Origin of the sequence: Moorena bouillonii PNG (genome assembly GCF_001942495.1) — a bacterium.
Taxonomy (GTDB): Bacteria; Cyanobacteriota; Cyanobacteriia; order Cyanobacteriales; family Coleofasciculaceae; genus Moorena; species Moorena bouillonii.
Genome location: NZ_MKZS01000001.1, coordinates 8,219,422 through 8,262,658 on the forward strand (window position 1 = coordinate 8,219,422; position 43,237 = coordinate 8,262,658).

Sequence of the window (43,237 nt, forward strand, 5' to 3'; positions counted from 1 at the left end):
CGCCCCCTGACCCCCAATCCTGGGGGAGAAAAGTAAGTTAAAGTCTCCCCCGGTGCGCTTTCCGTAGGCGAATTAAATTCGCCACGGGTCGCACCGCAAAGTTGGGGGACCCACGGGGGCTTTAATAAAACCAGATAATCGCGCATTCATTCCTTAATTCAGCAACGCCTGAACTTGAGCCAAATCAGAAGCGTCATCACTGGTCGCACCTCAAGATTAAACAAAATCAAACAAAATTCAATCAATATAGCTATCACATATAGCTATCACAATTACTATATCTAAAAACTTCAAGGGAGAGATGATGTTAAGTTTACCAAAATCTCAAATTAAAGTTCTAGAAGAACTAGAAGCTGGTGTTAGTACAGTTGTTTATCGCGGCTATCACCAGCAAGAGCAAAAACCAGTTATTATTAAAGTTATTAAATCGGACTATCCCTCCCTTGAAGAGATTAGCAGCTTACGACAAGAATATACAATCTCCCAAGCTATTGATTGTGAAGGCATTGTCAAATGCTACGGTCTGGAAAACTATAATAATGGGTTGGCGTTGATATTAGAAGATTTTGGGGGTCAATCCCTGAAGCAGTTTATCAACTCTCACTCCATTAATCTAAAGGAGTTTCTGCGAATTGCTATTTCTCTAGTAGAAAGCTTGGATGAGCTGCACAAAGTCCCGATTATTCATAAAGATATTAACCCCTCCAATATCATCATCAATCCGGAAACAGGACAAGTTAAAATAACTGACTTGGGCATTGCCTCCCGCTTGTCTCTAGAGAATCCCACCACTAAGAATCATAATTGGCTCCAAGGGACTCTTGCCTATATTTCACCGGAGCAAACTGGGAGGATGAACCGCTCCATTGACTACCGCAGTGACTTCTATTCTTTAGGTGCCACTTTCTACGAAATGCTAACGGATCGGGTACCGTTTATCACCACCGATCCCATGGAATTGATTCACCATCATCTGGCTCAATATCCTGTCCCTCCTGATCAGCTTAATCCAGAAATTAGTGAAGTAGTTTCATTGATTGTGATGAAACTCCTCAGGAAAAATGCTGAAGACCGATACCAAAGTGCTACGGGACTAAAAGTTGACCTAGAAAGCTGTCTATACCAGCTACAAACCACTGGAAAAATTGAAACCTTCACTCCCGGAACCTATGACATCGGGAGCCGACTGCTAATTCCTCAAAAACTCTATGGTCGCGAAGGGGAAGTGGCCACCCTGATGGAGGCCTTTGAACGAGTCAGTGTTGGAGCCACTGAATTGATGTTGGTATCCGGTTACTCAGGGATTGGTAAAACCTCAGTGGTCAATGAAGTTCATAAACCAATTGTCAAAGCCCGAGGGTATTTTATTGGTGGTAAATTTGACCAGTTTAAGCGCAATAGTCCTTACGCTGCTTTGCTGGACGCATTTCGGGGATTAATTCGGCAACTGTTGACAGAACCCGCTCAAACACTAGGGATTTGGAAAGAGAATTTATTACATGCTCTGGGTGCCAATGGCAAGGTGATTATTAATGTCATTCCCGAAGTGGAACTGATTATCGGTCAACAGCCGGAAGTACCCCAACTCGGACCATCGGAATCCCAAAACCGATTTTTACGGGTGTTTCAACAATTCATCGGTGTCTTTGCCCAACCCCAACATCCCCTGGTGCTCTTCCTTGACGATTTACAGTGGGCAGATTTAGCATCATTAAGGTTGCTCCAGACCTTAATGACGAACTGCGATCGCAACTATTTATTAATCATTGGAGCTTATCGAGATAACGAAGTCAGTCCCACCCATCCCTTGATTCAAACCATTGAGAAAATTCAAGAAACTGACTTAGTCATACATCAGATCACCATTGAGCCGTTACAGAAACAATACGTTCAGCAATTAGTAGCCGATACTCTCAATGACACCCAAGGGGAAAACCAGACCAAACCCCTAGCAGAGCTATTATTCCATAAAACCCAAGGTAATCCCTTCTTCTTGACCCAACTGCTCAAAACCCTCTACTCAGAAAATTTGCTGAGTTATGACGTCAGCAGTGGCAGCTGGCAGTGGGATATTGATGAAATTCAAGCTATTGGCATCACTGATTATAATGTGGTGGAACTGATTGCCAGAAGTATTGGCAAGCTACAACAAACGACCCAGCAGGTTTTAAAATTGGCAGCTTGTCTGGGCAATCAGTTTAACTTAGAGATGCTAGCCATTGTCAATGAAGACTCAACCATTATCACGGCTGCTCAGCTCTGGGAAGCACTACAGATCGGTTTGATTCTGCCGTTGAGTGATACTTACAAAATTCCTCTGCTATTTGGACAAGAAGAATCCGCAGATTTTGGCCTCAGTGATGTCAAGGTTAACTACAAATTTTTACATGACCGGGTGCAGCAAGCCGCCTACTCTCTGATTCCCGAATCCGACCAACAAGCAACCCACCTAAAAATTGGCAAATTGTTGCTGAACCATACCACTCCAGAGGCACGGGAACAGAATATCTTTGCCTTGGTTAACCAACTCAATTTTGGCACGGACTTACTCACCGCTCAGTGGGAAAAAGATGAGTTAGCTCAACTCAATCTGACTGCGGGTCAGAAAGCCAAGGCCGCAGCCGCTTATCCCAGCGCTCTCAAGTATCTGAATGTAGGTCTAGGACTCCTAGCAGCGGATACCTGGACTGACAACTATGACTTCACCCTTGCTTTCTATATAGAAGTGGTGGAAGCGGAATACCTCAACAGTAATTTTGAGCAATCAAACCTCTTGGCTGGAGTGGCTCTGGAACAAGCCAAAACCCAATTAGATCAAGTCAAGGTGTATGAACTAAAAATCTACTCTTATATTGCTCAAAACCAAATGCAAGTCGCCTTGGATACGGGGCTAGAGGTTCTGGACATGCTCGGGATTCAACTGGATCAAGACCCCCCCTCTAAAAACCTGATTAGTGAGGATTTGGTTGACCTACCAGAAATGACTGACCTGACTAAACTAGCGGCCATGGGGATCTTAAAGTCTGTAGGAAACGCTGCTTTTATTGCTAATCCGTCATTGTATCCACTGTTTATCTTTACAAGAATCAATCTATGTATCAACCATGGCAATTCAAATCTGTCCACGGACACCTATATTAATTACGCCATGATCCTGTGTGGATTTATGGGAGATATCGATGGTGGCTATAAATTTGGTCAACTGTCTTTGATGCTGTTGGAGCAATTCCATGCTCAGGAGTTCAAATGCATAGTATTAGATGTTTTTAACGGTCATATCAGGCACTGGAAAGAGCATCTCAAGGAAACCATAGACCCCTTACTAGAGGCGTTTAACAGCGGTCTTGAAACCGGAAATATAGAGTATGGCGGTTATGCTGCCATCAACTACTGTGCCAACCTATTTTTTGTGGGATATGATTTGGACTTTGGTGCTCAAAAGTATGGCCAGTATCTGGATTGGCTGCAAAAAAGAAAGCTAGACTATCATGTTACTTATGCTAAAATCGGCAAACAATTAATCTTAAATTTACTCGGCAGATCTGACGATCCCTGTCAGTTAATTGGGGAAGACTTTAATGAATTAGAAATGCTTCCCATTTTAATAGAACAGAATAATGGAACCTCTCTGTTTTATCTATATCTTGCCAAATCCATTCTGTTTTATTGGTTTAAGGAACCCGAAAAAGCTATTGCTCAGGCCAGGTCAGCAGAGCAATACGCACAAGCTGTCCCTGGCATGATTCTTATTGCTGAACACAATTTCTACTATTCTCTAGCGCTTTTGGCTCACTATCCCCATGTAGAGCCACAGCAGCAAGGTGAATACCTCACCCAAGTAGCAGCTAATCAGGAAACTCTGAAAACCTGGGCATACCATGCTCCATCAAACTTCAAGCATAAGTACGAGCTAGTGGAGGCAGAGAAAGCACGAGTTTTAGGGCAACACTGGCAAGCCATGGAAATTTATGACCAAGGAATTGAAGGAGCAGCGGACCAGGACTATATCCAGGAAGAAGCACTGGCCAATGAGCTAGCAGCAGAGTTTTATCTGTCTTGTGGCAAACGAAAGATCGCCGAGGCTTACTTGACTGATGCCTACTATGGATACAGTCGCTGGGGAGCTGTGGCAAAAGTGAGAGACTTAGAATCAAGATACCCCCAACTCCTTAGCAAAATTACTGCCCAACCAACAACGCAAGTTCCAGTAGATTCCATAACCAACTCAACGATAACACTAAGTTTAACCGCACTGGATTTATCTGACGTTATCAAGGCATCTCAAGCCATTTCAGAAGAAATAATTTTCGATAATTTACTGGACAAGTTGATGCATATTCTCCTGACTAATGCTGGGGCTAAAAAGGGGTTTATCATTTTGTCAAAAGAAAATAAACTGATGATAGAGGCAGCCGGTTCAGTGGTTAACAATGGCGTAACAGTAAGGCATTCAATTCCAGTAACCATTACTCAGCAATTGCCCAAATCTGTAATTAATTATGTCGCTATCAGTCAAGAAAATTTGATTTTAAATAATCTGGTTACTAACTCTACTTTTGCTGATGATATATACATCATAAAGCATCAGCCAAAGTCAGCTGTGTGTTTGCCACTTCTGCGTAAAAAAAATATGATTGGTATGGTGTATTTAGAAAATAATATAATTTCTGGAAATTTTACCAATGAACACGTAGAAGTGTTAAGCCTTCTGTGTAATCAAGCGGCAATTTCTTTGGAAAATGCCACGCTTTACCAGACCTTGCATGACGTTCAAGTTAGGGAGAGACTCGAAAAACAGATTCGCAAATCTCTGGAAAGAGAAAAGGAACTCACTGAACTCAAATCTCGATTTATCTCTATGACTTCCCACGAGTTCCGCACCCCCCTAACCAGTATTATGGGAGTTACTGAAATTTTCAAATATTATAGCCAGAATTGGAATGAGGAGAAAAAACAAAACTATCTAGATCGGATTCAAGCTAATGTCAAACATATGCTCCACATGTTGGATGACGTGTTGCTAGTCAATAAAGCCAACGCCGGAAAACTAAAATTCAACCCTGTACCATTGAATTTATTTGACTTCTGCCGTGACTTAGTCGAAGAAATAGAACTAGGTCTTAACACCAAGCAAACCATTGTTTTTGTTATTCAAGGTGAATGCCCAGAGGCTGATTTCGATGAACAAATTATCAGACATATCTTGAGGAATTTGCTATCAAATGCTACTAAATATTCCCCTAATGATAGCACCATAAACTTTGACTTGATTTGTCAGCAAGAAGAGGTTATCTTTAAGATTAAAGACCAGGGTATTGGTATTCCAGAAGAAGACCAAAAGCAACTGTTTGAGTCATTTCATCGATGCAATAATGTAGGCAATATTCCAGGAACTGGACTCGGACTTGCAATTGTCAAACAGTCTGTGGAAGTACACGGTGGTGAAATTACGGTAAATAGCCAGGTCGGTATTGGCACAACGTTTACTGTCACAATTCCACTGTACTCCCCTGCTGCAGCACCAGAGCAAGTACAAAGACCGAGAGCTGTTTGCCAGTTGGCAGTTGGCAGTTGATCCTAATAGGAATTATGATTATGCCTAGAAGAAAGGATTAGTTTGACTTGGTTTTTAAAAGCGTTTCTAAATGTTAAGGTTTGAAGGAGGAACTGATATATGTCGCAGATTTTAGTTATTGAAGATGAGGAAGATATCCGTACCATTGTTGTGGAAATACTTCGGGCTGAAAATTTCGATGTTATTGAAGCAGAAAATGGTGAAATCGGTGTGGAATTGGCAAAAAATGAATGTCCTGATTTGATTATTTGCGATATTAAAATGCCGAAACTGGATGGTTACGGTGTAATGATTCAGTTACAAGAAATTCCATCCACCCAGACAATTCCCTTGATTTTTCTTACGGCTAAATCTACAAAAAGTGATCTGCGGATGGGGATGGAACTGGGCGCAGATGATTATCTGACCAAGCCATTTACTAGAGATGAATTATTAGGAGCAATCACAACCCGCTTAGCCAAGCAGATGGCTGTTGAGCAAGAATCTCAAAAACAGGTCGATGAATTGCGCGATAACATCACTCATGCACTACCTCATGAGTTGCGTACTCCTCTCAATGGCATTTTGAATCTTGCCCAATTCCTGATAGAAGATTATGATACCATAGAGCGGGGTGAAGCTATGGAAATGCTTCAGGAAATCCGTGTATCTGGAGAACGTTTATATCGGCTCACCCATAATTTTTTACTCTATGCAGAACTAGCGCGAATCGAGCAACAACCTAAGCAAGCCAGGAAGCTGCTTGATTATGGAGAGCAAAGTTTTACTAGAACAATTATCCAAGACCTTGCTATCCAAAAATGTCTGAAGGTAAACCGGAAAGACGATTTGCACTTAGAACTGCAAGAAGTAGTTGTCAATATTTACCAATCCAAATTCACTAAAATTGTTGAAGAAATCATTGATAATGCCTTGAAGTTTTCCGAGTTTGGTAAGCCGATTAAGATTCAGAGTTATTTCCAGGATAATAAGTTAAATATTTTGGTGATCGATCAGGGACGAGGCATGACACCAACTCAAATTGCTAAACTCGGAGCCTATATGCAATTTGATCGTAAACTCTACGAGCAACAAGGCTCTGGATTAGGCTTGATCATTGCCAAACTGTTGACTGAATTACATGGTGGAGAATTAAACATAACCAGTTCTCCAGGAATACAAACAATTGTCCATGTTATACTTCCAGGAAAATTATCAATTTAAGGATTAATTGTTGATTGTTGATTACTAAAGTTTACTAATTAAACTTTAATTTTTCAGGGTTCATCTATAATATCAAGTATGCTGTAAGCATACAGCGGTTTGCAATTCAATTAGGTACAAATTTCTGGGTTTTGAGGGAGCAGGGAGCAGGGAGCAGGGAGCAGGTAAGTCGGAAGTGCCAAAACAATCCTGTGTACCTGATAGTTATGCAATCCGCCGTATGGGCGTAGCGCATTAGCTGCATGCTTACGTCTTTGTTTGTTTGCTCAAAAGTCTGTTGTCATTTGTTATTGGTATTAAGAGTCCATAGCCTCAACACCTGCAGAAGACTCTTGTATTATACAATATCAATGCGCTTCGGACTTGATATCATGCAAAACTTTCTTCTGGCCATTGATTTTTCCGAGATCACCCCAGTAGTGATTGCCCAAGCCGAGTCTTGAATCCTTAATCCTTGATCATAAAATTCATGCATCCAGTTGATTACATCATTGTTACTATTTACCTGATTTGCATAGTCGTTTTTGGGGTTATTCTTCAACGGAAAGCATCTGAGGGTATAGAATCCTACTTTTTGGGAAATCGCAATCTGCCCTGGTGGGTTTTGGGGGCTTCTGGAATGGCTTCCAATACTGACCTGGCTGGCACGATGGTGATCAGCGCCTTAATTTATGCTCTGGGAACGAAGGGATTTTTCATCGAGATCCGGGGTGGCGTTGTCTTAATTATGGCTATTTTTATGATATTCATGGGCAAGTGGAACCGACGGGCAAAGGTGATGACTTTGGCGGAATGGATGCACTTGCGCTTCGGCTCAGGAAGGGAAGGCAATACGGCTCGGATCATAAGTGCTGTTGCTAATATTATCTTTGCTATTGGCTCCATGAGTTACTTTTCGGTTGGGGGGGGCAAATTCCTGGGGGAATTTCTGGGTATTGATGACCGCTATGCTTCGATATTTTTGATTTTGCTCGCCCTGGTATATACGGCTGTTAGCGGTTTTTACGGCGTAGTATGGACGGATGTATTTCAAGGTATTTTGATTTTTATTGCGATTATCTATATTTGTGCGATCGCATTCTCTACGGCAACTATTCCGGATACCTTCTCGGTCTCGATTCCTGGGGCTGAGCAATTGCAAACTTGGAATTTCACGGAGTGGAGCAGCATCTCGCCCCCAATCGCAGTTGATCTACCGGGAGACTATGGCATCTTCAATTTGTTCGGTGGGGTGATTTTATTCTATCTGTTCAAAGAAATTATGGTAGGGTTTGGCGGCGGGGGTGGGTATATGATTCAACGCTATTTTGCCGCTAAAAGCGATCGCGAAGCTGGGTTACTGTCCCTATTTTGGATAATCTTGCTTTCTTTTCGTTGGCCCTTGGTTACAGCCTTTGCAGTATTGGGTATCCATTACGGAACCACTAAAGCAGTAATTGCTGACCCTGAACTTATCTTACCAACGGTGATCGCAGAATATGTGCCAGTGGGGATAAAAGGGTTGCTGATCGCTTGTTTTATTGCAGCAGCTATGTCTACCTTTGACTCAATCATCAATGCTAGTGCTGCTTACTGGGTTAAGGATATTTATCAAGCTTATATCAATCCCCAAGCTAATAGCCAACAACTGATTGTTCAAAGCCGCTGGGCATCAATTGTAATTGTAGTGGTGGGATTGCTATTTAGTTTCAATATCACCAATATCAATGACATTTGGGGATGGCTAACCCTGGGACTAGGTGCTGGACTGTCTATTCCTTTGGTGTTGAGATGGTACTGGTGGCGCTTTAATGGCTATGGATTTGCCCTTGGGACAGTGGCGGGGATGGTAGCGGCTATTTTAACCAAGGCAATAGTACTACCCAATTTAAATTACGCTCAATTTCAGGAATATGCGCTGTTTCTCATTCCCAGCGTTTGCTCATTACTAGGATGTATCCTAGGAACATTTTTAACTGAGCCAACTGACCGGGAGGTGATGGATAATTTCTATCGAGTCACTCGACCGTTTGGGTTTTGGGGAGTAATCCGTCAAAACCTCCCAGCTAATAGTCAGGCAAAAATCAGGAACGAGAATCGGCGGGATATTCTATCTACATTGATCGGGATTCCTTGGCAGATAGTGTTGTTTTTAATGGGAATCATGTTGATGATGAAACGTTGGGATAATTTTGGAATCCTGTTGTTTTTATTTATTATCCTATCTATTTGTTTGTACTTTAATTGGTTTAGACACCTGTCAAAAGAGGTGAGACTAGATTAAGTTTGAAACTGTAGCAAAGGGAACAGGGGAATAGGGAATAGGGAATAGGGAACAGGGAACAGGTAAAACTAGGAAAGACCGCGCTGCATCACTACTCCCTACTTCCGGTAGTGCCTCAAGGAAGTGTGGGAGTAGTCACTACTATGGAATGTCCTCTGTGTGGTCATCACAAGACCCATAAACAGGTCAAAACAAGCATTGGACATCAACGGTATTACTGTCGAGTTTGCCGAGAGACTACCTGTACCTTTGATACTCTTTACTATCGCGCCACAGATTGAACCGGAAAAAATCTCCACGCTTCTAAAAGCTCACGCAGCAAGGTTGTAGTTTAAGTAGGGAGGGGGTTTGGGGACTTATCGCTCCCCCAGACCCCCTCGCTAGTTAAGTCAATTTGTTGCAATAAAACTTTACATTACGTTACATTAAGTTACATAACACGTCAAAATAAAAAACAATCCTATGGTCAAAACTACTAACAAACCCTCTTATTCCAATATTTTTGATGTTCCAAGGCGGTGCAAACTATCCAGAGCCTATCCATTGATGACCAACTGGGACTTTTGTGGGTCTTTGACGACAATATGAGAGGTTTAGTGACTTCACTGGCTGTTCAATTAAAAATTGAACGGGGGATTAAAACCCAGATAATTACTACTTAGAAATTAGTTGATCGACAAATAATAGATAAGTGTATTTACCTAGATACATTGTACTCAAATCAGCATAAGTTAGTCAGGAGCCTGGGAGTAGCAAACCCCACGGATAAATCCGGGGGCTTGTGAATCATTACCTGACCAGCCCAAGTCCCGTCAGGGACTACGTTATCACCAAGAGTTGAAGTTCCTACCTTGAAATGCGACGCTAGTTTCAAGCTCTAGAACCGGATTGTTAAACATCTTTATCAGGTTAAGGAAGTGCAATCTGGAAAGTACCGACTGATAACATTGGCGAAGCGAACTTTACCCTAGCAATAGGAGAATACTCACATTATGCGAGTTTTTGTACTTGATAAAAACAAAAAACCTTTAGACCCATGCCAGCCTGCTAGAGCTAGAATCTTGCTCAAACAAGGAAGGGCTAAGGTCTTTAGGAGATACCCGTTCACAATCATTATGCGCGATTTGGAGGAATTGGAATGTGTAACACATAATCATCAGATCAAACTTGACCCTGGTTCTCAAACGACAGGTTTAGCAATTATTCAAGAAAAGGTGGTTGTTTGGGGTGCGGAACTAACCCACAGAGGTCTTCAAATTCGAGATGGTTTAACCTCACGTAGAAAGTTGAGACGTTCTCGTAGAAACCGCAAAACTCGTTATCGACAGCCACGGTTTCTTAACCGTAAACGTCCTGATGGGTGGTTAGCTCCCAGTCTAATGTCGAGAGTCTATAATATTCTCACATGGGTAAAAAAACTTACTCGATTTTGTCCGATAACTGGCATTTCTCAGGAATTAGTTAGGTTCGATACTCAGAAGATGGAAAACCCTGAGATTTCTGGCACAGAGTATCAGCAGGGCACACTCTACGGATATGAAGTTAGAGAATATCTACTTTCCAAATGGAATCGTAAATGTGCTTACTGTGGTGTGACCGATACTCAACTAGAGGTCGAACACATCAAACCTAAATCAAAGGGCGGTTCTGACCGAGTAAGTAACCTAGCAATTGCTTGTAGGAAGTGCAATCAAATCAAAGGTAATCAGGAAATCGAACAGTTTTTATCTGGTAAACCTGATGTTCTAAAGCGTATTCTTTCTCAAGCCAAACGACCTTTAGTCGATGGGGCAGCCGTCAACTCAACTCGATGGAAGTTGTATAACGAATTAAAAGCCTTAGGTTTGCCGATTGAAACAGGGTCAGGTGGATTAACTAAGTACAATCGATGTCGGCAGAACCTTCCAAAAACACACTGGTTAGATGCCGCGAATGTTGGAGAAGTCGATACTTTGTACATCGAAAGTTATCAGCCCTTGTTGATTTCAGCTAAAGGACATGGTACTCGTCAGATGTGCAGAACGAACAAGTTTGGCTTTCCCACTCGTTATGTACCAAGGTTTAAGTTTGTCAAAGGGTTTCAGACTGGAGATATTGCCAAAGCCGTTGTAACCAAAGGCAAGAAAATTGGAACCTACACAGGTAGAATAGCTACTCGAAAAACCGGTTCATTCAATATCTCCACTAAACACGAACTGGTTCAAGGAATTAGTCATAAATATTGCAGCATTGTACACCGGAAAGATGGATACTCTTATAGTTTCTAATTCAAAAGAATCTCTGTCAAGCTGCTGTTTATGTAAGGGGAGCGACTCCTCCCCATGCATGAATGACAGGGGTTTCCGTCGCTCCCCTTACCAACCCCTATTTTTTTGATGAAGATATCCAACTTAGATAACCAAACTATTGATCGCATTGTTGAAATGGCTTGGGAGGATAGAACACCATTTGAGGCAATTGAGGTTCAGTTTGGTCTCCAAGAGAAACACGTAATTCAATTAATGCGACGTTCCATGACTACTTCAAGCTTCAAGATGTGGCGTAAGAGAGTCACTGCACGTAACACCAAGCATCTCCGAAAAAGAGATTTTACCGCAGGTCGATTCAAGTCAAACAACCAAAAGAATTAAGTTAACAACACTATACGGATTTCACTACCTAAATTACCGTGTCAAGTCCTAGCAATTTATATGAAAAACAATTAACATAACTTATAAATGCATAAATATTATACAATAAATAGTAATTCAGCCATGAAATATTCCGAGCAACTATCTCTATAACTGAGATCTTGCACCATTGTCATTAATCGTAGGGTGGGCAGTGCCTACCAACGCGCTTTGCAAGCTTCATTATCTGTCTGATGCACTGCCCACCCTACATGAACCAAGCTTCTTGAGAATGGTGCAAGATGTGAGTATAACAAGAATTCAATGTTAGGGATAATACTTTATCTGTGTTTGGTCTGGGGTGAACTACTGGTCAATGTTTTTGATCAAAGTGGAATCCGCGTTCTGAGTCAAGTATTAGGCTTTTTCATTTTGGCTATTTCCATCCAACTGTTGGCTGATGGTATTTTCGCCTTACTACAAGAATCAGGGTTAATTTGAACAAGGATTAGCAGCTAATCCTCCAGAAGTTCAAAACCAAGTTTACTAATCAATTAATTTAAATTAGTCACATTTTGAGATATTCCCATGGAACTACATCAGATTGAAACTAATCTCAATAGCCCTAATCCTCAAAATCGGATGAAAGCCATTACCGAATTAAGGCACTATGAACCTGGTTTGGTTGTCCCCCTACTCAAGGGAAGGATGTATGACCAAGAATTTCTAATTCGTTCCTTTGTTGCTATGGGTTTGGGGTATAAGCAAACAGAGGAAGCCTTTGGGTTATTACTGGATTTAATCGAACATGATAAAGATTATAATGTCAGAGCTGAAGCAGCTAATTCTTTAGCTAAATATGGTGAGCGGGCAATTCCCCATCTCGTATACCTATTCCAACAAGACTCTAATTGGTTGGTAAGGCAAAGTATTCTTGCTGCAATCGAAGTAACTGAACATCCAGAAATATTTTTAAAGCTCTGTATTTCGGGACTTAAAGGGAACGATATCACAGTTCAGGAATCAGCGATCGCTAATTTAGGGCAATTAGCAAAAACACCTCAAGCATCTTCAGCTTTAGAGGTTCTTCTTGAAGCAGCTAACTCCTCTATAGATGCAATTCGTGCGCAAGTAGCCATAACTTTGAGACATTTTGATGACCCAAGAGCCCAAAATGCTCTGATGAAGCTGCGACAAGATTCTGATTATCGAGTTGTCGGTGCAACATTAGAGGGACTTCTCTAGATTTCTTCACGGGGTAACAAGCCAATTGAAAGTCATACAGGGGTTAGGTTTTAGGGGTTAGGGGTTAGGGAACATTCCCTACACCTTTCACCCCACACCCAGTAAGGCTTTTAAGCTTGTTTGTCACCCCGTCAGGTCTCGACCCTACAGCATCATAGTGTTTAGTTGCGTAAGTCCTGAGAATCTTGCTCAGGTCTGCTGCTGTTGCAAATTGCCATGAATGGCTAGCCAAATGCAGGGTGGCTCAGCACTGGTATATTCCACTCGATGCTTTTGATGAGCTTTTATAAATAGATAATCCCCTGCTTTGAGCTTGACACTGGAACCGTCAAGGTAGCTAAGGGTTGCTTGCCCTTGTAACAGGATTACCCATTCGTCTTGGTCTTGGTCATACCACTCTCCGGTTGGTGTGGTTTGTCCAGTGGAGATGATGCGCTCGATTAATAGGTTATCGGTAGATATCAACGGTTCAAACAGTTCTTCGGTAGGAAGTTCAGGAGGTAAATTGAAAATGTTAGCTATCTCTTCAGTGTTCATACATCACCTTATGAATCAAGTTCAATGGAGACAACCACCTGTCCGTGATCAGATTGCCAAGTCTCAATTTTCTCGTCACTCAAAGTTTCGTCGATTAGATGATCATTGAAAAGGGAGACATACCCAACTCTGCCAATACGTTTGGGATTTTGAACCACGAATTCCTGACTGACCAAGATGTGATCTAGGCTCTCGTGGTGGCCATTATGGATGTGGGTGTAGTAGAAGTCACCATAGTTTTGTCGAGCTTGAATGTCTTTGACGTAATACAACAACACATCCCAGATCATCTGCTTTTGCTGAAACCAGAGTTTTCTCAAAGGGGGCTCTCCAGAAACGATTTGAGAAGTTATAGCCACACCACTATCATTGACATCACCCATCACTATTACCGGATGATCCCTGTGCTGTAGCTTATCCATCAAAATTACCCGCAAAGCTGTTGCTTCAGCTGCTCGGAGGATTAGAGATCTCGCTTGTCCTTTGGCTTGTTCAATTGGGTCATTGCGGTCTACTCCATCTGGGATGATCGGACGCTTGGACTTGAGGTGAATTACAAAAACTGTACAATCAATCGTGTCACTCAGCTTGAGATGTGCTTCTAACACTGGTCGAGAAAAACGCTTGAGTGGGATGTCTGTTCCCTGGATATCCAGGCATGCCGTAGTGGGAAAATCTTTGATGACGTTGTATTCAAGCACTGGAAACCTGGAGGTCAGGGCAACAACTGGACTTTTACCGGTAGGCTTTGCGAACACAGTGGTGGCATTATCATAAATTTGGCTCTGAGCCAGTGCTTGTTGGAGAGCTTCTTGATGAAATACCTCTTGAAAGCCAACAATGTCAGCTTTCATCTTCTTCAGTTGTTCAGCGATCCAGGTGGTCTTAAGAGCGTATTCTGTTTGGGTATATATCTTCTTTCTATAGTATAGGACATCTGGTAGCACTAAGTTGCATAGGTTAAAGGTTCCAACTTTGAAACGGTTTCGATGCATGATTCTTATTTGTGTTGAGAGCTATTCCTCCAGCTTGGCATTTCCCCATCTAAAGATGCGGGGATTCTCTGTTCTTGGAGTTGCTCTAACCTCGCAGGCTTAGGCCATTTGTAACAACTTCAACCAAGGGCTTAGATCATGTCAGGATAATTACCCTTAATCAAAATTTCCCCCATCTCCCGATCTCCCGATCTCCCCATCTCCCCATCTCCCCATCTCCCGATCTCCCCATCTCCCGATCTCCCCACACCTCCGTTCTTTGTTACAAATATGAGATGCACCCGTTGGACAAGCTTAAATCCTATAACCAACACTCCTCAAGGTGAGAGAATAAATTAACTCTCATCCTCCAAATCGATAATACTCCCAAATTCATGCCATCACGACCAACCAGAGTTGGTAGGTGACCCACTGGAGCCCAGATTACGGAAAATGTCAGGTCTTCATAATTTCTCCATCGTCTTCTGAGGTGCAATCCTTTCCGCTCTCGCCATCCCACACGATGACCAAATTGTTGATAAAGCTGAGTTTGATAGGCTAATAGGTTAGGGAAATAATTACTGCGGGAAATACTGTTGGGGTTGTAATAGGAACTTAAAACATACAAGCTTCGGTTGAATTCTAGTTTATCAACGTTATTATCGTCACTATCAAGTTTTCCCCCAAGCTTCTCCCAAATTTCTTTTTGCAAACTGAAGCCGAATTGCCCACTGCTATACTTTAGCCAAAGCCGCTCAATGGTGTGTAGATCGGTGCAAGGAAAATTCTTGATTGACTCAGGGTCGATATTGTTGTCTTCTTCTCGATCAACTGCTTTGACCATGAGAGCAAACGTTTCCTGATCGGCTTCTTTCCATTTACCGGCTCTTAGTAAATTTCGCAAGTTAGAGTAGTCTATGCCTTGATCAGAAATGAGTTGGTCAGGTTGGTGTAGGTCAACAGTTATCCCCAACTCTTGGTTTTTTTGATTTAAGGTATATTGAACAATGTCAGGAATCTTACCATACCGTTCATAGTTTTCCACAATTTTGCGATACTTGGCTTCGATTTTGCGATACTCACTATCGGGATCATGGTTGGGGTCTTGATTCATTAAAATAGTCAGTAAAATATCCAACCCGTTATTATCAAGAAACAGAGCTGGCTCGATCTCGGGCTTAATAGTCTGGACTTTTTCGGTGGCATAGTTATGTAATTCACGAACATAGATTAAGCCAGCCCCATCTCGGTCTGCTGCACCAGTTTCAATGCCTTCGACTAAGTACTGGGTGTAAAGGGAACAATCAGCTGGTTCCTGTTTACAAGAGGTTTGTGTAGTTGTGGAGGAGGTGAGAACCGCTCGCCCTGGAGCACTGAGTTCTTCCTTGAGATTGACACTCACAGGTTCTGTCAGCCAACCGTCAGCTGAAGCACTATAGTAATCACACTCAAGAATTACTATTTGTTGCTGAGCATCACTACGACTCAATTGCTGGTGTAACAAAGAAGCGGGTAATGCAGTACCTTCAAGGTTATCTTTAGTCGTGATGCTAGTTGTTAAATACAGTTTACCATCCTGATTAATAATTCCTTGGCCAGAGAAAAAAACTAGGGCTAAGTCATTGACACCACATTGGTCAAATACGTTTTTAATTGCTTCTTTTAGGGTTTCTAAATTGGGATTTATCAGCAACTCTACCCGAGTAAAATCCCCTAGGGTTTTCTCTTGCAAAACTCGCTGCATTGCTGCCACATCATGGGAGGCAGCTTGATGGGTAGTTAAACCTTCGGCATACTGATCAACCCCGATCAGCAGTGCTACTTTCTTAGCCATTTACTTTTTTACTAATGCCATCTCTTATCTTCTTATAGCATTTCTAAAATAGGTTACGTACAAAAGTTTTTGATTTTCGGCAATAGGGAATAGGGAATAGGGAATAGGGAATAGGTAAAAAATCCTGTGTACCTCATAAAGAGGAGAACTGCTATATAATAATTAAGGACTGATTAGATTTTCATATTGTTCCGACTCCCGACTCCCGACTCCCGACTCCCGACTCCCGACTCCCGACTCCCGACTCCCGACTCCCGACTCCCGACTCCCGACTAGTCACGGGTCTTGGTTAACCATTAGAATCGATTTAATTTTTCGTTTGATTCGATTTCCGTTTTTGTCCACTCTGCCATAAATGGTTTTGCCGTTATAATAAAGAGCGGAGGAGCTTCCTCCATCTAGATTCATGGCTTTTTCAACCCCGGCAATTTTCAGGAAGGTAGCTAGGGCTCTGAAGGACATACCGGAATTTCTGGGAGCTTCTGATTTTTGAGCCACCATTACTAACAAAATGCTGCCATCAGGAGTAATACCGACTGCACTTCTAGCATTGGGTCGGCTGCTCCCTAGGGCATCTCGTATGACTTTCCGATTTTCTACAGCTACAAAACCTTCGGTTACTGATGTAATTTGTGGAACCAGCAACGGACCACTGCCTAGGGCATCTAATAATTGACAACCGGGGGGGGTCGGTTCACTGTGTAGGGTGATATCATAGCGGACTGTTGACCCACAACGGTATCGCCGAAATTCTGATCGATTGAGAATTTTCTCCATGTAGGGCTGTAAGTTGGGATTTTGGATCAGCCCCTGGTTGTCACGGGGATCTGCTACTAGTTGCCCTTGCTTGATTACAATCGAGGTGGTCTTCTGATTTTTTGGGTCAAAAAAACCGCCGTTGATGGCAGCTACAGCTTGGTGCTTTTGGGCTAAATCTTCTAAGGTGATTAACTGTTCCGATATGGCGGGAGTAACGGAAAATCCACTTTCAGCTGGAATTAATAAGGTGTGAACCACACTAAAGTCTAGAGGATGGGATTGGTATTTGATCTGTTTCTGGGGTGGCGAAACATCTGAAGAAAGGGCATCGGGTGGCTGGTGATCCTGGATAGATAACCACGCAACCGCTAAACCTATGGCAATCAAGCTCAGCCCAAGGATTTTTCTCACGTTATTTTTGCTAAAGTAGTCAACCGGATTTGACATCATAAAGCATAATCCGATGACCATCGTAATCGCAGAATGCTTGTTCAGTGAAATTGAGGTTTGGTGGTCTAGTAAAGTAATTGGGCTCAATGGTGTCAAGTCCCAGTTCACGGATTTTCTCAATGGTTAGGGTGAGGTCTTTTACTCTGACCACCAGTGCTAGAGGATAGGGAGTGGTAGGGGTGGGTAATTCAATTCCCTTGGCTTCGGTCAGGGCCAGGGCTCTAGGTTCGTCTTCTGTACTGAGTGATGCAAATTTGAGCTTCAAGGCGGCAGCCCCGCGCTGTACCCGATAGGGTCAGCGTCGGGAAGGATAGCCTGGTGATGGAGTGAAACGGAGTCACCAATTAAAAGTTTTGAGGAATAGGGAAACAAGCTATCAAGCTTCTGATTAATTCTGAAGGGGTCATCCCTCTCCTGTCGGCTTCTTGTTTTAATTGTTGTTTTTCAAATTCAGTTACTCTAACTATCAGTTTTTGATCTTTCATTTTTCTTTATGTTTTGGGTTATCAAACAGGTACCCATATGCTAGATTATTGATAGGTCGATAAACAAGAGGACAAGAATGAAATCCGCATATCAATACCGATTAAGATTAACAAAGTCGCAAATATCAAAAGCGGAAAAATGGTTGGACATGTTGCGTTATCAGTACAACTATTTATTGGCAGACAGGTTCAATTGGTTTGACCAAAATCGCTGTTCTATCAAATCTTGTCCTCTTGTTTGTCACTTACCAGATCTAAGGAATAATCCTGACTACTTTTCTCAGAAGAGAACCCTGCCTCAACTCAAGAAAGACAGACCTTGGTACAGTGACATTCATGCTCACGTATTACAAGACTGCGTTAAAAGAGTTGATCTGACTTTTAAGCGATTCCTAAAAGGGGATACCAACGGAAGAAAAAGCGGAAAACCTCGATTCAAGAGTAAAAATAGATACAAATCCTTTACTTTTCCTTCTTTATCTAAGAATCCTATAAATGGGAATATTTTGACTCTTCCAAAATTTGGCCAAGTCAAGATGATTTATCATCGACCTATCCCAGAAGGATTCAAGATAAAGACAGCTACTATCACCCGAAAAGCTGATGGCTATTATGTCACACTGTCAATTCAAGATGATACTGTACCAAAAATTATCCCAGTAGATAGTGTTACCAACCCTATCGGGATAGATATGGGACTCAAATCTTTCCTGGTAAAGTCTGATGGCTCAGAAGTGCCCATCCCCCAATACTACCGAAAAGCTCAAAAGCGACTAAAGAAAATTCAGAAAGCTGTCAGTAGATCGAAGAAAGGAAGTAATAACAGAAAGAAAGCTGTCAGCAATCTAGGAAAGGCTCATAAAAAAGTAGCTGACACTCGAAAAGATTTTCATTTTAAAACTGCAAAGAGGTTATTGGATGAGCACGATTTAGTAGCTCACGAGAAACTCAACATTAAAGGTCTGACTAGAACTAAACTAGCTAAATCTGTATTAGATGCTGGATGGGGGCAATTTCTGTCTATTTTGTCAGTCAAAGCCGTTCGCGTAGCGTGGCCTACGGCCATAAATGCTGGACTGATCACGAAGGCAGTAAACCCCAGAAATACCAGTCAAAACTGTTCTAACTGTGGAGCAAAAGTTCCTAAAGAATTAAAAGACCGCATCCACTCTTGTACTCATTGTGGTTTTACAGCGGATCGTGATGTGAATGCGGCAATAAACATATTGGATTTGGCGGTGGGACGTCCCGTCAGAAGTAAAGCTTGCCGAGTAACCGAAGGAATACCTGGTGTTGGCAAGAAGCCCGCGTTGTCCCGTTAGGGCAACGTCGGGAGTACGTCACCTGAGCAGTTTTGGGAAACTGAAACACTGGGTATAGGTAAGACTCTGGGGATGCTTCAGCGAGATAGTCGAGCTTAAATCCTAGGATATCTTGGTAAATGGTGAATGCTCGTTCGAGATCAGCAACGACTAAGCAGGGGCGCTTGATGTGAAGCGCATCTAGATTAGGGGTATTGGGGTTGACTGAGGGCTGATTGGTTTCCATTCACCCACCTAATTCTACGTTAGCTAATTATATAGCAAAGGGAACAGGGAATCGGGAATCGGGAATCGGGAATCGGGAATCGGGAATCGGAAATCGGGAATCAGGAATCGGGAATCGGGAATCGGGAATCGGGAAGCGGGAATCGGGAATCGGGAATCGGGAATCGGGAATCGGGAATCGGGAATCGGGAATAGGCAAGAGGCAAGAGGGAAAAAATATTGTGTACCTAATAGCTATGATAAACGTTATAAAGCTTGGGGAATTGGTAATTGGAATAAGTGTTGAATAGAAAAATTGGTATGAATTATTTTTCGATAATAGGCTATATTGAAAACCATTTTTTTGCCGTTTTATCCTACCTTTTTAGTGAGGGTAAACCTTGGCCTTGGCCTATTGGCCACGCTACGCGAATGGCCACGCGTGCGCGTTCAACCTGCCAACCTGACAAGCTGAGACCCTTCAACTTTCAACTTTCAACCAAACAACTTTCAACCAAATAACTGATAGCTGATAGCTGATAGCTGATAGCTGATAATTTAGCTATCAAAAAAGTTTGCGATCGCATTTGCAAATCCTTCAAAGGAGCTGTAACTTTCGGATACAATAGAAACAGTTAATCCCAAGTTTTCAGTATTAGCAGCGGTATAGGGACCAAAGCAAGCAACGACACAATGGTTATAATCCTGGGGGGAGTTAACCATTGTCAAAAAAGCGGTTACTTCTGCGGTGCTACTAAAAGCGATTACATCTATCTTGCCTTGACTAATCAGATTTAATTCTACATCATAGATAGTTTGATCCAAAATTCGGGTTTGATAGGTCAATACCGGAGTGACTTTCATGCCTAATTCCTGTAAACCCGAAATAAAATTTGGGATGACATTAGGCTCTGGTATCCCGACCACCTCTGGAATAGGAACTAATATAGTTTTCTGATCAATAGTTGGATAGTTAGACAATTCACTAACAATTCCGGTTGGGCTAGCTTCAGCGGGAACTAAATCAGCTGTTACTCCAAAATCAGACAATCTTTCGGCATCTTTTCCAATGGCAGAGAGTTGACAATTTTTCAGCACAGATGTAGAAATACCCAAGGATGCCATGCGCTCAAAAAAAGCGTCTATTCCGTTGCGGCTAGTGAAGGCAATCCAATCAAATTTATGAATTTGTCTGAGAGCAGCATCTAATTCAGGGGAATTGCCTAACAGACAGGTTTCAATAGTTGGCATCACTATGGGAAGTCCACCCTGGTTAATGATTTGTTGAGATAACCGAGACCCATAGATTCTTGGTGCTGTGACAATGATTCTCTTGCCATAGAGAGGGAGTTGATTGGAGGGAGATAGAGGGTGCATCTTTTTATTGTAAATCTATATCAAGACAGGGAACAGAGAACAGGGAACAGGGAACAGGGAACAGTAGTCAAGAGCTCCAAGGAGTGTTTACTGTTATCTATAGCATTAATATTAAGGATATATTTATAAATACTATAGATAACATTTATAAATATATTTTATTTGAAAAAAAATTACAGTTTTTTTGAATAGCAAAAATTATTATATACTTAATTAAATCTTGCCTCTTGCCTCTTGCATCTTGCCTTTCCCGAACAGATTATGTTCACAACTCAAATGGAAATGCTATATAACCATCCTAGGGCGAAACTATTAAAAACATTAATTAATATAGCGTTTTCCATACTTATAAGGTACATTCAATTTTGTTACCCCGTCTTGATGCAGCCGCTGATGGGGTTTAGCCCATCAGCGGCTGCATCCCTACTCCCTACTCCCTACTCCCTACTCCCTACTCCCTACTCCCTGTTCCCTTTGTTATAGATGAACAAATTAGCACTTATCTTAAAAAATCCCTTTTTCACGGAGATCAAGTGGATCCTAAGCCTGTTCCTGGCTGCCCTTTTCCTTTGGGGTATTTTTCTGGGAAACGTACCCCTACGAGACTGGGATGAAGGCACCAGAGCCCTGATCGCTAGAGAAATCTATCGCACGGGTAACTGGCTCCATCCTACTCTGTGGGGAGAACCTTATCTACTTAAACCCCCTTTAATGGATTGGTTGATTGCCTTAAGCTATAAACTAGGGGGTGTCCAAGAATTCACTACTCGTCTGCCTGGTGCTTTTTTGTCAGCGTGTGGAGTACCACTGCTCTATTTAGTAGCACGAGAACTATTTGTTGAACGTCTCAGTGCCATGTTTGCAGCTAGCGTTTACTTGACCCTGTTGCCAGTGGTGCGCCACGGACGTTTGGCGATGCTGGATGGCATGATCAATACTTGGTTTTTGCTGTTGCTATTGTGCTTACTTAAAGCTTGTCAGGCTCAGTCTTATTGGGCAATTGGGATCGGAGTTTGTTTAGGACTAATTACTTTCACAAAAGGTCTATTAGTTGTGCCTCTAGGGGCAATTGTCTTGGTCTTTATTCTGGCAAATAAAACGTTATGGTTGTTGAAAAGTCGCTATTTTTGGTTGGGCATAGTCCTAGGTTACGCACCGGTTTTGGTTTGGTATATTGCCCAATGGCAGCATTATGGAGCAACATTTTGGCATGTTCATTTTATCTCGCAAGGATTCGCTCGTATCTCTCAAAAGGTGGAAGGGAATCAAGGCTCACCATGGTATTATATTTTGGAGTTAATTAAGTATACTTTCCCTTGGCTATTGTTTTGGCTAGGAGGATTTTATCTAGCTTGGCGAAAACCTCTCACCACTTGGGGGAGTTTGATTTTAATTGGGACTATCGGCTATTTGACGATTATTTCTATGATGGGAACCAAGCTGCCCTGGTACATTATGCCTGTGTATCCCTTTTTTGCTATAGCTGTTGCGGCTCAACTCACCCTATTTTGGCAACATTGGAGTCGTTATCCTAAGATTTTAACAATTATTTTAGGATTTATCGGAGTAGCTGGTTTAGGGGGATGTATTTATTTTATATTGGCAGATCCCCAACCGGTTTTAATCATTATGGGTATGGTGGTAAGCCTAACCATGACCCTAGCGGCTTTGAAAATTAAACAGCATAACCGCAATTTTATCCCAATTTTATTGATAGGGATGTACATAACTTTAGTATTATTAATGAGTTCTCAATCTTGGCTGTGGGAGTTAAATGAAGCATTTCCAGTTAAGCCAGTAGCAGCTTTGATTCAGGAACATACCGCTCCAGGGGATATTATCTATACGTCTTTTTCCTATCAGCGTCCTAGTTTAGATTTTTATAGCGATCGCAAAGTGATTCCCCAAGATGAAAATACTTTAAAACAGTTGTGGTCAACTCAATCTTACCTACTCTTGGACAACTCTACCTTAGACGCTTTGCAATTACCTAATCAAGTATCTTTAGGCTCTGCTGAAGGGTTTACTTTAGCTAAATCAATGGGAGTGGGGAGTGGGGAGTAGGGAGTAGGGAGATGGGGAGATGGGGAGTGTCAATCGAGAGTAGAAAATAGCTCTGCCCAATCAATCACTGATGGTCTTGCTCCCTGGTTTATCAGCTCAAAAACTTTTCCGACCGTAGCAGGGTTAGCAATGGATTCTACACAAGCTGATGCCACATCAATTCGGCTAGCTTGACCTGATAAAGTATCCCCTGTACCTAATACTAACCCTAATTTTCCTCCTGTTGTCGCTTTCAACAGAGTGTTTAAATCATAGGAGGTAAACGGACCGTCGATCAGTCGTCCTGGACGAATAATAGTATAGGGTAATCCTGAATTAATGATGATTTCTTCTGCCTTTTTTTTGGCATCGAGTACACCAAAGGAATTAAGAATACTATAGGGTGGTTTATCTTTCCGTAGCACACCACAAGAGGATACAAAGATAAACCGCTTGAGATTTTTAGGAGCTGCTGCTAGCAGATTGCTAACTCCTATAGCATCAACTTGCTCAGGACTATTTTTGGCTTTAGTACGAGCGTAGGTGGGCTTGAGATAGATCTTGAGCCACTCGATCACACTTGGGAATCCTTTAGCTTGATCCATTGTGTCGAAATCCCACTTTTGAGAAGGGAAAGCAGTAGTTCCAGTACAACAGATGATATGAGTAACATTTTGTATTTCAGGGGGGAGGCTAGGGCGTGTCTTCTTGCCTCGGAGATCCCCCTAAATCCCCCTTAAAAAAGGGGGACTTTGAGTATGGCTCCCCCTTCCGCGCGGGGGGCTGGGGGGGATCTAAATCTTGCGGAAAACTTTGAAAACACGCCCTAGAGGGATAGCGGATGTCACCAACAATAATCTCTACTCGGTTATCAAACATTTGCTGAGCTTTTTCAGCACTGCGAGTCAGAACACTAACCTGAAAACCTTTATCTAGTAGCTTGGCCACCGTTAGCTGTCCCACCCCACCTGTAGCACCCGCCACCAGTACTCTATCTGTTGAAGTCATCACCCCTGCTCCTCAAGTTTTGGTCTTAACTGGAATTTGGAATAAGTATATAGTAGTTGTGAGTTTTAGGGAGCAGGGAGCAGGGAGCAGGGAGTAGGGGAGTGTGGGATGTGATCGCATTAAACAATTTCACCAATCCCAGGATTATTATTGCTAATTGAAATTGTAAGCATTCAGCTGATAACTCTTCGCTGAATACTTACTTCTATTCTTAGGATTTTACAGAATCCACAATCTAATTAGTCGCCAATAACCGTAAAAGTGAAGGCACTATCGACAGGACGCTCTGGAGTAGAAGTTACTACGAAAAATTGATCGGGACTGACATCAATAATTGCAGCAGACATATTAAAAGTCCGCCAAGGCGGACCATATACAGAAACAGTAGGTGCTGGCTTACTTAGGAAGTCTTCTTGAAACTCTATAATATAAAAACCGTCCTGGATTTTGTTGGTTGTGAAGCCCTTGCCATACATTACAGAACCATCTGAATCAACAGCTCCATAAACCTCACGAGCTTGAGCTACAGCAGGGTTAGCAACGAACACAGACAAGCACCAAACAATTAAAAGGAATAGGGAAGCAACTTTCTTCCCGATAGACTGAAAATTCACTATCATATCTCCATTTGATGATCATGTTCAACCTAAAACTTTTGTTGTCTCAGGTTGCGATAACAACCTACCACGAAAAAAGGATACATTCCCCAAACCCTTAACATTTTTTCAATATTTTTTTTAAATTAATCTGTGATAGGAAACCAATATCTCTTACTTGGTCAAGCAAAGAAGGGAAGTGTGGGAATATCGGAAGTGTGGGAAGCGAACCCATGAAATAATCTCACCAATCCCAGCATTATTATAGCTAATTGAAATCAAGCATTACTTTCAACAAACTAACCTTCAACAAACTAACCTTCAACAAACTAACCTTCAACAAACTAACCTCCAACCTTCAACCTTAAAAAAATAGCCGCAGAAATACTATCCACGGCTAGGAATGTTACCTTATGTCATTCAGTTTTTTCACCTATCCAGACGTGACCCTATGGGATTAGACCCGATGGTTTGGCCGGGGGGAAAACCCCCCAGGAATTTAACGTTTTACGGGATAATCAAGTACTTGACGCTAATTGTGATGAACTCTCCCGGAATACCCGTCGGCTGAAGAGGAGTCCAGTCGGAAATTTCCGTGTAACGAAGTACATACAGGGTATGCATCGTATTAAGTATGGCCTTGCGGGACCCCTTTAAAATATGCTGAACAGGGATTTTTTTTGGGGAAGACTCGTCAGGAGTATTGTCTGAATTAGGCGGTAATTGTGAAGGCATAAGGTTAACCTCTTGCTTAATGTTTGCCATTATAATAGTAATGATTATATATTAATTTGTCAAGGGTTTTGAAAATTTATTTTTGGGATGGTAAATTTAAATAAAGCGCTCGCATCCCATCAGCAATCTGTTTTTTTATGAGTAGTAAATTTTGGTAATTGGGAGTCGGGATAATAAATTTACTGGATATAATAATTATTTTTACTATGAGGTACAAAAAGAACCCACTAAATTCCTAGTGAAAAGGGGTACTTTGAGAAAGAGATTCCCCTAAATCTCCCTTAATAAGGGGTACTTTGAGAAAGAGATCCCCCTAAATCCCCCTTAATAAGGGGGACTTTGAGGTTGATAAGTTTACCTCATGCATGCAATAAAATCTATGTCATAAGTATGATCAACCTTAGGAAGCGATCGCGTATCCTTTCTGTCAGAGCCTCACTTTTTATTATGAGTAGCATAGGGGATAGTAAATCGTGAAACTCTTCAAGTAAAGTTGTATTTTTATTTGTGCTATGCTAAATTAACAGTAGGCTAAATTATCTATTAATAAATTGGGTGCATGTCAATTTTGTTAATCCCTGATTCAGATCCCCCTAAATCCCCCTTAATAAGGGGGACTTTTCAATCTAGTTCCCCCCTTTTTTAAGGGGGGTTAGGGGGGATCTATGTACCTAATTACAAAGTTGACATGCTCCCTAATAAATTCTATATAATAGCGTTTCCATATAGTAATGAAGTAAACAGTATTTTCCCCGATTACCTACACCCTACACCCTACTCCCTACTCCCTACTCCCTACTCCCTTTGCTATCTATGATTAACTCTGAATCCTTAAAAGCTATTGAAAACGCTAGAACAAATGACAATATTGGTAAACCCCTTTATGACTCCTATTGTTTCTCCCAGATTCCGCAGATGATCTATCATCTGCTCACTGGTCAAGGAAACATGGGATTACCTAGGAGTGTATTAGGAGAATTACCGGATCGCTATGATAAGGTGATTCTGATTTTTGTTGATGCTTTCGGGTGGCGCTTTTTTCAGGACTATGTTGAACAATCGGAATTTTTGAAGCGGTTTGTAGTAGAAGGTGTCGCTTCTAAATTGACTACCCAGTTTCCCTCCACAACTGCTGCTCATGTTACTACTATTCACTCAGGGCTTCCGGTTGGTGAGAGTGGTGTCTTCCATTGGTTTTACTATGAGCCGCTGTTGGATGATATTATTGCTCCCTTGATGTTTTCGTTTGCGGGTGATAAGCAACGGGGAACCTTGGAAACCACTGGCATTTCTGAGCAAAGCCTTTTCCCTACCCAAACTCTCTATCAAAAATTGCAACAGTATGGTGTGCAATCCTATTGTTTTCAACACTACAATTATGCTTACTCTCCTTTTTCACGAGTGGTGTGTGATGGGGCAACGACTGTTCCCTACAAAACTATTCCTGAAGCATTAGTTAACCTGACTGAAGCAGCGATCGCTGAATCCCAGAAGAGCTACTTTTTCCTGTATCTCGATACTATTGATGGCATGGCTCATAAATACGGTCCTGGCTCGCTACAGTTCCAGGCTGAAGTTAGCACACTTTTGCTAACCATGGAGCGACTTTTATATCAGAAGGTAGCTGGTAAGCTGAAGAATACATTATTACTAATTACTGCTGATCATGGACAAATAGAGATTTCACCAGAGACTACTATTTATTTGAATCAGCTTACTCCTTCTATTGAGCAGTTTATTAAACGGAATGCCCAAGGTAAACTCTTAGTGCCAGCGGGGTCATGTCGGGATATGGTGTTGTACATTCAGGAAGACCATTTGGATAAAGTCTATGATTTGCTGACGGAGCAGTTGGCAGATCGAGCAACAGTATACCGCACCACCACATTAACTGAAGAAGGCTATTTCGGTACAGGTGAACTCTCGCCACTATTGCTGAATCGGTTAGGCAATTTAGTTATTTTACCGAATAAGTATGAAACGGTTTGGTGGTATGAAGAAGACCGCTTTGAACAACACAAGTTGGGCGCTCATGGGGGATTGTCAAAGGAAGAGATGGAAACGATTTTGTTAGCTATTGATTGTTAAAAGTTGGTTGAAGGTTGAAGAGGGTTGAAGGTTGAAGGTTGGTTGGTTGGTTGAAGATTGAAGGTTGTTCGCGTAGCGTGGCCGAAAGGCCAAGGTTGAAGGTTTGTTTGAAGGTTGAAGGTTTGGTTTAAAGTTGAAGGGTTAAGGTTGGTTGTTTGGTTGAAGCTTGAAGGCTTAAGAGTTAAGGTTGTTTGCTTTAAGGTTGTTTGGTTTTCGGATATCTTGACTACTCTTCCCGATTCCCGATTCCCGATTCCCGATTCCCGATTCCCGATTCCCGATTCCCGATTCCCTAAAACCACTGCTATCATCTAGCTGAAACTTGGACTTATTTTTATTTATAAAAAGAATTTATAGCATTGCCTGCTTCAACAACTGTCTGGACTATTGCTCCAAACAGTTGTATTTTTTTACGCCAACAAAAAAAAGCAGGGACTTGCGTGAGATAAAAATAGGAATTACAGTAGTGTGGGAAAAGTAATTTAATCGTGACTACTCATTTTAACCAAACCGTTTTTGCCCATCCGATGAGCTAAAAACTGGTATTTTTTTTGGCTACCCCCTCATCCTTGCCATGGAGTCGTGCAATTGGTGATGACTACTTCTGAACTAGAAACTGCCGTGAAGTGCTATCGAGAAGCACTATTTAACTTCAAAGAGTCTAAATCTCCTCAAGAAAAGGAAGTGTTAGAGATTTTGAATGCCAGGGATGCTGTGCAGGCTGCTTGGAGTAAGTGTAATCAGGTGTCTACAACTGATCAACAGCAACTGGTTGAGTTGGACACTCTGCTGAAGAACAAAGCAGAACAGATTACCAAAGTCATCGAGTTAGCTAAGTACCGAAAAAGTTTTCAGCCTCCCGCCGCTGCGTGGTGGTGGCAATTGGAAACAGAGGCACCACTTCATCCCTGGGATCGGTGGGATTGGTTGTTGAAAGTGGTGACAGTGAGCAGTTGGACAGTGAATCTGAGCTTGTTGGTGGATATTGTGCCCCGATTTCTGAGTGCTGGAACCGGATTTCCTGGAGTAGTAATGGTGGCGTTTCCGAGTATCTTAACCCTATTGCAAGCCAGAAGCGAACTGACCCAGGCCGGAAAAGAAGGGTTTGAAAAATTACTCAACAGCCTGCCTATTCCCAAGCATTACCATGAAGAAGCCAAGTTAGCTTTCACATTATTCGTGTCTGCGATTATAGTCCTATTATCCTCGAACAAGCCAGCTTTTTCCGATTGGTACAATCGCCAGGGAGTCAAGAAATATCATCAGGGGCAATTGGCTGGTGCTGAAGCTGACTATCTTCAGGCTTTGGCTCTCGATCCAGACAATGCCAAGGCTCACTATAATCTAGGGTCCCTCTACGAAGACCTGCAAGAGTTTGATAAAGCCAAGAGTCAATATCAATTTGCTGTTAAGGGGAATCTGATTAGAGCACAGAACAATTTGGCTCGTTTGTGGATATTGGAGAATAAACCAGAATTGGCTACATCTCTGCTGTGGAAGAATTTACAGGAGATGGAAAATCAGCCCTTGAGGATCAGATACAACTTGATGAAAAATTTCGGTTGGGCATTGTTACAACAACAGCAACTAAAGCAAGGGGAGAACTTTCTAACCGGAGCGATCGCTTTAGCCACTACACCAGAGGGATTAGAGCAAATCACAACTCGCGCTTCAGCCCACTGTTTGTTGGCTCAGGTCTATGAACAGCAAACGCGGAATGGCGAAGCCCTTGAACAATGGCAAAAGTGTTGCCAACTAGGTTCAATTGTTAATCCCGATGAACCGAAATGGTTGAATTTAGCTCACAAAGCGTTAAAGGAGGCAGGGAAGTCATCATGCAATGGAAAAAATGGAAACTCTTGATTTACTTGGTTTTGGGGTTGACCTTGGTAGTCTGCTTAGCCAGATTAGCTGATCACGGCAGACCAGGTCATCCCATCGGAGGTGGTTTCAATCTAGTTGTGGCTCTTCGTCCTCAAGGTCAGGTGAAACTGAAGCGTTCCACTTGGCCCGATTATCAGCCAGCCTTTATTGGTGTCTCACTCGCTGCTACCGATCAACTGTTACTGGGCAGCAATACCTTTGCTAAAGTACTTTGCCAGAACTTAACGGAGTGGGAACCGGAGGGTGGCAGAGACTATATTGTCTCTGAAGGCTGTGCTCCTACCTCAAAGCCAAAGCTATTAAAATATGACCAGGATAAAGTGATTGAGAGATCAAGCAATAATCCAGACATTCCCTATATTCTAAGACCTCGGGATAGTTCTGTGCTCAATCAGCAACCGCTATTGCGCTGGCATGAGGTTGAGGGTGCCAGCACTTACCAGGTGAGGGTGATTGGTCCAGGGGTGGAGTGGGAGCAGCAAACTAGTGCAACGGAGATAGTTTACTCAGGAAACCAGTCCCTACAACCAGGTGCTCGTTATTGGTTAATTGTCAAGACTGACCAAGGCCAAAGTTATAAACAGGAAGGGAGTTCCGGGTTTACCATCCTCGATCAGGAAAAAGCCCAGGAGGTATCAGCAGCAGCAGAGGAAATTAAGCAAAAGCAGTGGAGTAAGCCAGCAGAAGCACTAGCCTTGGCTCATTTGTACCGCAGTTATGGCTTAAACACTGAAGCCATTGACCTGCTGGAAACGGCTTTGGGTGATGGATCTGAGTCGATCCGGATTTATCAACTTCTGGGGGACATTTACCAACAAGTGGGATTAAATCGCCTAGCTAGGGAGCGTTACCTGCAAGCCCTAGAACTGGCCAAGGCAGCAGGAGATTTAGACACTCAAGCTCAAGTGCTTGGGGGGCTGGCAGTCACCAGTGGGATTATCGGCCAGAAGGATGAAGCGATCGCGTGGCTAGAGCAAGGGAAAGAGGTTTATCAAACCTTGGGAGATCAGGTCAGGGCAGGTCAACTGGAACAAAAAATACGTGATATTTTAGGAAGCTAATCGTTGATCAAGCCAAAAATCTTAATAGACCTCTGGCAAAAGTATTTTTCTGATAGTATTTGCGTCAATTCTTGTCCACTGTTCCCTGTTCCCGTCTTGATGCAGTCGCTCATGGGGGAAACCCCCAAGACCGCGCTGCATCGCTGTTCCCTGTTCCCTACTTCTGCAAGAAGTCTAATCAAACCAGGGCTGATGGCGGCTACCATAGTCGGTGTGATTGGGATCACGGCAGCTGTTCCCCTGCCACCATGGGAACAGACGGGTATAGCCCAAGCCCAAGAAAGCTCACCATCAACTGAGCCAAGGGAGTCTGTTATTGCAAGAAAACTAGCAGAAGCATCTCGACTTAATCAGCAAGTGTTGGAGCTTTACCAACAAAGAAAGTACTCAGAAGCCATCCCCCTATGGGAAAGAGAATTAGAGATTCGGCAACAAGTCCTAGGACCAGACCACCCAGATGTAGCAGCTAACCTCAACTACCTGGGTGTCCTGTACTCTAGCCAGGGCAGGTACCAAGAAGCCGAATCCCTCTTCCAGCAAGCCTTACAGCTTAGGAAACGGTGGCTAGGAGAGGAACACCCAGATGTGGCAGAAAGCCTCAACTACCTGGGTGTCCTGTACTCTAGCCAGGGCAGGTACCAAGAAGCGGAACCCCTCTACCAGCAAGCCTTAGACCTGGATAAACGCTTGCTAGGAGAGCAACACCCTTCTGTGGCCACCAGCCTCAACAACCTGGCGGGACTGTACTATAGCCAGGGTAGGTACCAAGAGGCCGAACCCCTCTACCAGCAAGCCTTAGACCTGGATAAACGGTTCCTAGGACCAGACCACCCAGATGTGGTCACCACCCTCAACAACCTGGCGGGACTTTACTATAGCCAGGGCAGGTACCAAGAAGCGGAACCCCTCTACCAGCAAGCCTTAGACCTGGATAAACGGTTGCTAGGAGAGAAACACCCTTCTGTGGCAACTAGCCTCAACAACCTGGCGGGACTATACTCTAGCCAGGGCAGGTACCACAAGGCCGAACCCCTCTACCAGCAAGCCTTACAACTGAGGAAACGCTTGCTAGGAGAGCAACACCCTTTTGTGGCCACCAGCCTCAACAATCTGGCTGTCCTGTACTCTAGCCAGGGTAGGTACCAAGAGGCCGAACCTCTATTCCAGCAAGCCTTACAGCTGAGGAAACGGTTGCTAGGAGAGGAACACCCAGATGTGGCCACCAGCCTCAACAACCTGGCGGGACTGTACTATAGCCAGGGCAGGTACCAAAAGGCCGAACCCGTCTTCCAGCAAGCCTTACAGCTGAGGAAACGGTGGCTAGGAGACCAACACCCTTTTGTGGCCACCAGCCTCAACAACCTGGCTATCCTGTACTCTCGCCAGGGCAGATACCAAGAGGCCGAACCCCTCTACAAGCAAGCGTTACAGCTGAGGAAACGCTTGCTAGGAGAGCAACACCTAGATGTGGCCACTAACCTCAACAACCTGGCGGAACTGTACTCTAGCCAGGGCAGGTACCAAGAGGCCGAACCCCTTTTCCAGCAAGCGTTACAGCTGATGAAACGGTGGCTAGGAGAAGAACACCCTTCTGTGGCAACTAGCCTCAACAACCTGGCGGGACTATACTCTAGCCAGGGCAGGTACCAAGAGGCCGAACCCCTCTACCAGCAAGCTTTACAGCTGAGGAAACGGGTGCTAGGAGAGGAACACCCTTCTGTGGCCACCACCCTCAACAACCTGGCGGGACTATACTCTAGCCAGGGCAGGTACCAAAAGGCCGAACCCCTCTACCAGCAAGCCTTACAACTGAGGAAACAGTTGTTAGGACCAGACCACCCTTTTGTGGCCATCACCCTCAACAACCTGGCGCTACTGTATCACGCTCAAAGTAAGATTACCTCTGCCCTTGAGCTGTTCGAGCAAGGATTGGAGGTAGAAGAACGCAACCTCCACTCCAATTTGGTGGCTGGTTCTGAGCCTCAAAAGCAAAAGTACCTTTATACTATCTCTGATACCACAGACCAAGTCATTTCTCTGCACCTCAACGCAGCTGCCAACAATGCCAGAGCAGCCCGTCTGGCCTTGACTACCGTCCTGCGGCGAAAAGGTCGTGTTCTCGATTTCATCACCAACAGCCAGCAAATCCTGCGTCAAAGCTTAGACCCTGAAAGCCAGAGGTTACTCGATGACCTCAACGCTACCCGCACTCAACTAGCCAACCTGACCTACAACCGACCCCCAAATCTACCTCTTGAAGACTATCAAGAGAGGTTCAAGTCTCTCTCTGAACAAGCCAACCAATTAGAGGATCAAATTAGCCGTCGCAGCCCTGACTTTCGCACAGCTAACCACAGTGTGACTATCGAAGCCATTCAAAAGCTGATTCCAGCTAATACCGCCCTAGTGGAATTGGTCAAGTATCGACCTTTCAATCCTAAAGCGAAAGAAGGTAAACCTTGGGGTCCCCCTCGCTACGCCGCCTACGTGCTTCATTCCCAAGGAGACCCCCAAGGCATTGACTTAGGGGAGGTTGAGTTGATTGAACCAGACCTGGAGCTATTTCGGCTCTCTCTCCAAGACAAAAAAACACCCACAGCTGATTTGAAGCAAGCCGCACGGCAAGTGGATCAGAGGTTGATGGAGCCTGTGCGCAAACTGTTAGGGTCCACTCGATATATCTTACTTTCCCCGGAGGGAGAGCTCAACCTGATTCCCTTTGAAGCCCTGGTGGATCAGCAGCAGCAGTATCTGGTAGAAAACTATCGCTTTAGTTACCTGACCTCTGGCAGGGACTTACTGAGATTATCCCAGGAATCTGCCAGTCAAACTCCTCCGGTGGTGTTGGGCAATCCTGACTTTGACCGTTCTGCTGGTGAATTGATTGCTAATCAAAATCATAGCAATCTCCCCAGTGCCCACCTTACCCGTTCCATTGACCTATCAAAGCTGGACTTTTCACCATTACCAGGCACCGCTGAGGAAGTACAAGAAATCGCTAAGAAGCTGGGAGTAGACCCTCTACTGGGGGCTAAGGCCACAGAGTCAGCAGTCAAACAAGTCAACAGTCCGAGGATACTGCATATTGCTACCCATGGTTTCTTTGAAAATTCTCCCAATCCAGAACTGCCCACACTCTATGACAATCCCATGCTGTTGTCCGGACTAGTGCTAGCAGGGGTTAAGCAGAAGCCTACAGCTCCAGAGAATGGGGTACTCACTGCCTTGGAAGCCGTAGGACTTAACTTGTCTGGCACCGAGTTAGTTGTCTTATCCGCTTGCGATACCGGTTCCGGACGGATTAGTTCAGGAGAGGGTATCTATGGCTTGCGTCGGGCTTTTGTGATTGCTGGTTCACAAACTCAGCTGATCAGTTTGCGCAAGGTAGAGGATAAAGCCACCAAAGAGCTGATGCTGGCTTACTATCAGCGCTTGCTAGACCAGAACATGGGGCGCACCGAGGCTCTGCGGCAGACTCAACTGCAACTGTTGAAAGACAAGGAGTATCAGCATCCTTATTATTGGGCGAGTTTTATTGTTTCGGGCAACTGGCGACCGATGAAGAGTGTGGCGACTTTAAGGGGGTGGGTGTTGCTGGTTGTATGTATATTATCTGTATTGTGCGTAGTGTGGGTAGTAGTTTGTCGGATGGGCAAAAACCCTTTGGTTAAAATGAGTATTCACGATTAAATTACTTTGCCCACCCTACTTTAATTTTATTACCCCGATTCCCGATTCCCGATTCCCGATTCCCGATTCCCGACTCCCTTTGTAACATGAACAGTCTAAAAGACTATCTACAAACCACTCCAATCATCGATTGGCAACATCCTACAATTCTGGAACTGGCGAAGACAATTAGCCTAGAGCATCAAACATCGAATGCTTACGCAAAAGCCTGTTTTGAATGGGTTCGAGACCACATTTGCCATAGCGTTGACTATAAAATGAACCCTGTCACCTGTCGTGCCTCGGATGTACTTAAGTATAAAACCGGTTATTGTTATTCAAAAAGCCATTTGCTAGCTGCCCTATTACGAGCGAATGGAATTCCAGCAGGCTTTTGTTATCAGCGATTAAGTATTCATGACGATGGTGAGCCTTACAGTTTGCATGGTTTTAATGCCGTTTACTTAGCTGAATTCGGTTGGTATCGAATTGATCCCAGAGGAAACCGTGAGGGAATTGATGCTCAATTCAATCCCCCAAAGGAGCAATTAGCTTTCAGCATTCGATTTCCTGAAGAAGCTGACTTTCCTAACATTTTTTCTGAACCACTTCCTATAGTTATCGAAGCATTACAGGCTGGCACTACTTGGGATGAAATGCTTGGTAGTCTTCCAGATGTTTTGTTGTAGAAATGGGAAGAATGAAGAATTTAGAATGAAGAATTAAGAATTAAGAATTAAGAATTAAGCTGCGTAGGGTGCGTTAGGGGCGGGCTCGAACTCATGTTCACGGTTGCCAGGGTTGGAATAGTCCGCCCCGTAACGCACCAGCTGTAAAGGTAGGGAACAGCGGATCTGGGAACAGGGAACAGGCAAGATGCCCGTTCCACCAGTAGGCTTCCCTAAAGTGTGGTAAGTGTGGTAAGTGTGGGGAGGGAGAGAAAAAAAAATGAGCGATCGCAAAATTATTAAAGTAAGCGATCGCTACATCCAAAACAAGCAATCTGTCCAGTATTTTACCATTCGGGAACCTTAAGCTATCCACTATCAGCTATCAGCTAATGCACTAAGCGCACGGCTGAACGCGCAGGCGTGAGCTTTTAGCGCACGGCTGAATGCTTACCCGAAACCTGGAAAGGCTACGGGATGCTATTGAAGAGCCGGTACTGGAACGCCCTAAAAAATCTTAAGCTAAAAACTGTAGGATTAAAGTCAGTAACTGCGAATGGCACGATGGTTAAAACCACCTCCAAACTCACGTTTGACCAATACCTGGAATACGATGACGGTACAGATAACCGTTATGAACTGGTTGATGGGGAGTTAGTACAATTGCCACCAGAGAGTGAACCAAACAGTTGGAGGGCGATGTGGCTAATGTATCAATTAGCCCAACACATTAACCCTCGTTTAATCAGGATACACGATTGTGAATTGCAAGTTCCAGGAAATCCTCAAAACCGCTATCCTGATTTGGTAGTGATTACAGAAGAACATCTTGTTCAAACGGAAAAACGCCTCACTATCACCCTTGATATGGAACCCCCACAGTTTGTTGCGGAGGTAGTTAGCCCCTACAGAAACCAAAATGATGAAAACTACCAACGTGATTACAGTGATAAAGTAAAACAATACCAACAAAGGGCTATTCCTGAATATTGGATTATTGACTCCCAAGGGCAATTAGTAACTGTGCTACTCTTGAAAGACGGTAGTTATCAAAAACAAGAATTTAGGGGTAATCAGCAGATTGTTTCCCAGACTTTCTGTGATTTGAAGTTGACGGCTTTAGAGGTAATCAGTGCGTAAGCTATAGCAATTATTCTTTGGGGAATATATAAATTATTCGGTTTTAGGGAGTAGGGAGCAGGGAGCAGGGAGCAGGGAGCAGGTAAGAGGGAAGCCGGAAGTGATAAGAGGTAAAAAATTATATGTACCTCATAGCTATGATAAACGTTATAATTTAGGGTACCTAAATGAATTTTGATAATTTTTATTCCCTACTCTCTACTCTCTGCTCCCTACTCCCTACTCCCTACTCCCTTACCCAATTACTTTTTCCATCCTAAACCGTTCAAACCCTACCCCACTGAGGAATACAGTCTCCGGTTCAATAATAGTAAATCCCTGTTTGAGAAAGAAATACTTAGAAATTATGCTAGCTTCAGTATAGAGACAATTAACCCCTTGCCTTAAGGCTTCATCTTCTAATTGTTGGTAAATCGCTGTAGCATAACCCTGGCGAGAGTAGTCTTTTGCCGTAAACAGTAAATCAATGTGATTAGCGGGATGTAATTGACCAAAAGCCGCTATATTATTGCTATCAACCGCAACAAGTGTTATTCCCATACTCAGCCGTTTTATAAACTGGTCGATATCCTTAGGATAGGATGACAAAATCTCTACTTGTTTACGATCATACGCTTGTGAAGCTATCCCCATGATAGCATTTTTGTAGACATCTAAAACAGTTTTAGCATCTGATACTTGGTAGTTACGGATTAACATCTGTCTCAGAGATTACTCTTGCCTCTTGCCTTTTGCCTTAGTGGTGCGTTACGGTGCGGACTATCTCAACGCTGGCTACAAGGTTCAAGATGAGGGCAAGTTCGCCCCTAACGCACCCTACTGGACTATTTTCTTTCAATTTAACTTATAACGAGCAGTCCACAGTATTTTCCTGAATAATGGAATATCTCTGAAAATTTTCAACAAACCAATTTTCTTTTCTGGTTCATCAAGATAAAACCAATCATCAAGGAATTCAATACCGGAATTCCAAGCCTCCAAGTCTTGACTGTCTTTAATTCCAAACTTGAACGTAGCATCTTTGCCAAACTGCAAATCCCGTTGTAATTTTCTGTTCATTATTCCTTGCAGAGGCTGCTTTAACCAAGCCGCATTGACAAATTCAGCAATAAGTTCACAACCTGGAAAGGTTGATTGCAGTTTCAATACTAATGATTTTACCTCCTCTTCTTGAAGGTACATAAACAGGCCTTCTGCCATAAATAAAACTGAATCAGCCTTCAACTCTTTGATTAGTTCCATCCATTCATAATTCAATACCGAAGACGGAATAAAGCGATAGCGTTCAGTTTCTGGCAACAATTTCTTTTTAACTGCTATCACCTCTGGTAAATCCAGGTCATAGAAGATAAGCTTTCCGTTATCGATCCGGTGGAAACGAGTATCTAAGCCACAAGCAATATTAACCACAATTCCGTTATGCGATCGCTCCAGGAAATTTCTGGCATAATCATCATAGCGTTTGGCGCGCATAGCAACATGAACCACCACTTTTTTTTCTACCTTGCCCTTAGCTAACCTTTGATAAAGCTTGTTATCTGATTGGGATAATTCAGGGTTTAATTTATGAGTAATTTCAACAGCTAATGGATCCTCTAAAATTGGATCTCTTGACTGGCTTTCTAGGGCATGGCAATAGAAAGTTAGTAGGGATGTTGCTGCTACATCACTGATTTCAGTATTGAGTAATTTAGGAATTTCCATATAATTTATCAGCTAATGTTAATTTTTAACGACCAGCAGTGGTTATAAGACTGCAAGCTTCGGATTGATCCGGTGGGTGGAACGAGCATCTTGCCCGTTACAATCGGACAAACTTTCCCAAAACTGGCTACCAAGAAAATCAGGGCGAGCCCGTCCCTAAAGCACCACTAGCAACACTTGCACGCGCAGCAGATGTACCTTAATAAAAATCTCCCCATCTCCCCATCTCCCCACCCTGCCCACCCTCTACTTAATTATAGGTATTCAACCAGACTTGATATAAGCTGTTTTGAGGGCGTTTATACCAATCTACTATGGCAACCATTAACGATAACTACCTCAAACTCAAAGCTGGCTACCTATTTCCCGAAATTGCGCGACGGGTCAATACTTTCGCAGAAGCCAATCCCGATGCTAAGCTAATCAAGCTGGGGATTGGTGATGTTACCGAACCACTACCAGCAGCCTGCCGCACCGCCATAATCAAAGCCGTTGAAGAAATGGGCGATCGCGCCACCTTCAAAGGTTATGGTCCAGAGCAAGGCTACCCTTGGTTAAGGGAAAAAATTGCTAGCCACGATTTCCAAGGGCGGGGGTGTGAGATTGAGGCTGGGGAAATTTTCATCTCCGATGGCTCCAAGTGCGACACTGGCAACATTCTCGACATCTTTGGGAACGATAACACGATTGCCGTTACTGACCCAGTTTATCCCGTGTATGTAGACACCAACGTGATGGCTGGTCATACCGGAGATGCTAATGATGCGGGTAAGTATGAGGGTTTGGTTTATCTACCGATTACCGCCGAGAATAACTTCACCGCTGAGATTCCTTCCGAGAAAGTTGATTTAATTTACCTGTGCTTCCCTAATAACCCTACCGGAGCAACCGCTAGCAAAGACTACCTCAAAACTTGGGTAGACTATGCCAAAGCTAATGGCTCGGTCATTTTCTTTGATGCAGCCTACGAAGCCTTTATCACTGACCCAGACCTACCCCACTCCATCTACGAGATTGACGGAGCAAGGGATTGTGCCATTGAATTCCGGTCTTTTTCCAAAAATGCAGGCTTTACCGGCACCCGCTGTGCATTAACAGTAGTACCAAAGACCCTAACAGCCAAAGCATCCGATGGTTCAGATGTAGAACTGTGGAAACTTTGGAACCGCCGCCATTGTACTAAGTTTAATGGGGTTTCCTATATTGTACAACGAGGCGCTGAAGCCGTTTATTCTGAAGAAGGCCAAGGGCAAGTTAAAGCACTAGTCAACTTCTATCTGGAAAATGCCAAAATTATTTGCGATCAACTAACAGCGGCTGGATTAACCGTATATGGTGGCGTAAATGCCCCTTACGTTTGGGTTAAAACACCTAATGGTCTATCCAGTTGGGATTTCTTTGATAAATTACTCAACACTGCCAATGTAGTCGGAACCCCTGGTTCTGGATTTGGTGCTGCCGGGGAAGGCTATTTCCGCATTTCCGCATTTAACAGTCGGGAAAATGTAGACGAAGCGATGCAGCGGATTACCGAGAAATTCAAAGTTTAGTTTTAGGGTAGGGTGTAGGGTTACCAGGTGTATTATTTAGTAATAAATTCAATAAATTTTATCTGCTATATCCTACGCTCTACACCCTATTTTAAATTATAATTCGCCCCAGTTGTCGGTAAATTTAAATTCCCGATTCCCGATTCCCGATTCCCGATTCCCGATTCCATTTTTTAAAAATAAGGAAAAAAATCATGTCAATTAAAGTCTACGGTATCCCCAACTGCGGAACTTGTAAAAAAGCATTTAAATGGCTCCAAGATAACAGTGTTGATTATGATTTTATTAATACTAAAGAGCATCCACCAACTGCTGATATGATTAGCAGCTGGGTAGAAGCATTGGGCTCTAAACCCATGCGTAATACCTCTGGTAAATCCTATCGTGAAATAGGTGAAGAAAAAAAGACTTGGACAGATGAAGAGTGGGTTGAAGCCTTTGCAAAAGATGCGATGCTGCTGAAACGACCCCTATTTGTGAAGGATGGCACAGCGGTATTGGTAGGGTTTAGAGCAAATGAAGAAACGATACGAGAAAAATTGAAACTATAGCATTTTTAACCTTGAGAAAGGCAAGAGGCAAAAGGCAACAGGCAAGAGGCAATCGCTCATCTGACTCCCCATCTCCCCATCTCCCCATCTCCCCATCTCCCCATCTCCCCATCTCCCCAACTCCCTACTATAGAATAAACAACATTGCAAACTATCGAGCCCAAAGTTCAATGAGTAAAGAAACAGATATAGTTGTAATTGGCAGTGGGATTGGTGGTTTATGCTGCGCCTCTCTTCTAGCTCGCTACGGTTTTAACGTCACAGTCTGCGAGAGCCACTCAATCCCTGGTGGTGCTGCTCACGCTTTTGAGCGCAATGGATTCAAATTTGACTCCGGTCCGTCTCTTTACTCAGGTTTGTCTTACAGCCCTTCTTCCAATCCTCTGCGACAACTGCTAGATGCCATCGGTGAGGATTTAACATGGGAAACCTACAATACATGGGGTTGCCGTTTGCCTGAAGGTGACTTTGACACATCCGTTGGTGCGGATCAGTTTTGTGAGGTTCTAGCCAGGCTTCGTGGTAATGATGCTGTCACCGAATGGCGTGAGCTCCAGCGGGTGATGGAACCCCTAGCTAAGGCTGCGATCGCAATTCCCCTCACTGCCATCCGTTTTGATCTCGGCGCACTGGTCACCCTCAGCCGATTTGCCCCCTCTTTTCTACGATATGCTGGGGATTCTATCAAGCTCAGAGGACCCTTTAGCCAGATTATGGACGGTGTTCTCAAAGACAACTTTAGCCGTAATTGGCTCGATTTGCTTTGTTTTCTATTATCCGGACTACCAGCGGATGGAACCATTGCGGCAGAGATGGCCTTTATGTTTGCGGAATGGTATCGACCAGGGGTAGTGCTAGACTATCCCATTGGTGGTAGTGGTGCCCTGGTTGATGCCCTGGTGCGGGGATTAGAAAAACATGGCGGTCAGTTGATAGTTAATGCTCATGTTGAAGAAGTGATAGTTGAGCACAACCGTGCCGTAGGTGTGCGTCTGCGGGGCAGCAAAGAAATCCGAGCCCGTAAAGCAGTAGTGTCTAATATCTCAGTATGGGATACCCTCAAACTACTGCCAGATTCAGCAATACCAAAATCCTATCGAGCCAAGAGAAACGCCACCCCTGAGTGTGACAGCTTCATGCATCTCCACTTAGGCATTGATGCTGAAGGACTACAAAAAGACCTAGCCTGCCACTACATTATCGTTAATGACTGGGAAAAAGGTGTTACCGCTCCCCAGAATATAGTAGTGCTATCGATTCCATCCCTTCTAGACCCATCCCTAGCACCACCAGGAAAACACGTGATTCACGTTTATACTCCAGGTAACGAACCCTATGAACTCTGGCAGGGGATGAGTCGTAGCAGTGAAGCCTATGCGCAACAAAAGCAGGTGCGTGCAGAAATCATGTGGAAAGGATTGGAGCGGATCATTCCAGACATTCGTTCCCGTTGTGAAGTCACTCTAGTCGGTACACCGCTCACCCACGAACGCTTTCTGCGCCGCCACCGAGGTTCCTATGGTCCAGCCATTCGAGCAGGAGTTGGCATCTTTCCTGGTCCTGGCACACCCCTACCTGGACTAATGTGTTGTGGAGACTCAACCTTTCCCGGTATTGGCTTACCAGCCGTTGCCGCCAGCGGGATGATTACTGCCAATACCCTTGTACCGGTTTCAAAGCATTTGGAAATGCTAAAAACGATTGGGTTATAGCAAGGGAAGTAAAGGGAGCAGGGAGCAGGGACTTCGGAGCAGGGAACAGGGAACAGGGAACAGGGAACAGGGGGAAGAGTTTGGGATCTCCCCATCTCCCCATCTCCCCATCTCCCCATCTCCCCACACCTCCCGACTCCCGACTCCCGACTCCCGACTCCCGACTCCCGATTCCCGACTCCCGATTCCCGATTCCCGACTCCCTACTCCCTACTCCCTGTTTAAGGATCACCAACTAGCAAGAAAGCCGCCCAGAAGTAGGGATGGCTAAAGTTTTGTTTTCCAAATCCTGACAATTCTGAAGATAAACCAATTTTCTTGCCAGAGATAAATAAGTGATCATTCTCAATCCGGACATTGCCTCGAATCATGGCCAACTGTGCCTGTCGCAAGGCTTCAGTTTTACTCGGTGTCTTGTTCAACTGACGGTAAAACTCAGTAGTCAGCCCCATAGCCCCTTGGTCACTGACAGACCAAAGGGTTGCTAGAGTGGAGTCAACCCCTGCCTGAAACGCTGATCCAGCAAAACCTAACTCTGCTTCCCGATTTCCCAAAGCGGTTTGGCAAGCGCTGAGTACTAACAACTCTACCGATGGCTCATAAAATAGATTTTCCAATTCATCGAGCCCCAGTTTTCTGTCCCACATTTGAATGTAAGAATTTTCAGGAGCTCCTCGATTAAACTGAGCATGGGTAGCTAAGTGAATGATCCCAAATTTCCGTTTTTTTCGTTGAGCCTTTAAATTTTTCAGAGTGAAGCTTTCGTTTAGAAAATAGTCACCTTTCCACAGTTTTTTGTCGATAATTGTTTCTAACTCGACTTTTACCCAAGGCAAATCCTCTTTATCATAAAATTGGGAGGCTCCCATCGCCAGCAGTCGCAAGGATTGAACATTGGTAAACCGAGAATAGGTCAAACTAAGACTAGGCACCAGGCTGACACTATAATTTTCTATTAGATAGTTCTTTTGATCGTGCAGAGCAGCCAGGGGTAGGGAGCGCAACCCCTGATCCATGGCAAATATCAGGCTTTCGATCTTATTAGCTTTTAACTCAGCCTCCAACGGTCCTATCAGCCATTGGTAAAGTTGCTGAGCTGGTTTGAGATGATCCTTATCATCCTTGCTTCGGGGATTGATCAGTGTTCGATGAAAGGTTCTAGTCACAGCTAGGACTTCAGCACGATTTGCGTTATAGACTCGCCGCAGAACTGGATTACCATCTGCTGTGATCAGCAACAGTTCTAGCTGGTCATCGCTTTTTTGTAAGCATTTTTCGGGTTCTGAAGGTAGATCAGAGGGTCGGTAACCAAATCGTCGGTCAATTTCGGCTGCTGGGATTGCTGGAGTTTGGCATCGCGTTCCTGGCAATGTCAGGGAGTTTTGGACAAAACTGACGTAAATAACCCCAGTCTTGAGACCAGTCTCCCGCTCAAGCTCACGAGTGCGATCGCGTACATCATTCTGATTATAAATTTTGCTCTTGAGCGATCGCATAAAGTATGCCTGATATTCTTCTGTGAAGGCTTGTTCTATGCCATAGACTAGGTCACTTTTAACAGTCGCCTCCAGTGTGATTGGTTGCTCTACCAATGGTGGAACCTCTGGCGGTGTGATTGATGAGTTATCCGGTGTGGGGATTGTTGAGTCTACCTGTTGTGAAACTGTTAAATCATCCGGTAGTAAAACCGTTACATCATCGGGTGCTAGGACTGTGACATCATCCGTTGGTAGGACTGTTAAATCATTCAGTGCTGTACCGCTACCGGTGTCACCATCGGTTACTATACCGCTACCAGTGCCACCATCGGTTACTATACCGCTACCAGTGTCACCATCGGTTACTGTACCGCTACCAGTGTCACTATCGGTTACTGTACCAGTATCGGTGCCACCATCGGTTACTATACCGCTACCAGTGCCACCATCGGTTACTGTACCGCTACCAGTGCCACCATCGGTTACTGTACCGCTACCAGTGCCACCATCGGT

At 43.7% G+C, this 43,237-nt stretch carries 36 protein-coding genes and 3 pseudogenes; 23 read left to right on the forward strand and 16 right to left on the reverse strand.

Annotated features, from left to right (window positions below):
• Nucleotides 1-301: 301 nt before the first annotated feature.
• From BJP37_RS33630 to BJP37_RS33670, 8 genes and pseudogenes are all read left to right on the forward strand, one after another.
• A complete protein-coding gene (locus tag BJP37_RS33630; RefSeq protein ID WP_229415542.1) occupies nt 302-5,575 on the forward strand; it encodes an ATP-binding sensor histidine kinase in 5,274 nt (1,757 codons plus the stop codon).
• A 99-nt stretch (nt 5,576-5,674) separates the two neighbouring features.
• Nucleotides 5,675-6,778 carry a hybrid sensor histidine kinase/response regulator gene (locus BJP37_RS33635; protein WP_075905566.1) on the forward strand — a complete coding sequence of 368 codons (1,104 nt, stop codon included), beginning with the start codon at nt 5,675-5,677 and terminating at the stop codon, nt 6,776-6,778.
• A gap of 469 nt (nt 6,779-7,247) precedes the next feature.
• Entirely contained in the window at nt 7,248-9,041 is a 1,794-nt protein-coding gene (locus BJP37_RS33645) for a sodium:solute symporter family transporter (RefSeq protein ID WP_075905568.1), read from the forward strand.
• A gap of 143 nt (nt 9,042-9,184) precedes the next feature.
• Nucleotides 9,185-9,356, forward strand: a pseudogene (locus tag BJP37_RS40545) (transposase-like zinc-binding domain-containing protein); the annotation flags it as partial.
• A gap of 677 nt (nt 9,357-10,033) precedes the next feature.
• The gene (gene iscB / locus BJP37_RS33655; RefSeq protein WP_075905570.1) at nt 10,034-11,308 is read left to right on the forward strand and encodes an RNA-guided endonuclease IscB; all 1,275 of its coding nucleotides are present in this window, start codon (nt 10,034-10,036) and stop codon (nt 11,306-11,308) included.
• Nucleotides 11,309-11,416: 108 nt separating this feature from the next.
• A complete protein-coding gene (locus BJP37_RS33660; RefSeq protein WP_075905572.1) occupies nt 11,417-11,671 on the forward strand; it encodes a TIGR03643 family protein in 255 nt (84 codons plus the stop codon).
• Nucleotides 11,672-11,974: 303 nt separating this feature from the next.
• Complete coding sequence (locus BJP37_RS44790) at nt 11,975-12,151, forward strand: sulfite exporter TauE/SafE family protein (RefSeq protein WP_143727931.1); 177 nt, start codon at nt 11,975-11,977, stop codon at nt 12,149-12,151.
• An 87-nt stretch (nt 12,152-12,238) separates the two neighbouring features.
• Nucleotides 12,239-12,895 carry a HEAT repeat domain-containing protein gene (locus BJP37_RS33670; RefSeq protein ID WP_075905574.1) on the forward strand — a complete coding sequence of 219 codons (657 nt, stop codon included), beginning with the start codon at nt 12,239-12,241 and terminating at the stop codon, nt 12,893-12,895.
• Between the two features lie 189 nt (nt 12,896-13,084).
• Here BJP37_RS33670 and BJP37_RS33675 read toward each other — a convergent pair whose 3' ends face one another.
• From BJP37_RS33675 to BJP37_RS33700, 6 genes are all read right to left on the reverse strand, one after another.
• Complete coding sequence (locus BJP37_RS33675; RefSeq protein ID WP_198954260.1) at nt 13,085-13,432, reverse strand: cupin domain-containing protein; 348 nt, start codon at nt 13,430-13,432, stop codon at nt 13,085-13,087.
• An 8-nt stretch (nt 13,433-13,440) separates the two neighbouring features.
• The gene (locus BJP37_RS33680) at nt 13,441-14,427 is read right to left on the reverse strand and encodes an endonuclease/exonuclease/phosphatase family protein (RefSeq protein ID WP_075905576.1); all 987 of its coding nucleotides are present in this window, start codon (nt 14,425-14,427) and stop codon (nt 13,441-13,443) included.
• A 301-nt stretch (nt 14,428-14,728) separates the two neighbouring features.
• The gene (locus BJP37_RS33685; protein WP_075905578.1) at nt 14,729-16,240 is read right to left on the reverse strand and encodes a GUN4 domain-containing protein; all 1,512 of its coding nucleotides are present in this window, start codon (nt 16,238-16,240) and stop codon (nt 14,729-14,731) included.
• A gap of 276 nt (nt 16,241-16,516) precedes the next feature.
• Nucleotides 16,517-17,410, reverse strand: a complete 894-nt coding sequence (locus BJP37_RS33690) for a phosphodiester glycosidase family protein (RefSeq protein ID WP_075906729.1) — start codon at nt 17,408-17,410, stop codon at nt 16,517-16,519.
• Between the two features lie 19 nt (nt 17,411-17,429).
• Complete coding sequence (locus BJP37_RS33695; RefSeq protein ID WP_198954261.1) at nt 17,430-17,714, reverse strand: hypothetical protein; 285 nt, start codon at nt 17,712-17,714, stop codon at nt 17,430-17,432.
• Between the two features lie 79 nt (nt 17,715-17,793).
• Nucleotides 17,794-17,934: a plasmid mobilization protein gene (locus BJP37_RS33700; RefSeq protein ID WP_075898914.1), complete on the reverse strand. Its 141-nt coding sequence runs from the start codon at nt 17,932-17,934 to the stop codon at nt 17,794-17,796.
• Nucleotides 17,935-18,011: 77 nt separating this feature from the next.
• Here BJP37_RS33700 and BJP37_RS33705 point away from each other — a divergent pair, with 77 nt between their 5' ends.
• Complete coding sequence (locus BJP37_RS33705; protein WP_075905580.1) at nt 18,012-19,256, forward strand: RNA-guided endonuclease InsQ/TnpB family protein; 1,245 nt, start codon at nt 18,012-18,014, stop codon at nt 19,254-19,256.
• Nucleotides 19,257-19,509: 253 nt separating this feature from the next.
• On the opposite strand, the gene BJP37_RS38060 is transcribed toward BJP37_RS33705, so the two are convergent.
• Nucleotides 19,510-19,680 carry a hypothetical protein gene (locus BJP37_RS38060; protein WP_198954262.1) on the reverse strand — a complete coding sequence of 57 codons (171 nt, stop codon included), beginning with the start codon at nt 19,678-19,680 and terminating at the stop codon, nt 19,510-19,512.
• A gap of 338 nt (nt 19,681-20,018) precedes the next feature.
• Nucleotides 20,019-20,837 (reverse strand): uroporphyrinogen-III synthase, encoded by an 819-nt coding sequence (locus tag BJP37_RS33720; RefSeq protein WP_075905582.1) that lies wholly within the window; start codon nt 20,835-20,837, stop codon nt 20,019-20,021.
• Between the two features lie 483 nt (nt 20,838-21,320).
• Between BJP37_RS33720 and BJP37_RS33725 the strand changes: the two genes are divergently transcribed.
• The gene (locus tag BJP37_RS33725; RefSeq protein WP_075905584.1) at nt 21,321-22,901 is read left to right on the forward strand and encodes an ArnT family glycosyltransferase; all 1,581 of its coding nucleotides are present in this window, start codon (nt 21,321-21,323) and stop codon (nt 22,899-22,901) included.
• A gap of 29 nt (nt 22,902-22,930) precedes the next feature.
• Here the strand turns inward: BJP37_RS33725 and BJP37_RS33730 are convergent.
• From BJP37_RS33730 to BJP37_RS33740, 3 genes and pseudogenes are all read right to left on the reverse strand, one after another.
• Nucleotides 22,931-23,578, reverse strand: a pseudogene (locus BJP37_RS33730) (NAD(P)H-binding protein); the annotation flags it as partial.
• Nucleotides 23,579-23,711: 133 nt separating this feature from the next.
• Nucleotides 23,712-23,888 (reverse strand): annotated as a pseudogene (locus BJP37_RS45295) (SDR family oxidoreductase); the annotation flags it as partial.
• 239 nt (nt 23,889-24,127) lie between these two features.
• Nucleotides 24,128-24,502, reverse strand: a complete 375-nt coding sequence (locus BJP37_RS33740) for a hypothetical protein (protein WP_143727929.1) — start codon at nt 24,500-24,502, stop codon at nt 24,128-24,130.
• A 259-nt stretch (nt 24,503-24,761) separates the two neighbouring features.
• Between BJP37_RS33740 and BJP37_RS44795 the strand changes: the two genes are divergently transcribed.
• The 8 genes from BJP37_RS44795 (at nt 24,762) to BJP37_RS33780 (ending at nt 34,610) form a co-directional block, all read left to right on the forward strand.
• Complete coding sequence (locus BJP37_RS44795; protein WP_369121429.1) at nt 24,762-24,860, forward strand: pentapeptide repeat-containing protein; 99 nt, start codon at nt 24,762-24,764, stop codon at nt 24,858-24,860.
• A gap of 1,047 nt (nt 24,861-25,907) precedes the next feature.
• Nucleotides 25,908-26,036, forward strand: coding sequence for a hypothetical protein (locus tag BJP37_RS44165; protein WP_269087106.1), 129 nt, complete (start codon nt 25,908-25,910; stop codon nt 26,034-26,036).
• A complete protein-coding gene (locus BJP37_RS33750; RefSeq protein ID WP_081431424.1) occupies nt 26,033-27,307 on the forward strand; it encodes an alkaline phosphatase family protein in 1,275 nt (424 codons plus the stop codon). Before BJP37_RS44165 ends, BJP37_RS33750 begins: the two co-directional genes overlap by 4 nt.
• A 147-nt stretch (nt 27,308-27,454) precedes the next feature.
• Nucleotides 27,455-27,622: a hypothetical protein gene (locus BJP37_RS40555; RefSeq protein ID WP_158069880.1), complete on the forward strand. Its 168-nt coding sequence runs from the start codon at nt 27,455-27,457 to the stop codon at nt 27,620-27,622.
• A 279-nt stretch (nt 27,623-27,901) separates the two neighbouring features.
• Nucleotides 27,902-29,170 (forward strand): tetratricopeptide repeat protein, encoded by a 1,269-nt coding sequence (locus tag BJP37_RS33760; RefSeq protein WP_075905558.1) that lies wholly within the window; start codon nt 27,902-27,904, stop codon nt 29,168-29,170.
• On the forward strand, nt 29,143-30,252 hold the full coding sequence (locus BJP37_RS33765; RefSeq protein WP_075905560.1) for a tetratricopeptide repeat protein: 1,110 nt from the start codon (nt 29,143-29,145) through the stop codon (nt 30,250-30,252). Before BJP37_RS33760 ends, BJP37_RS33765 begins: the two co-directional genes overlap by 28 nt.
• A 99-nt stretch (nt 30,253-30,351) precedes the next feature.
• Nucleotides 30,352-33,942: a CHAT domain-containing tetratricopeptide repeat protein gene (locus BJP37_RS33775; protein ID WP_198954263.1), complete on the forward strand. Its 3,591-nt coding sequence runs from the start codon at nt 30,352-30,354 to the stop codon at nt 33,940-33,942.
• An 86-nt stretch (nt 33,943-34,028) separates the two neighbouring features.
• The gene (locus BJP37_RS33780) at nt 34,029-34,610 is read left to right on the forward strand and encodes a transglutaminase-like domain-containing protein (RefSeq protein ID WP_075905586.1); all 582 of its coding nucleotides are present in this window, start codon (nt 34,029-34,031) and stop codon (nt 34,608-34,610) included.
• 97 nt (nt 34,611-34,707) lie between these two features.
• On the opposite strand, the gene BJP37_RS38070 is transcribed toward BJP37_RS33780, so the two are convergent.
• Nucleotides 34,708-34,923 carry a hypothetical protein gene (locus BJP37_RS38070; RefSeq protein ID WP_143727934.1) on the reverse strand — a complete coding sequence of 72 codons (216 nt, stop codon included), beginning with the start codon at nt 34,921-34,923 and terminating at the stop codon, nt 34,708-34,710.
• Nucleotides 34,924-35,066: 143 nt separating this feature from the next.
• On the opposite strand from BJP37_RS38070, the gene BJP37_RS33785 reads away from it, so the two are divergent.
• On the forward strand, nt 35,067-35,729 hold the full coding sequence (locus tag BJP37_RS33785; RefSeq protein WP_229415543.1) for a Uma2 family endonuclease: 663 nt from the start codon (nt 35,067-35,069) through the stop codon (nt 35,727-35,729).
• Nucleotides 35,730-35,963: 234 nt separating this feature from the next.
• Here the strand turns inward: BJP37_RS33785 and BJP37_RS33790 are convergent, their stop codons facing one another.
• Both BJP37_RS33790 and BJP37_RS33795 read right to left on the reverse strand, forming a co-directional pair.
• Nucleotides 35,964-36,428 carry a GNAT family N-acetyltransferase gene (locus BJP37_RS33790; protein ID WP_075905588.1) on the reverse strand — a complete coding sequence of 155 codons (465 nt, stop codon included), beginning with the start codon at nt 36,426-36,428 and terminating at the stop codon, nt 35,964-35,966.
• 135 nt (nt 36,429-36,563) lie between these two features.
• On the reverse strand, nt 36,564-37,433 hold the full coding sequence (locus tag BJP37_RS33795; protein ID WP_075905590.1) for a class I SAM-dependent methyltransferase: 870 nt from the start codon (nt 37,431-37,433) through the stop codon (nt 36,564-36,566).
• Between the two features lie 314 nt (nt 37,434-37,747).
• Here BJP37_RS33795 and BJP37_RS33800 point away from each other — a divergent pair, with 314 nt between their 5' ends.
• A complete protein-coding gene (locus BJP37_RS33800) occupies nt 37,748-38,983 on the forward strand; it encodes an LL-diaminopimelate aminotransferase (RefSeq protein WP_075905592.1) in 1,236 nt (411 codons plus the stop codon).
• Between the two features lie 194 nt (nt 38,984-39,177).
• Nucleotides 39,178-39,534: a Spx/MgsR family RNA polymerase-binding regulatory protein gene (locus BJP37_RS33805; protein ID WP_075905594.1), complete on the forward strand. Its 357-nt coding sequence runs from the start codon at nt 39,178-39,180 to the stop codon at nt 39,532-39,534.
• On the opposite strand, the gene BJP37_RS44170 is transcribed toward BJP37_RS33805, so the two are convergent.
• Nucleotides 39,529-39,654, reverse strand: coding sequence for a hypothetical protein (locus tag BJP37_RS44170; protein ID WP_269087107.1), 126 nt, complete (start codon nt 39,652-39,654; stop codon nt 39,529-39,531). The two genes, BJP37_RS33805 and BJP37_RS44170, sit on opposite strands and share 6 nt — an antisense overlap.
• A gap of 50 nt (nt 39,655-39,704) precedes the next feature.
• Here BJP37_RS44170 and BJP37_RS33810 point away from each other — a divergent pair, with 50 nt between their 5' ends.
• Both BJP37_RS33810 and BJP37_RS38075 read left to right on the forward strand, forming a co-directional pair.
• Nucleotides 39,705-41,246 (forward strand): phytoene desaturase family protein, encoded by a 1,542-nt coding sequence (locus BJP37_RS33810; RefSeq protein ID WP_075905596.1) that lies wholly within the window; start codon nt 39,705-39,707, stop codon nt 41,244-41,246.
• The gene (locus tag BJP37_RS38075) at nt 41,236-41,517 is read left to right on the forward strand and encodes a hypothetical protein (protein WP_198954264.1); all 282 of its coding nucleotides are present in this window, start codon (nt 41,236-41,238) and stop codon (nt 41,515-41,517) included. Before BJP37_RS33810 ends, BJP37_RS38075 begins: the two co-directional genes overlap by 11 nt.
• On the opposite strand, the gene BJP37_RS33820 is transcribed toward BJP37_RS38075, so the two are convergent.
• Nucleotides 41,468-43,237: CHAT domain-containing protein (locus BJP37_RS33820; protein ID WP_143727935.1), on the reverse strand; the 1,770-nt coding region annotated here is incomplete at its 5' end. The genes BJP37_RS38075 and BJP37_RS33820 overlap by 50 nt on opposite strands.

Bases quoted from the DNA above. Each gene is read 5' to 3' on its own strand.
- BJP37_RS33775 (WP_198954263.1), top strand. From the start codon at position 30,352: ATGCAGTCGCTCATGGGGGAAACCCCCAAGACCGCGCTGCATCGCTGT.
- BJP37_RS33805 (WP_075905594.1), top strand. From the start codon at position 39,178: ATGTCAATTAAAGTCTACGGTATCCCCAACTGCGGAACTTGTAAAAAA.
- BJP37_RS33800 (WP_075905592.1), top strand. From the start codon at position 37,748: ATGGCAACCATTAACGATAACTACCTCAAACTCAAAGCTGGCTACCTA.
- BJP37_RS33780 (WP_075905586.1), top strand. From the start codon at position 34,029: ATGAACAGTCTAAAAGACTATCTACAAACCACTCCAATCATCGATTGG.
- BJP37_RS33760 (WP_075905558.1), top strand. From the start codon at position 27,902: ATGACTACTTCTGAACTAGAAACTGCCGTGAAGTGCTATCGAGAAGCA.
- BJP37_RS33720 (WP_075905582.1), bottom strand. From the start codon at position 20,837: ATGCACCCTCTATCTCCCTCCAATCAACTCCCTCTCTATGGCAAGAGA.
- BJP37_RS33680 (WP_075905576.1), bottom strand. From the start codon at position 14,427: ATGCATCGAAACCGTTTCAAAGTTGGAACCTTTAACCTATGCAACTTA.
- BJP37_RS33675 (WP_198954260.1), bottom strand. From the start codon at position 13,432: ATGAACACTGAAGAGATAGCTAACATTTTCAATTTACCTCCTGAACTT.
- BJP37_RS33785 (WP_229415543.1), top strand. From the start codon at position 35,067: ATGCTATTGAAGAGCCGGTACTGGAACGCCCTAAAAAATCTTAAGCTA.
- BJP37_RS44790 (WP_143727931.1), top strand. From the start codon at position 11,975: ATGTTAGGGATAATACTTTATCTGTGTTTGGTCTGGGGTGAACTACTG.
- BJP37_RS33810 (WP_075905596.1), top strand. From the start codon at position 39,705: ATGAGTAAAGAAACAGATATAGTTGTAATTGGCAGTGGGATTGGTGGT.
- BJP37_RS33765 (WP_075905560.1), top strand. From the start codon at position 29,143: ATGCAATGGAAAAAATGGAAACTCTTGATTTACTTGGTTTTGGGGTTG.
- BJP37_RS33670 (WP_075905574.1), top strand. From the start codon at position 12,239: ATGGAACTACATCAGATTGAAACTAATCTCAATAGCCCTAATCCTCAA.
- BJP37_RS33685 (WP_075905578.1), bottom strand. From the start codon at position 16,240: ATGGCTAAGAAAGTAGCACTGCTGATCGGGGTTGATCAGTATGCCGAA.
- BJP37_RS33635 (WP_075905566.1), top strand. From the start codon at position 5,675: ATGTCGCAGATTTTAGTTATTGAAGATGAGGAAGATATCCGTACCATT.
- iscB (WP_075905570.1), top strand. From the start codon at position 10,034: ATGCGAGTTTTTGTACTTGATAAAAACAAAAAACCTTTAGACCCATGC.
- BJP37_RS33725 (WP_075905584.1), top strand. From the start codon at position 21,321: ATGAACAAATTAGCACTTATCTTAAAAAATCCCTTTTTCACGGAGATC.
- BJP37_RS33790 (WP_075905588.1), bottom strand. From the start codon at position 36,428: ATGTTAATCCGTAACTACCAAGTATCAGATGCTAAAACTGTTTTAGAT.
- BJP37_RS33705 (WP_075905580.1), top strand. From the start codon at position 18,012: ATGAAATCCGCATATCAATACCGATTAAGATTAACAAAGTCGCAAATA.
- BJP37_RS33795 (WP_075905590.1), bottom strand. From the start codon at position 37,433: ATGGAAATTCCTAAATTACTCAATACTGAAATCAGTGATGTAGCAGCA.
- BJP37_RS33630 (WP_229415542.1), top strand. From the start codon at position 302: ATGATGTTAAGTTTACCAAAATCTCAAATTAAAGTTCTAGAAGAACTA.
- BJP37_RS33660 (WP_075905572.1), top strand. From the start codon at position 11,417: ATGAAGATATCCAACTTAGATAACCAAACTATTGATCGCATTGTTGAA.
- BJP37_RS33645 (WP_075905568.1), top strand. From the start codon at position 7,248: ATGCATCCAGTTGATTACATCATTGTTACTATTTACCTGATTTGCATA.
- BJP37_RS33700 (WP_075898914.1), bottom strand. From the start codon at position 17,934: ATGAAAGATCAAAAACTGATAGTTAGAGTAACTGAATTTGAAAAACAA.
- BJP37_RS33750 (WP_081431424.1), top strand. From the start codon at position 26,033: ATGATTAACTCTGAATCCTTAAAAGCTATTGAAAACGCTAGAACAAAT.
- BJP37_RS44165 (WP_269087106.1), top strand. From the start codon at position 25,908: ATGCTCCCTAATAAATTCTATATAATAGCGTTTCCATATAGTAATGAA.